Annotated in this window: 58 protein-coding genes and 1 tRNA gene (2 of these 59 only partly in view); 32 read left to right on the forward strand and 27 right to left on the reverse strand. The window is 57.0% G+C overall.

The annotated features are described in order from the left end of the window. The 3 genes from A3L02_RS07565 to A3L02_RS07575 all read left to right on the forward strand — a co-directional run. Window positions 1-832: the 3' portion of an acetate--CoA ligase family protein gene (locus A3L02_RS07565; RefSeq protein ID WP_088863338.1), read on the forward strand. It extends 488 nt beyond the left edge of the window; 832 of the gene's 1,320 nt are visible here — the last part of the coding sequence; its start codon lies beyond the left edge, outside the window; it ends in the stop codon at window positions 830-832. A 63-nt stretch (window positions 833-895) separates the two neighbouring features. Then, window positions 896-1,873: a bifunctional N(6)-L-threonylcarbamoyladenine synthase/serine/threonine protein kinase gene (locus A3L02_RS07570; RefSeq protein ID WP_088863339.1), complete on the forward strand. Its 978-nt coding sequence runs from the start codon at window positions 896-898 to the stop codon at window positions 1,871-1,873. Beyond that, window positions 1,864-2,655, forward strand: a complete 792-nt coding sequence (locus A3L02_RS07575; RefSeq protein ID WP_088863340.1) for a DUF835 domain-containing protein — start codon at window positions 1,864-1,866, stop codon at window positions 2,653-2,655. Before A3L02_RS07570 ends, A3L02_RS07575 begins: the two co-directional genes overlap by 10 nt. Here A3L02_RS07575 and A3L02_RS07580 read toward each other — a convergent pair. From A3L02_RS07580 to A3L02_RS07610, 7 genes are read right to left on the reverse strand one after another with little or no spacing between them, the layout of a single operon-like run. Then, window positions 2,639-3,475, reverse strand: a complete 837-nt coding sequence (locus tag A3L02_RS07580; protein ID WP_088863341.1) for an NAD(+) kinase — start codon at window positions 3,473-3,475, stop codon at window positions 2,639-2,641. The genes A3L02_RS07575 and A3L02_RS07580 overlap by 17 nt on opposite strands. A gap of 54 nt (window positions 3,476-3,529) precedes the next feature. Beyond that, the gene (locus A3L02_RS07585; protein ID WP_088863342.1) at window positions 3,530-4,564 is read right to left on the reverse strand and encodes a lysylphosphatidylglycerol synthase transmembrane domain-containing protein; all 1,035 of its coding nucleotides are present in this window, start codon (window positions 4,562-4,564) and stop codon (window positions 3,530-3,532) included. Window positions 4,565-4,566: 2 nt separating this feature from the next. Continuing rightward, on the reverse strand, window positions 4,567-5,718 hold the full coding sequence (locus A3L02_RS07590) for an RsmB/NOP family class I SAM-dependent RNA methyltransferase (protein WP_088863343.1): 1,152 nt from the start codon (window positions 5,716-5,718) through the stop codon (window positions 4,567-4,569). A gap of 9 nt (window positions 5,719-5,727) precedes the next feature. After that, window positions 5,728-6,246: a DUF3201 domain-containing protein gene (locus tag A3L02_RS07595; protein WP_088863344.1), complete on the reverse strand. Its 519-nt coding sequence runs from the start codon at window positions 6,244-6,246 to the stop codon at window positions 5,728-5,730. A gap of 42 nt (window positions 6,247-6,288) precedes the next feature. Next, window positions 6,289-7,197: an LEA type 2 family protein gene (locus A3L02_RS07600; protein ID WP_088863345.1), complete on the reverse strand. Its 909-nt coding sequence runs from the start codon at window positions 7,195-7,197 to the stop codon at window positions 6,289-6,291. Between the two features lie 50 nt (window positions 7,198-7,247). After that, window positions 7,248-9,617, reverse strand: a complete 2,370-nt coding sequence (locus A3L02_RS07605; protein WP_088863346.1) for a COG1361 S-layer family protein — start codon at window positions 9,615-9,617, stop codon at window positions 7,248-7,250. Further along, window positions 9,614-11,869 (reverse strand): hydrophobe/amphiphile efflux-3 (HAE3) family transporter, encoded by a 2,256-nt coding sequence (locus A3L02_RS07610; protein WP_088863347.1) that lies wholly within the window; start codon window positions 11,867-11,869, stop codon window positions 9,614-9,616. The genes A3L02_RS07605 and A3L02_RS07610 overlap by 4 nt, the downstream gene beginning before the upstream one ends. Window positions 11,870-11,998: 129 nt before the next feature. On the opposite strand from A3L02_RS07610, the gene A3L02_RS07615 reads away from it, so the two are divergent. From A3L02_RS07615 to A3L02_RS07630, 4 genes are all read left to right on the forward strand, one after another. Beyond that, a complete protein-coding gene (locus tag A3L02_RS07615) occupies window positions 11,999-12,520 on the forward strand; it encodes a GbsR/MarR family transcriptional regulator (protein ID WP_088863348.1) in 522 nt (173 codons plus the stop codon). A gap of 39 nt (window positions 12,521-12,559) precedes the next feature. Continuing rightward, window positions 12,560-13,075 carry a CDP-2,3-bis-(O-geranylgeranyl)-sn-glycerol synthase gene (locus A3L02_RS07620; protein ID WP_088863349.1) on the forward strand — a complete coding sequence of 172 codons (516 nt, stop codon included), beginning with the start codon at window positions 12,560-12,562 and terminating at the stop codon, window positions 13,073-13,075. 103 nt (window positions 13,076-13,178) lie between these two features. Continuing rightward, window positions 13,179-14,147 (forward strand): hypothetical protein, encoded by a 969-nt coding sequence (locus tag A3L02_RS07625; RefSeq protein ID WP_088863350.1) that lies wholly within the window; start codon window positions 13,179-13,181, stop codon window positions 14,145-14,147. Between the two features lie 115 nt (window positions 14,148-14,262). Next, complete coding sequence (locus tag A3L02_RS07630) at window positions 14,263-14,823, forward strand: aldolase (RefSeq protein ID WP_088863351.1); 561 nt, start codon at window positions 14,263-14,265, stop codon at window positions 14,821-14,823. An 82-nt stretch (window positions 14,824-14,905) separates the two neighbouring features. On the opposite strand, the gene A3L02_RS07635 is transcribed toward A3L02_RS07630, so the two are convergent. Together A3L02_RS07635 and cobO are read right to left on the reverse strand one after the other, a co-directional pair. Then, complete coding sequence (locus A3L02_RS07635) at window positions 14,906-15,157, reverse strand: UPF0147 family protein (protein WP_054834044.1); 252 nt, start codon at window positions 15,155-15,157, stop codon at window positions 14,906-14,908. Between the two features lie 112 nt (window positions 15,158-15,269). Beyond that, window positions 15,270-15,797: a cob(I)yrinic acid a,c-diamide adenosyltransferase gene (gene cobO / locus A3L02_RS07640; RefSeq protein ID WP_088863352.1), complete on the reverse strand. Its 528-nt coding sequence runs from the start codon at window positions 15,795-15,797 to the stop codon at window positions 15,270-15,272. 212 nt (window positions 15,798-16,009) lie between these two features. On the opposite strand from cobO, the gene A3L02_RS07645 reads away from it, so the two are divergent. The 8 genes from A3L02_RS07645 (at window position 16,010) to A3L02_RS07675 (ending at window position 25,524) form a co-directional block, all read left to right on the forward strand. After that, on the forward strand, window positions 16,010-17,875 hold the full coding sequence (locus tag A3L02_RS07645; protein ID WP_394335143.1) for an N-6 DNA methylase: 1,866 nt from the start codon (window positions 16,010-16,012) through the stop codon (window positions 17,873-17,875). After that, complete coding sequence (locus A3L02_RS07650; RefSeq protein WP_088863354.1) at window positions 17,868-19,145, forward strand: restriction endonuclease subunit S; 1,278 nt, start codon at window positions 17,868-17,870, stop codon at window positions 19,143-19,145. The genes A3L02_RS07645 and A3L02_RS07650 overlap by 8 nt, the downstream gene beginning before the upstream one ends. A gap of 39 nt (window positions 19,146-19,184) precedes the next feature. After that, window positions 19,185-19,787: a DUF3800 domain-containing protein gene (locus tag A3L02_RS07655; protein WP_088863355.1), complete on the forward strand. Its 603-nt coding sequence runs from the start codon at window positions 19,185-19,187 to the stop codon at window positions 19,785-19,787. A 206-nt stretch (window positions 19,788-19,993) separates the two neighbouring features. Further along, the gene (locus A3L02_RS07660) at window positions 19,994-23,305 is read left to right on the forward strand and encodes a type I restriction endonuclease subunit R (RefSeq protein ID WP_088863356.1); all 3,312 of its coding nucleotides are present in this window, start codon (window positions 19,994-19,996) and stop codon (window positions 23,303-23,305) included. After that, window positions 23,295-23,609, forward strand: a complete 315-nt coding sequence (locus tag A3L02_RS07665; protein ID WP_088863357.1) for a M48 metallopeptidase family protein — start codon at window positions 23,295-23,297, stop codon at window positions 23,607-23,609. Before A3L02_RS07660 ends, A3L02_RS07665 begins: the two co-directional genes overlap by 11 nt. Continuing rightward, complete coding sequence (locus A3L02_RS10245) at window positions 23,606-23,848, forward strand: hypothetical protein (RefSeq protein ID WP_157895755.1); 243 nt, start codon at window positions 23,606-23,608, stop codon at window positions 23,846-23,848. The genes A3L02_RS07665 and A3L02_RS10245 overlap by 4 nt, the downstream gene beginning before the upstream one ends. 111 nt (window positions 23,849-23,959) lie before the next feature. Then, on the forward strand, window positions 23,960-24,391 hold the full coding sequence (locus A3L02_RS07670) for an EVE domain-containing protein (RefSeq protein ID WP_088863358.1): 432 nt from the start codon (window positions 23,960-23,962) through the stop codon (window positions 24,389-24,391). Window positions 24,392-24,567: 176 nt separating this feature from the next. Next, window positions 24,568-25,524 (forward strand): TRM11 family SAM-dependent methyltransferase, encoded by a 957-nt coding sequence (locus A3L02_RS07675; protein WP_088863359.1) that lies wholly within the window; start codon window positions 24,568-24,570, stop codon window positions 25,522-25,524. Window positions 25,525-25,529: 5 nt separating this feature from the next. On the opposite strand, the gene A3L02_RS07680 is transcribed toward A3L02_RS07675, so the two are convergent. The 4 genes from A3L02_RS07680 to A3L02_RS07695 form a co-directional block, all read right to left on the reverse strand. Beyond that, window positions 25,530-26,135, reverse strand: a complete 606-nt coding sequence (locus tag A3L02_RS07680; protein WP_054834033.1) for a hypothetical protein — start codon at window positions 26,133-26,135, stop codon at window positions 25,530-25,532. Window positions 26,136-26,171: 36 nt separating this feature from the next. Then, window positions 26,172-27,122: a DNA adenine methylase gene (locus A3L02_RS07685; RefSeq protein WP_088863360.1), complete on the reverse strand. Its 951-nt coding sequence runs from the start codon at window positions 27,120-27,122 to the stop codon at window positions 26,172-26,174. Between the two features lie 100 nt (window positions 27,123-27,222). Continuing rightward, on the reverse strand, window positions 27,223-27,672 hold the full coding sequence (locus tag A3L02_RS07690; RefSeq protein WP_088863361.1) for a plasmid mobilization protein: 450 nt from the start codon (window positions 27,670-27,672) through the stop codon (window positions 27,223-27,225). 204 nt (window positions 27,673-27,876) lie between these two features. Continuing rightward, a tRNA-His gene (locus A3L02_RS07695) sits at window positions 27,877-27,953 on the reverse strand. Between the two features lie 140 nt (window positions 27,954-28,093). Here A3L02_RS07695 and taw3 point away from each other — a divergent pair. Beyond that, the gene (gene taw3, locus A3L02_RS07700; RefSeq protein WP_088863362.1) at window positions 28,094-28,732 is read left to right on the forward strand and encodes a tRNA(Phe) 7-((3-amino-3-carboxypropyl)-4-demethylwyosine(37)-N(4))-methyltransferase Taw3; all 639 of its coding nucleotides are present in this window, start codon (window positions 28,094-28,096) and stop codon (window positions 28,730-28,732) included. Here the strand turns inward: taw3 and A3L02_RS07705 are convergent. From A3L02_RS07705 to A3L02_RS07715, 3 genes are all read right to left on the reverse strand, one after another. Then, window positions 28,729-29,478 (reverse strand): lipoate--protein ligase family protein, encoded by a 750-nt coding sequence (locus A3L02_RS07705; protein WP_088863363.1) that lies wholly within the window; start codon window positions 29,476-29,478, stop codon window positions 28,729-28,731. The two genes, taw3 and A3L02_RS07705, sit on opposite strands and share 4 nt — an antisense overlap. A gap of 186 nt (window positions 29,479-29,664) precedes the next feature. Continuing rightward, window positions 29,665-30,141 (reverse strand): signal peptidase I, encoded by a 477-nt coding sequence (locus A3L02_RS07710; protein ID WP_088863364.1) that lies wholly within the window; start codon window positions 30,139-30,141, stop codon window positions 29,665-29,667. Beyond that, window positions 30,114-30,665 (reverse strand): DUF531 domain-containing protein, encoded by a 552-nt coding sequence (locus A3L02_RS07715; protein WP_088863365.1) that lies wholly within the window; start codon window positions 30,663-30,665, stop codon window positions 30,114-30,116. The genes A3L02_RS07710 and A3L02_RS07715 overlap by 28 nt, the downstream gene beginning before the upstream one ends. Before the next feature lie 63 nt (window positions 30,666-30,728). Between A3L02_RS07715 and A3L02_RS07720 the strand changes: the two genes are divergently transcribed. Genes A3L02_RS07720 through A3L02_RS07730 form a run of 3 tightly spaced genes read left to right on the forward strand, consistent with a single transcriptional unit; the run spans window position 30,729 to window position 33,649 of the window. Then, entirely contained in the window at window positions 30,729-31,808 is a 1,080-nt protein-coding gene (locus tag A3L02_RS07720) for a hypothetical protein (RefSeq protein ID WP_088863366.1), read from the forward strand. Window positions 31,809-31,812: 4 nt separating this feature from the next. Beyond that, window positions 31,813-32,748 (forward strand): dipeptidase, encoded by a 936-nt coding sequence (locus A3L02_RS07725; RefSeq protein ID WP_088863367.1) that lies wholly within the window; start codon window positions 31,813-31,815, stop codon window positions 32,746-32,748. Between the two features lie 40 nt (window positions 32,749-32,788). Then, window positions 32,789-33,649 carry a class I SAM-dependent methyltransferase gene (locus A3L02_RS07730; protein WP_088863368.1) on the forward strand — a complete coding sequence of 287 codons (861 nt, stop codon included), beginning with the start codon at window positions 32,789-32,791 and terminating at the stop codon, window positions 33,647-33,649. Window positions 33,650-33,654: 5 nt separating this feature from the next. On the opposite strand, the gene A3L02_RS07735 is transcribed toward A3L02_RS07730, so the two are convergent. The 4 genes from A3L02_RS07735 to A3L02_RS07750 all read right to left on the reverse strand — a co-directional run bounded on the left by A3L02_RS07735 (window position 33,655) and on the right by A3L02_RS07750 (window position 41,367). Then, window positions 33,655-35,052 carry a metal-dependent hydrolase gene (locus A3L02_RS07735; RefSeq protein WP_088863369.1) on the reverse strand — a complete coding sequence of 466 codons (1,398 nt, stop codon included), beginning with the start codon at window positions 35,050-35,052 and terminating at the stop codon, window positions 33,655-33,657. Between the two features lie 5 nt (window positions 35,053-35,057). Then, a complete protein-coding gene (locus A3L02_RS07740; protein ID WP_088863370.1) occupies window positions 35,058-36,380 on the reverse strand; it encodes a tripartite tricarboxylate transporter permease in 1,323 nt (440 codons plus the stop codon). Window positions 36,381-36,390: 10 nt separating this feature from the next. Continuing rightward, window positions 36,391-39,363 carry a hypothetical protein gene (locus A3L02_RS07745; RefSeq protein WP_088863371.1) on the reverse strand — a complete coding sequence of 991 codons (2,973 nt, stop codon included), beginning with the start codon at window positions 39,361-39,363 and terminating at the stop codon, window positions 36,391-36,393. 129 nt (window positions 39,364-39,492) lie between these two features. Next, window positions 39,493-41,367 carry an alpha/beta hydrolase family protein gene (locus tag A3L02_RS07750; RefSeq protein WP_088863372.1) on the reverse strand — a complete coding sequence of 625 codons (1,875 nt, stop codon included), beginning with the start codon at window positions 41,365-41,367 and terminating at the stop codon, window positions 39,493-39,495. A gap of 68 nt (window positions 41,368-41,435) precedes the next feature. Between A3L02_RS07750 and A3L02_RS07755 the strand changes: the two genes are divergently transcribed. After that, complete coding sequence (locus A3L02_RS07755; RefSeq protein WP_088863373.1) at window positions 41,436-41,762, forward strand: hypothetical protein; 327 nt, start codon at window positions 41,436-41,438, stop codon at window positions 41,760-41,762. Here the strand turns inward: A3L02_RS07755 and A3L02_RS07760 are convergent. Then, entirely contained in the window at window positions 41,730-42,377 is a 648-nt protein-coding gene (locus tag A3L02_RS07760) for a serine/threonine protein kinase (RefSeq protein WP_088863374.1), read from the reverse strand. The genes A3L02_RS07755 and A3L02_RS07760 overlap by 33 nt on opposite strands. Before the next feature lie 53 nt (window positions 42,378-42,430). On the opposite strand from A3L02_RS07760, the gene A3L02_RS07765 reads away from it, so the two are divergent. Continuing rightward, window positions 42,431-42,658, forward strand: coding sequence for an Lrp/AsnC family transcriptional regulator (locus tag A3L02_RS07765; RefSeq protein WP_012572508.1), 228 nt, complete (start codon window positions 42,431-42,433; stop codon window positions 42,656-42,658). 37 nt (window positions 42,659-42,695) lie between these two features. On the opposite strand, the gene A3L02_RS07770 is transcribed toward A3L02_RS07765, so the two are convergent. The 3 genes from A3L02_RS07770 to A3L02_RS07780 form a co-directional block, all read right to left on the reverse strand. Beyond that, on the reverse strand, window positions 42,696-43,370 hold the full coding sequence (locus A3L02_RS07770) for a TIGR00153 family protein (protein WP_088863375.1): 675 nt from the start codon (window positions 43,368-43,370) through the stop codon (window positions 42,696-42,698). Between the two features lie 4 nt (window positions 43,371-43,374). Beyond that, window positions 43,375-44,586, reverse strand: coding sequence for an inorganic phosphate transporter (locus A3L02_RS07775; RefSeq protein WP_088863376.1), 1,212 nt, complete (start codon window positions 44,584-44,586; stop codon window positions 43,375-43,377). A gap of 112 nt (window positions 44,587-44,698) precedes the next feature. Further along, window positions 44,699-46,333 carry a metallophosphoesterase family protein gene (locus A3L02_RS07780; RefSeq protein ID WP_088863377.1) on the reverse strand — a complete coding sequence of 545 codons (1,635 nt, stop codon included), beginning with the start codon at window positions 46,331-46,333 and terminating at the stop codon, window positions 44,699-44,701. Between the two features lie 103 nt (window positions 46,334-46,436). Here A3L02_RS07780 and A3L02_RS07785 point away from each other — a divergent pair, with 103 nt between their 5' ends. Next, window positions 46,437-46,793 carry a cupin domain-containing protein gene (locus A3L02_RS07785; protein ID WP_088863378.1) on the forward strand — a complete coding sequence of 119 codons (357 nt, stop codon included), beginning with the start codon at window positions 46,437-46,439 and terminating at the stop codon, window positions 46,791-46,793. On the opposite strand, the gene A3L02_RS07790 is transcribed toward A3L02_RS07785, so the two are convergent. The 3 genes from A3L02_RS07790 to A3L02_RS07800 form a co-directional block, all read right to left on the reverse strand. After that, the gene (locus A3L02_RS07790) at window positions 46,790-47,362 is read right to left on the reverse strand and encodes a signal peptidase I (RefSeq protein ID WP_088863379.1); all 573 of its coding nucleotides are present in this window, start codon (window positions 47,360-47,362) and stop codon (window positions 46,790-46,792) included. The two genes, A3L02_RS07785 and A3L02_RS07790, sit on opposite strands and share 4 nt — an antisense overlap. A 164-nt stretch (window positions 47,363-47,526) precedes the next feature. Beyond that, window positions 47,527-48,801 (reverse strand): tRNA (N(6)-L-threonylcarbamoyladenosine(37)-C(2))-methylthiotransferase, encoded by a 1,275-nt coding sequence (locus A3L02_RS07795; RefSeq protein ID WP_088863380.1) that lies wholly within the window; start codon window positions 48,799-48,801, stop codon window positions 47,527-47,529. An 86-nt stretch (window positions 48,802-48,887) separates the two neighbouring features. After that, entirely contained in the window at window positions 48,888-49,103 is a 216-nt protein-coding gene (locus A3L02_RS07800) for a TRAM domain-containing protein (protein ID WP_054834028.1), read from the reverse strand. Window positions 49,104-49,463: 360 nt separating this feature from the next. On the opposite strand from A3L02_RS07800, the gene A3L02_RS07805 reads away from it, so the two are divergent. The 10 genes in view from A3L02_RS07805 to A3L02_RS07850 are tightly spaced (at most 10 nt apart) and all read left to right on the forward strand, a layout consistent with a single transcriptional unit that may run on beyond the window. Next, entirely contained in the window at window positions 49,464-49,964 is a 501-nt protein-coding gene (locus A3L02_RS07805) for a monovalent cation/H+ antiporter subunit E (RefSeq protein ID WP_088863381.1), read from the forward strand. Further along, a complete protein-coding gene (locus tag A3L02_RS07810; protein ID WP_088863862.1) occupies window positions 49,961-50,224 on the forward strand; it encodes a cation:proton antiporter in 264 nt (87 codons plus the stop codon). The genes A3L02_RS07805 and A3L02_RS07810 overlap by 4 nt, the downstream gene beginning before the upstream one ends. Further along, window positions 50,221-50,589 (forward strand): monovalent cation/H(+) antiporter subunit G, encoded by a 369-nt coding sequence (gene mnhG, locus A3L02_RS07815; protein WP_088863382.1) that lies wholly within the window; start codon window positions 50,221-50,223, stop codon window positions 50,587-50,589. Before A3L02_RS07810 ends, mnhG begins: the two co-directional genes overlap by 4 nt. Next, a complete protein-coding gene (locus tag A3L02_RS07820) occupies window positions 50,586-50,852 on the forward strand; it encodes a DUF4040 domain-containing protein (protein ID WP_088863383.1) in 267 nt (88 codons plus the stop codon). Before mnhG ends, A3L02_RS07820 begins: the two co-directional genes overlap by 4 nt. After that, window positions 50,849-51,148, forward strand: a complete 300-nt coding sequence (gene mbhE / locus A3L02_RS07825; protein ID WP_088863384.1) for a hydrogen gas-evolving membrane-bound hydrogenase subunit E — start codon at window positions 50,849-50,851, stop codon at window positions 51,146-51,148. The genes A3L02_RS07820 and mbhE overlap by 4 nt, the downstream gene beginning before the upstream one ends. Window positions 51,149-51,158: 10 nt before the next feature. Next, window positions 51,159-51,593 carry a Na(+)/H(+) antiporter subunit B gene (locus tag A3L02_RS07830; protein WP_394335155.1) on the forward strand — a complete coding sequence of 145 codons (435 nt, stop codon included), beginning with the start codon at window positions 51,159-51,161 and terminating at the stop codon, window positions 51,591-51,593. Next, the gene (locus A3L02_RS07835; protein ID WP_088863386.1) at window positions 51,590-51,949 is read left to right on the forward strand and encodes an NADH-quinone oxidoreductase subunit K; all 360 of its coding nucleotides are present in this window, start codon (window positions 51,590-51,592) and stop codon (window positions 51,947-51,949) included. The genes A3L02_RS07830 and A3L02_RS07835 overlap by 4 nt, the downstream gene beginning before the upstream one ends. After that, on the forward strand, window positions 51,946-53,478 hold the full coding sequence (locus tag A3L02_RS07840; protein ID WP_088863387.1) for a proton-conducting transporter transmembrane domain-containing protein: 1,533 nt from the start codon (window positions 51,946-51,948) through the stop codon (window positions 53,476-53,478). Before A3L02_RS07835 ends, A3L02_RS07840 begins: the two co-directional genes overlap by 4 nt. A gap of 1 nt (window position 53,479) precedes the next feature. Beyond that, window positions 53,480-53,827, forward strand: a complete 348-nt coding sequence (locus A3L02_RS07845; protein ID WP_088863388.1) for a hydrogenase — start codon at window positions 53,480-53,482, stop codon at window positions 53,825-53,827. A gap of 4 nt (window positions 53,828-53,831) precedes the next feature. Further along, window positions 53,832-54,040 carry the beginning of an NADH-quinone oxidoreductase subunit B family protein gene (locus tag A3L02_RS07850; protein WP_088863389.1) on the forward strand. 310 nt of this gene lie beyond the right edge of the window, so only the first 209 of its 519 coding nucleotides appear in the window; its start codon is at window positions 53,832-53,834; its stop codon lies off the right edge, out of view.

The following is a 54,040-nucleotide window of genomic DNA, read 5'->3' on the forward strand; positions in this document are numbered from 1 at the left end:
CGCGATGGGCAACGAGGAGGGGATAGGCTTCTCGGCCTTCGTCTCCTACGGGAACGCCGCGGACCTGAACGAGAGCGACTTCCTGGAGTACTTCGCGGACGATGAAAACACAAAGGCCATAGCCCTCTACGTCGAGGGGGTTAGGGACGGGAGGCGCTTTCTGAATGCCCTTCGCTACGCCTCCCGGAAGAAACCGGTCATCGTCCTCAAGGCCGGAAAGAGCGTTAGCGGTGCTAAAGCCGCGGCCTCTCACACGGGCTCGCTCGCTGGGAGCTACGAGATCTACCGGGCGGCCTTCAGGCAGGCGGGGGCGATAGAGGTCGAGGAGATGGAGGAGCTCTTCGACGCGGCGAAGGCCTTCGAGATGTACCCCAAGGCGGGAAGGAGGGTCGCGGTCATCACGAACTCCGGCGGGCCCGGTGTCCTCGCGACGGACAGGCTCGAGAAGCTCGGCCTGGAGATGGCGGGGCTAAGCGAGAAAACCGTAGGGGAGCTCCGCTCTTTCCTCCCACCCCAGTGTTCCGTGAAAAATCCGATAGACCTCATAGCGGATGCCGACTACGAGCGCTATAAGAGAACCATCGAGACGGTCTGCAAAGATGAGAACGTCGATTCTCTCCTGGTCATCTGCGTGCCGCCCATATTCGTCCCGAGCCGGGAGGTGGCGAGGGCCATTCTTGACGCGAACTGCAACAAACCCGTCATCGTCAACTTCATGGCGGGAGAGCTCGTGAGGGACGGCGTTGAGCTCCTTGAGAAGGAGGGAATCAAGAACTTCCCGACGCCGGAGAGGGCCGCAAGGGCCCTTCACTGGCTGTCCCTGCGCTCGTGAATTTTTATGGCTCTACATCCGTCAGGTTTTTATACCCTTTCCTTAACCCCCTGGCGATTGTCGATGATAGCCTTGGGAATAGAGGGAACCGCCCACACGCTCGGCATAGGTATCGTCACGGAAGAGAAAGTCCTGGCCAACGTATTCCACACCCTCACCACCGAGAAAGGGGGCATACACCCGAAGGAGGCCGCGGAGCACCACGCCCGTCTCCTCAAGCCCCTTCTGAGGAAAGCCCTGGAAACAGCCGGAATAACCATGGATGACGTTGACGTCATAGCGTTCTCCCAGGGGCCCGGCCTCGGTCCCGCGTTGAGGGTGGTCGCCACCGCCGCTCGGGCGCTCGCGATAAAACACGGCAAGCCCATAGTCGGGGTAAACCACTGCATAGCCCACGTCGAGGTAACCAAGATGTTCGGCGTTAGGGATCCCGTCGGCCTCTACGTGAGCGGGGGTAACACCCAGGTCTTGGCCCTCGAGGGCGGCCGCTACCGCGTCTTCGGCGAGACGCTCGATATCGGCATAGGCAACGCGATAGACACCTTCGCGAGGGAACTCGGCATAGGCTTTCCCGGCGGGCCCAGGATAGAGAAACTCGCTCAAAAGGGGGAACGCTACGTTGAGCTCCCCTACGCGGTGAAGGGGATGGACCTCAGCTTCTCCGGAATACTCACGGAGGCGGTCAGGAAGTACAGGACCGGGAAGTACCGCGTCGAGGACCTCGCCTACTCCTTCCAGGAGACGGCCTTCGCGGCCCTCGTTGAGGTGACGGAGAGGGCCTTAGCTCATACTGGGAAAGACGAGGTCGTCCTTGTCGGTGGCGTCGCCGCCAACAACAGGCTGAGGGAGATGCTTCGGATAATGGCCGAGGACAGGGGAGCTGAGTTTTTCGTTCCGCCCTACGACCTCTGCAGGGACAACGGTGCGATGATAGCCTACACCGGTTTGAGGATGTACCGCGGGGGCGTCCGCTTCAGGATAGAGGATACCGTTGTCAAGCAGAAGTTCAGAACGGACGAGGTGGAGGTCGTATGGAGCTGACGGTTTCTCTGCCGGTGTTCATCGCCGATCTAATCCTGCTTGCCGTCATCGGCTACGCGGCTTTCTACGGCCTCAAGCGGGTCAACCGCTACGAGGGGGCTCTCAGCAGGTTCATAACAATAACGACGCTCTCGCTCCTTCTGGCCTTCATAGGGAGGGTGATTGACGTAGTCGACGATTTCATTGGAAACCAGAGCGTGCTGTTCTACATTGAAGAAACTCTCTACTTCTTTTCCATAATCGGGGTGACATACGGGGTTATAAACTACATCGGGAACGTTGAGAAGCGGATCTTCCCGGTACCCTCTGGAGAGGCTTTCGGGGGGGAGCTGGTTCCGGGCGGTTTTATGTACCTCGGTGATAACTTGGGTGAGATCCTGGAGTTCCTGAAAAAGGCGGAGATTCCCGCGATGGTCGTCACAAGGAGCCCGTGGAGGTATGAGGGAGCCCCCGAAAACGTTAGAACCCTCTGGGTGACGCAGGCGGCTGAAAACGGTGTCGGCCCGACGAAGCTTCACGTTATTCTGGATGGTGCGGTGAAGTTCTTCCGGAGCGGCGGGAAGCTCGTCGTGATAGACTGCCTCGAGGTCCTCGTCCTCTACAACGACTTCCAGTCCGTTTTCCGGTTCCTCTCAACGCTCAAGGACTACGCGATCGAAACGGGTTCAACCGTCCTTCTACTGGTTGATGAGTCCACCATAGACGAGAGGCAGATGTCGCTTCTGAGGAGGGAGTTCACCCCGGTAAAATCTCTGAGGGAACTCCTCAGAACTTCCCCTTGATCTTCTGGGTGTACTTCGGATAAACCTCGTCCGTGAAGCGCACGAACCTCGCCTTCCTGGGGGAGAGCTTCACGGTTATCTCCGTCTCCGGCTCGAGATGGATGTAGAACTGCCCGTCGATGGCGAGGATTATCTCCCTGTTGGCGGCCATGTTCCTCACGTCCACCGTGCTCCCCGCGGGCACTATCATCGGCCTCGAACTGAGCGCTATCGGTGCGAGGGGGGCTATGACAACAACGTCCAGCCTCGGATCGACGAAGGGCCCGCCCGCGCTCATCGCGTAGCCCGTCGAACCTGTCGGCGTTGATATTATCAATCCATCCGCCCGTATCTCGTCGGCCAGGCCCCCGTCTATGTAATACTTAAGGTGGATTATCTTCCCCGGGATTCCCGTTAGAACCGCCACCTCGTTGAGCGCGTCCGGGACGGTGCTCTCCCCGTTGATGTAAGTCCTGAGCTTTATGCGCTCGTCTATGTGGTACTCCCCCCCCAGGAGTTTGGTGAGGGCGAAGAACGTCTCGTGGGGCTCCACCTCCGTTAGAAACCCGAGGGTGCCCATGTTTATCCCGAGGATCGGTATCTCCTTCCTCGTCCTGTGCTCTATCCTCAGTATCGTACCGTCCCCGCCTATCGCGATTATGAAGTCCACGTCGAAATCCTCGAGCGGACGGACGTCCTCCTCTCTGAACTCGGAGAGGTGCTCGTAGGTCTCGCTGTCCACAACCACCTCGTATCCGCTGACCCTGAGGAAATCGTAGACGCGGTAGGCCAGCTTCAAAGCCGCTTCCCTATCCCTCCGGGCAACTATCCCAAACCTCATGTCCGTAGCTTCCCCCGTGCGCGGTGTTAACTTAGATGATGCCGGAGGAGGGATTTATACCTTTCCCTTTCCGTTCGATTGCCTCCCGGCCCTAACCCTCACGCCGAAGTGGGCGGTGACGACCGCACCTATTGCTGTGGGGGCCCAGTAGGAGATAAGCCTCTCGAGGAGCGTCGCGGTTACGGCCGCGTCCTTGTTTATGCCGAGGAGAACGTAAACGGTGGAGTTTATGGCCTCTATCAACCCGGCCCCGCCGGGTATGAGGGAGAACATCCCGACCACTATCCCTATCGTCTGCACCACCATGACGTCAGGGAGGGTTATCGACCGGTTTATGCTGAGGAATATGAAGTAGGAGCGAAGCAGAACGAGGAACCAGAAGAGGAAGGAGTAGAGGAGGGCGATGAGAAAGGCCGACCTGTGCTTCATGAGGAGCTTGAAGTTCTCCTGGAAGCGGGGCACGTCGACTTCGACGGCCCTGATGAACTTTTCCTCGTACTTCAGCGCCTTTCCAGGCATTATCCTCTGGAACCTGCGGTAGAACCAGTACAGGATACCCTTGGTTTTCCTCTCGCTCAGGAGGATCCCAACGGTGGCCAGCACCACCGCGGCGAAGAACACGTCCAGGAGGAATATCGTCAGGGTTAGGGTGAGTGAGCCGAGCCTGTAAACGTGAACCGTCGCGAGGAGGAGCATCACCACAACCGGGATGAGGTCCATTATCCTGTCCATGGTTACGGTCGCGAAGACGTGGCCGTAGGGCTGGCCCGTTCTCTTGGATATGTAGTACATCCTGACCGGCTCTCCCCCACCCCTCGCTCCGGGCGTGACGTTGTTCACGAAGATCCCAACGAAGAGGCCGCCGACTATCGTCTTCATCGGGGCGTCGATGCCGAGGCTCTTCAGCAGAACTCGCCAGCGGAGGGCCCAGATGATCACGGCCAGAACGTAGGCCAGAACAGCCAGCAGGAAGTATTCGAGCCTTGATTTCCTGAGTATCCCAAGCACCTCGCCTACCCCGGCCCACCACAGGAGCAGCAGGATTATGAGCAGGCCGATGCCCAAGATGGAGTACTTCCTCCAGTCCATGGCTACACCTTCCTGAACCTGGCTATGAAGAACCCCTGCGTTAGGTGCCTGTTGGGATAGAACCTCTGGACCCCTTCGATGCCTATGCCGCTCGACCCGATGAAGAGGCTCTGCTCCTCGAGCTTTAAACCTTTCCCGAGGATGTACCGCACGTTACCCTCGTTCTCCTCGTAGCTGAGCGTGCAGGTGGAGTAGACCAGAACCCCTCCCCTCCTCAGGGACTTTATCGCGGCGTTGATGAAGTGCCTCTGGTAGCGCGCCGTCGCCTCCACCTCCCTCGGGGTTCTGCTCTCCCATAGCTTGGGCCTTATCCCCAGCGCGGTGCACGGTGCGTCAAGGAGTATCTTATCGGCCTCGATTCCCAGTTCCGGAAGCTTTCGCGAGTCCATGCGGACGAGCCTAACGTTCTTCACTCCGAGTCTCCTGAGTTCCTCCTCCATCTTCCCCAGCCTGTTCCTTGACTTGTCCATCGCTATTATCTCGCCCCGGTTCTCCATCAGCTGGGCGATGTGGCTCGTCTTTCCCCCCGGCGCGGCGGCCATGTCGATTATCAACTCCTCCTCGCTCGGCTCGAGGACGCGGGCGACGACCATGGAAGGCAGGCTCTGGGCGTAGAAGAGGCCCTTCTTAAAGCTCTCGAGCTCGCTCAGGCTCGGGAGTTTGAACTTGGGCAGGGTAACCTCCACCGCCAGACCCCTCGTCGAGACCACCATCTCCTTTGCGCTCATCCTCGCGATCCCGATCCCGACGAGAAGCCCCCGTGGGTCCCTTATCTCCACCTCGTCGCCGGGCTTTATCCTTTTATCCGCCTGGAGGACGCCGGGAGCGTAGAGCATCGCCCCCTGGTAAACGCTCTCGCTCGCGAACTTGTTGGCCCTCACCACGGGCAGGTGGGGCTCGTAGTCGTCCGGGAAGTTCGGCCCCTCGCGCTCGAAGTAGATCCCCTCCTTGAGGTGGGGACTTCGCTTTGGCCTGAGGCCCTCCCGCCTGAGGATGCCCATGAGCTTCGAACGGCTCGTCTTGAGGGTGTTCACCCTTATGTAGTACTTCTCCACCGGCGTTCTGAGGGACGCCATTATCTCCTCCGCCTCTCCCCCGAAGAGCCTTTGATAGTACTCCCTCAGCTCCGCCGGGAAGGCTTCCTCGTAGCTCATAGCCCCACCTCAGAGGTCGAAGATACCGAAGCGCTCCCCGAGGTCTATCACCCTGAGGATCCCCCGCTTCAACGCCTCCGCGCTTCCGAAGTTGGCCTCGAACTGGAAGAGGTTTTCGTCGCTCTTCTCAATCCTCTCGAGAACCTCCGTGGGGGAAACCCGTCCGTCGCGCCTCCAGTTGTAGACGTCGCTCAGGAAATCGCTCGCCCCGTATATAAAGCTCCTCGGGAATATCTCGAGGAACAGGCCGACGAAGTTCTCGTTTACCCTCTCCCTCGGAACGGCCACGACGAGGTAGTAGCTTTCCGGCGTCGCGCCGGCCTCCATCTGGGGCTTTATCTCGAAGGCCGGGTGGGGGTACCTCATCGCTTTCCACTCGCCGTCGAGGAAGATGTAAGCTCCGAAGACCTCCTCGACGTCCTCAACCTGAAACCCCCTCTTCCCAAGTTCCTCCCTGAGCTCCTCGTTGAGGGTGAAGATGCTCTCCCACATCCCGTTGAGAAACTCGTGGATCTCCCTGACGTTCATTTCTCTCACCGAAAACAGAAGAGAGAGGGGACTTAAAAACCTTCATCCGAGGGAGAGGTTCTCGAGCATGCCGTTTATGGTGCCTATGATGTCCGTCTCCAGCGTCTCCTCGCGGCTTATCAGCTTTATGTGGTAGTCCCTCCCGAGTGCGGTTATGTCCAGGTACAGGTTGACCTTTAACCTGCTGATCTCCCCGTTCTTCACGTGGGCCTCCCAGACGCCTGGGAGGGCGTTTTCGTCGATGAGAGTCTCGACGTTCACGGTTGCGTAACCTCTGGCCGGGATAACCACCGTTTTGAGGCTCTTTCCCTGGCCTATCCTGACTCCGTTGGCGTAGGCATCGAAGCTCACCTTTCCCACCGGGACCGGGAAGCCGTTGGGGTTGTAGAGCTTCATGTGGGCTATGAGAACTGCCTCACCGTTTCTCTCCCCGACCCACTCAAATTTCGTCCCCACCAGAGCGGGGGTTTTAACGAGCCCGCCGGCGAGCTCTTTGCTCTCCGTGGTGAAGTTCAGGTGGGAAAGGATGTCCTCGCTCACCTCCTCCTTCTGGTCGAGGTTAACGGGTATCACCCAGAGGAACTTTCCCCCGAGGTGAATCCCGAGTTCCCCTCTCTGGCCGTTGTTCATGTAGGCCACGAGGGCGCGGATGAGTTTCCGGTTGTCTATCGCTATCGCCATGCTTATATCCGGTCTCGTCGCACTGTAGTCGAACCTCGCGACCCTGGCCACGGGGATTCCCGCGAGGCTCAGACTGAGGTTGTCCACCTCCACCGGAACCAGCAGGGGTTTGTCCAGCTTTGCGTTAACCCATAACTCGGTGGTGTTCTCGTCAACGTAGCCCCAGCTGGCGTGAACCGTTGGGCTGGCCGTTACGACGGCGTAAATCACGTAGCCCAGCCATACCATGACCACCAGCACCAGGCCGAGTACCGGGAGCTTCCAGTTCATCCCTTTTCACCCGTTATCCTATTCTCCCCGGAGGTTTAAACGTTTCCGGCTTACCCGACCCTCTTCCTGTACGTGTAGAGCACCGCCACGATAACCAGCACACCGATCACAACTGCCAGGTTCCTCAGGTTGGTCTGGCTTTTCGTGTTTTCCTTCACTCCGATGGTTATCGTCCTCTCGAAGACGTAGACGTTGTCGTCCCCCTGGTTGGGGTCTCCGACGGCCCTTATGCGCAGCTGGAAGTTGTAGTCCTTGGGAATCGCGTCCTTCTCGATGCTGAGGACTATCACACCTTCGCCGGTCTGGCCCGGCTCCAGGTCGCCCACGTAGTCCGTTCTCTTGTCCAGGCTGAAGGGCTGATCCGCCTTTACGACGCCTTCGATGAGCACGCTCGTGGCCTTCTCGCCTCCGGTGTTCTTCAGCTCGACGTAGACGTTGACGCTCTCCCCCTGAATGGGCTCGGGATTGAGGTGAACCCCCACGACCTCTATATCGGGCTTCGCACCGATCATGACCGGAACCATGAGGGTGGTGTTCTTCTCCACCCCGAGGTCGTTGGTGTACGTCACGAGCAGGGGTATCTCGTAGGTTCCGGAGCTGGCGTTGTCGGCGACGTTTATCCTGAAGGATCCCCTCGCCGAGTCGCCCTTCCCCAGACTCCCCAGGCCGATAACCTGCTCGCTGCTCTGGCTGAAGGAGAAGGGCCATTCCGGCATGGGCCTGGCCACAACCGTTCCGGCAGTCCCCGTGCCGACGTTTTCCACCTGGAAGTCCACCTCCACGTTGTCGGTTCCGGGGAGTATCCTGTTCGGGGAGGTGGAGACCCTCGAGAGTATCAGCTTCGCCCTTCCCGTAACGTCTATCCCGACGAGCCTCTCGTCCGTTATCTCCTCCCCGTTCGGCTCGGTGAGGTAGTCCAGCCCTATCCTGAGGGGATAGACCCCGTTCTCAAGCCTGTCGTTGGCCTTGACCCTGAACTCGAGTGTGGTCTTCTCCCCCGGTCCGAGCTCCGCCACGTACTTCACGTTGTCCTCCCCAACCGGCAGGAACGCCTCCACGTTCTGCTTGGCGAGCTCGACCATGATCCTGTTGAGGGCGTCCTGAAGGCTCTGGCTCAGTTGCTCGCTCCCCTGGACCGGGAGCCCGGAGAGGGCGGCGAGATCGACGTTCTTTACCTCCCCCTGCACGGGCACCTTGTAGGATTCTATCTTCAGGCCGATGGCCCTTGCCGGCTCCTCCCCGGTGTTTTCGATGGTGAAGCGGACCGTGAACGTGTCCCCGGGGCTTATCTCCCGCGGTGAGGTGTCAACCCCGGTTATCTCCACGAAGGCCGCTCTGGGCTTCTTGACGGTTAGCGCCACGAAGTTGTAGCCCTGCATCATGCGCATGGTTGAGCCGAGACCCGTGAAGTAGGCGACGCCAACGTAGAGGGGATACGTTCCAACGTCCGCGTCCGGGTTTATCTTTATCCTGAAGGTCAGGGTCGCGTTCTCCTTGCCCTCGAGGTACTCGATGTACTGAACGGCGCTCCCCTCGGGGTAAAAGACGCTCTTCGACATCCCGCTCTGGCTCAGGGCCATCGAGACCGCGCTCGCTATCGAGGAGCTGTCGTTGAAGCCCATCGGCGTCGGGGTGACGAAGACGTTAAGGTAGCGCACCTTTTGAGCACCCTCGTTCCTGAGGTGGACCTTAACGGTGACGGTATCCCCGGGATGGACCGTATCCGGTACCTCAACGCTTGAAACTACCATCCCGGGTGCGGTCGCCGCCCTCCACTCTGGTGGTCCACTTATGCTTATCCTGACGCCATTGGGGTAAACCTCGTTGGCGGTAACGTAAACCGTCTGGTTGTCGACGTTGAGCTCCACGGTCTCTCCTTCCCGGACGGGGGTTACGTCGGGGTAGGTTACCTTCATCAGAACGTCTTCCTTGTTTATACCGAGTTCCGGGTGCTCCTCGATGGTTTTTACAACGGCCTCCGCTATCTCCCCGGGGGACGCGGAGTTCAGCCACTGATAGAAACCCGCGGCGTTTGCCAGGAGGCAGGCGTTGAAAGCGGCGCTGTTGTTCACGTACTGCTCGCACTGGGCCACGTCGTAGCCCTGCGTCTCCGCCATCGCCATCAGGAAATCCGGGTTGAGGAGAAGGCGGTTTATCTTGTTCGGATCAGGCACCAGTATCGTCCTGTACTCCGCGTTGAGTATCCTGCCGTCCTTCACCACGAAGAGGAAGGCGTAGTAGTCGCCGCTCCCGTAGTCCTTCTGGGTGTCCACGAGGGTGACCAGGAGCGGGCCAACCAGGATGGCCTCGCCCCTGTCGAGGTACCCCTCGAAGAGCGGACTCCCCGTTGAGGCGCTCACGCCACTTGAGAACAGAGCGGTTATAAGGATAAGAACAACGGTCAATCCTATCCTCCTCATTCTCCATCACCTCCGGTGTTCCTTCCGTAAAAGATCTGTAATAAGGCGGGGGTTACGAGGTAGGCTGCGAACATGGACGCGAATATTCCAAAGGCCAGTGTTTTTCCGAAGTCGTGTATCGTCGGGAGCTCGCCCGCGAGTAACGCTAAAAAGCCCCCGGCGGTGGTCAGCGCCCCGGCCAGTATGCCCGGCCCCACGCTCTCGACGGACGTGACTATGGGCCTGGGGTTGCCCTCTTTCACCTCCTCGAGGAAGCGGTGGGTGAGGTGCATGCCGTAGTCCACGCCCAGCCCCACTATCATAGAGATGACCCCGGCCAGGCTCTGGGTGAAGGGAATCCCCGCGAGCCCCATAAAACCGAGGGTCCAGAGCGCACCGAGGAACATCGGCGTTATCATCGCCACCGAAACCTTCGGACGCCTGAAGAGAAGGAGAACTATAAGCACGACGAAGAGGGTTCCGTAAGTGGATACGCGGTTTATCTCAACGCTGGTGATCCCGTCGAGCACGTAGTTCAGGTAAGTGTCCCCCGTGGGGGAGAGCTCAACCCCCGGCGGAAACTCCGTATCTTCGGCCCTTGTCGTTTCCTCCTCGAAGTACCTCATTATCCTCCTGAAGTCGTCCATCGAACCCCCGAAGTCCCCCTTGAACTTGATAAGGGTCATTGAGTAGTCGCCCGAGACGAGCCCCGTGTTTTTTATGGCCTCCGATATCTCTTCCCTGTCGTTCGGGATGTAACCGTACTTGTCCCTGACTACGTCGGCTATGCTCTCCGAATCAATGACACCGTTGTAATCGGAATCGGCCTTTATCTCGTTCTCGAAGCGGTATATCCCCCTCACGATCGCCGGGTTTCTAACGTCATCCGCCTTGAGAAGGACGTAAAGCTCACTCTGGCCACCAAAATTGTTCGTGATGTCGATTAGGGCCTCTATCTCCGGTACCCCCTCGGGGACCATCTTCTCGAGCCTGACCTCCGTCGTCACCCGGGTCACCCCGTAACCGAAAAGGATGGTTATCAGAAGGACCGCCGTCAGAAAGACCGAGGGTTTCCTCCTTATGGCCTCCCCCAGGCCGTGGAAGACCTTAGCCACCAACCCCGAGCTGGAGCGGACCTCCGGAAGGACGTGGTGGCCCCTCAGGCGCTTCATCACGTCCTCCTCAAGGATTATGACCGCGGGGGTTATGACAACTGCGTTGAGCGCCGAGAGGCTTAAACCGAGGATCAGGGCGGTGGCGAGGTGGTGGAGCATGGGTATGCTTGAGAGGTACATCGCGGCGAAGCCGGCTATGGTGGTTAAAGCCGCTCCAAGGAGGGCCTTTCCGGTCTCGGCCACCGCCTCCTCCGCTGATTCCTCCACGCTCCTTCCCCTCCTTCTCTCCTCGTAGTAGCGGTTGGTCACGTGGATCCCGTAGTCTATTCCCATTCCTATCATCATCGCCCCGACCGTGGTGGTCGCCAGGTCGAGGGGGATGCCCATGATCCCCATGAAACCGAGCGTCATCGTAACTCCAAATAGGAGTGGGATCAGCGGAATGGCGGCCTTTACCGGGGAGCGGTAGAAGTAGAGGAGAAGCGCGAGAACGAGGATGAGGGCTATCGCCATCGTGCTGTTCAGGTCACTCTGAAGGAGCTCAAGTATGCGGTAGCTTATCCCCACGTTCCCTGTCTGGATGACTTCGACGTTCTGGGGAAAGTTGACGCTCTCTATGTCCTTTTCTATATCATCGTGGATCCTCACGAGGGTTTTCGTGTTCTCCTCCCGGTTTATCGTCACGGCTATTATCGTGGTCGTGTAGTCCCGGCTCACGAGGCGGTACCTCTCCTCTTGGGGGAGCATGTCCAGGACGAACCTCGCTTCCTCCTCGTTATTGGGAAGCCTTCCCAGAACCTGAATGTAAACGTCCGCGATGCTCGCGGTGTCCGTCACGTACGCCCTCTTCCTGAGCCTCTGCTCGAGATCGTAAATCGCCCCGATGACCCCTGGGTCACGGACGTCGTAAACGCCCCCGGGTTCTATCGAGCTCACCTTGACCATTATCAGCGTGCTATCCCCGCCCTGGAACTCGTTCTGGAGGGCGGTGTAGTCGTCTATGGCCGGGTGGTTTTCAGGTAGCATGCCCCTGAGACCGCTCTCAAAACGCAGGTTCTGGATGCCGTACAGCGAGAGAACCAAGAGGAAGACCGCCACAAGCGCGAAGGCGATTCTGTACCTCACGATGATCCTCGCCGTGGCCCTTAGTGGATCCATAGCCTCTCCCCCAATTTTCGGAAATTTCCGAAAGTTTTAAATATAAAAAACTTAAAAACCTTTCCTCGGTTGATTGCCTGGTTTCGTTTCGACGATGACATAAAAGCGACGTAGAAGAGGGTGTTGGCCGTGGGAATCGAAGAGGCCCGGAGGATAATCATGGAGCATTTCGCTGGAGCAGCGAGGAGATTTGGTCTCAACGAGCTTTACGGTTACATCTACGGCGTTCTCTTCCTCGCGAAGGATCCCCTGAGCCTGGGTGAGGTAGCCGAGGCCACGGGTTATTCCCTTTCCCACGTGAGTACCGCCCTCAAGTTCATGGAGCGGGTGGGCCTCGTCGTGAGACTCAAAAAGCCCGGCGACAGGAAGGTTTACTACACCGTCCCAAAGCTCCTGAGGGACTGGAGGCGGGCGACGTACTACTCCAGCCTACTTGAGGACGTCCGGCAGACCCGGATGAACCTTGAGAGGGCCCTAAAGGAGCTTGAGGGAGAGGATGGTGAGGAGGCCGAGTCGATAAGGAAGGCGATTGAGTTCGTCATGAGGAAGAACGCCCTCGTCGAGAGGATCCTGGCGTTCCTCCTCGAGCACGATAACGAGGTGGTCCTCGAGAGGCTCCTGAACTGCCTCGAATCGGGCGGGGAGCGGTAGCTTTAAAACCCGCCCCGGATACTCAGGCTGGGTGGAATAATGGGGTCACTTTCATCCCTCCTCTGGGCGCTGTGGTACGTCCTCCCGGCGTACTTCGCCAACGCCTCCCCGGTTCTCGTCGGCGGCGGGCGGCCGATAGACGGTGGTAGGACCTGGCGCGACGGGAGGAGGCTCCTCGGCGATGGGAAGACGTGGAGGGGCCTCGCAGGGGGGGTCACGATAGGCACCCTTGTAGGGGTCCTCCAGTACTACATCACCCCCGGCTATTACGGAAGCCTTAAGACCGCGGTTCTGCTGGCTTTTCTCCTCTCGTTCGGCGCCCTCATCGGGGACCTCACGGGTAGTTTCATCAAGCGGCGCGTGAACCTGCCGAGGGGTGCTCCAGCCGTAGGCCTCGACCAGCTGGGTTTCCTAATAAGCGCGTTGGCCTTCGCCTATCCGGTTAAGACGGTCTCCAGCGGCCAGATGCTCTTCCTTCTCCTCTTTACCCCCTTCGTTCACTGGGGCGCCAACTACCTCGCCTACAGGATGGGCTGGAAGAGCGTGCCGTGGTGACTGCTTTGGTTTTCTGTCTTTTGTTTACCCTTCCTGATTGTGCGCGAAATCTGGAAGGGAAAAGTATTTATGGCCCGGCGCGTCCTTCATTCGGGGTTGAATAATGAGACGATGGAGCGGGATCCTGGTGGCCTTCCTCGTCGGGGTGGGTCTTTTAACCCTCTCCTCTGCCACTCCCCAGAACGTAACGGTGGCCTCGGGCCCCGGTTATCACCTGACGGCGTGGATGGAGTGCGCCCCCAAACTAATCACGAAGGGCGAGGATTCGGTAACGTGCAACGTCACGGTGCGGAACTCGGGAAGTGCCCCCTGGAGGATCCGGTTATTGGATGTCTACTTTGCCAACGCTAAAGTGTACGATGATGGTACGAGCCACAACTTGGTGGTTCCAAAACCGCGTAGCCTTGACCTCGAGCCCAACTCCTCCGGGTTCTTCACCTTCACGATACCGATTAACGATGAACTTGAAAGGAGGCTCCAAAAAAGCCCGCGTGAACCCGGAACGCCGGTAACCGTTAGGGTATATCTGGACCAGATGGAAAAACCCGTGGTGTACACCGTGAAAATGGACCCGCGGCCGGTCGCTGACCGCAATCCTGTGGATCCGTTGGAGCTGTTCCTCTATTATTTCGGCTTTACTTTTTTCTTCGTTGTCCTGTACGCCTACAGGATAACCGTGGGCAACTTCTCCCGCGGCTGGGGGGTCTGGGCCGGGTCTGTGCTTCTGTGGGCTACGGGCATGGCCCTCATGCTGCTCATGGGGCTTGTTTACAACGCTCCCGACTCCCTCTGGGTGCCCCTCTTTATGTGGGTGGTTACCTTTGGGGATCCTGAAACCAGTGGAAAACTGTTCAAGGGGCTCTCGAAAGGTCTGGCGGGCCCCTTACTCTACCTCGCGGCCCTCTTTGCGCTCTCGTACGGTCTGGTTTACTGGAAACTGGGTTTGAGGGGGGCCTGGATTCCCCTCGGTATCGTTCACCTGGCCTACGCGGGCCTGGTGTACTACGCCTACAGGATATGGAGGGGGGAGAACCCGGCCGGCAACAATGAGGTACCTGGCGATTCGGGGTGATGCCTTCGGTCTTCCTGAACCTCTGGGTGTTCAATAGACCACTTTGGCGGGTTCGTAACGGCCACCGAGCGGACATCTTAAATACCCCCGGGGGAAGCCCTCCTTGGGTGATTCCATGAGCCGCATCCTGAAGTCCCAGCTGGTGAGGTACTCGAGAAGGGCCCACGAGCGCGGTCTCACCGCGGCCTTCGGCGGAAACCTCAGCGTCCGCTCCGGGAACCTCGTCTTCATAAAGGCCACCGGTGCCGTGATGGACGAGATGACGGCGGGGCAGGTTGCCGTGATCGACATGAACGGAAGGCAGATCTCCGGGGTGAGACCCTCATCCGAGTACAGGCTTCACTTGGAGGTTTACGGGGAGAGGGAAGACGTAAAGGCCATAGCGCACCTCCATCCGCCCTACTCCATAGCCGTTTCGGGGCTTGTGAAGGGTGAACTGCCCATATTAACGCCCGAAGCCGAGCTATACCTCGGAAGGATCCCGGTGGCGCCGTTCAGGCCCGCCGGAACCCGGGAGCTGGCGGACGTGGTGGCCGAAGCAATAAAGAACTCCGACGCGGCGATAATGGAGAGACACGGTATAGTGACCGTCGGAAGGAGCCTGAGGGAAGCCTTTTATAAGGCCGAGCTCGTGGAGGAGAGCGCGAAGCTCTGGTACCTGACGAGAAAAGAATAGCACCAACTGCCGGGAGGTTTTTATTTCCGTGGCACCGCCTTTCCCCTCAAACGCAGGGAAATGAGCGTAGAAAAGAAAACGCTCACTTTACCTGCTCGAGGGCACCGAGGACTTCCCAGATTATCGTCCTCGTGTGCATCGGCATGTTCGGGTCCTCGCTTACCTCCTCGAGGATGGCTATCGCGTCGGCCGCCCTCACGGCGGGCTCCCTGCTCTCGTCGAGGAGGGCCTCTATGGCCTGCTCCGCGGCGCGCCTTATGTTCCTTGGAACGACGGTGTCCTGGACGACCTGTTCCTTGAGAACCTGAACGATCTGGCCGATGAGCTCGCTCATTCCATCACCCCCTTTTCTAAAGAATTGTTACTAAAAACTTCCCGGGTTATCTTAAGCGTTCTTAACTAAAAAACTTTTCGGTCAACGTCGAAACTATGGGGGAAAGGAGATCTCAGAACTCGACGCCCCTCCTCGCGAGGATCCCGCGCCCGTAGGGGTGCTTCACCTCCCTCATCTCGGTTACGTAGTCCGCTAACTCGAACAGCCCCTCCGGGCAGTACCTCCCCGTCAGGACGAGCTCCGTGTGGGGGGCCCTGTTCTTTATCATCTCCTCAACCTCCCCAACGTCGAGCATCCCGAAGCCGAGGGCGACGCAGAGCTCGTCGAGGATCACCAGGTCCCACTCACCGCTTGAGACGACCTCCTTGGCCCGCTGGAGGGCCTTTTGAGCCGCCTCTATGTCGTCTGGTTCCGGCTTTCCGTGGACGAACTTGGGCAGGCCGAAGGACTCTATACGAGCTCCGCATTCCTCTATCTTCCTCTGCTCTCCGTAAACCCTTGGGGCCTTCATGAACTGGATTATCATGACCTTCCCGTCCGAGCCGAGCATCCTGACGGCCAGGCCGAGGGCGGCGGTCGTCTTCCCCTTCCCGTTTCCCGTGTAGATGTGAACGAGACCGAGTTTTTCCTTCCACGACATCGATTTCACCGGGTGGATATAATCGCCAGGGGTTTTAAGGGTGTTGGATGCTGAACAACCCGGTAAAGGGGACCCCAACGTTTATAGTGAGAATAGCACATGGTCAACGTTGAGTATTTTGGTCTTCCGGGGAGCTTGATAAGTCAAATCAATTTAACTTATTATTTAAGCCAACTTAATCGAAACTTTTTTAAGCTGGTGGGTGTAGTAACATGCAGGTGTTTCACATGGCGAGGTCCAAGTCCAAACCCAAGAACGGTGCCGACGAGTGGGCGATTCTCGAAAAGCTCCAGCCCTGGGTCGTGAGGAGGTACTTCCTGATAAAGGAGCACTTCAGGGATAGGGAATTCACCCCCGAGGACGTTGAAAAGCTCTTCGAGATGAAAAGGAAAGAACTCCAGGAGAAAACCGGTAAAGACGAGCCGGAGTTCACGACCAAGAACGTCGGCGAAGTTCTCTCGATCCTGAGAAAGGCCGGACTGCTAAGGGCCAGGAAGGACGTTTACGATTTCAGGAAGACCTATTACAGCCTCACCTTCCCGGGCGAGACGAAGGTAACCCGCGACAGGCTGATATCCCTCCTCAAGGCGGCGGCGGACCAGATAAGGGGAGGCCTCGACTACAAGGCACTGCTCGTTTTCCTCTTCTACAAGGCCATAAGCGACCGCTGGATGAAGAGGGCCCAGAACCTGATCAAGGAGGGGAAACCGCAGATTCAGGCTTACCTCCTGACGAACAAGGGTTACTACAGGCTCTTCGATGAGGAGAGCGGGAGGCTCTACACCTGGCACGAGGTCGTCAAGAGCAGGGAGAGCATCAAGGAGCTGGCGAACGCCCTGATAAAGATCTCCGAAATGAACGAGGAGCTCTCCGATCTGAAGAAGCTCGTCGAGGTTCTCGGTCTTATCGGCTTCATCAAGGAGGACAACCTCCACAAGCTCGAGGAGATCGTTAGGATATTCAACCGCGTCGATTTCGCCGAGTTCGACAGCGACATCCTCGGCGACGCGTACGAGTGGATCCTCTCCTACTTCGCCCCCCAGAAGGCCAAGGAGGGGGAGGTTTACACGCCGAGGGAGGTCATAAGGCTCCTCGTCGAGCTCCTCGACATCGAGGATGAGAGCGACGTCCTCGACCCGGCGAGCGGCTCCGGTGGAATGCTGATCGAGGCCTACCGCTACGTCAGGGAGAAGGTGAAGAAGGAGGATCCCGGAGCAGAGCCCGCGATAATGCTCTACGGTCAGGAGATAAACGAGACCACCGCGGCGCTCTCGAAGCTCAACCTCATCCTCCACGGCATCCAGGAGTTCGAGATATTCGAGGGTGCCGACAGCCTCGTTAACCCGCGGTGGGAGGAAGAACTCAGGAGGAACGGCGTCGAGGACGGGAAGGCCGATTACGTCATCGCGAACCCGCCGTGGAACCAGGACGGCTACGACGAGGCGAGGCTGAGCGACAGAAGGATAAAGCACATCTACAGGTACGGTTACACGTCGAAACAGTCGGCGGACTGGGCGTGGGTTCAGCTGATGCTCCACTACGCGAGGAGGAAGGTCGGGGTCGTGCTCGACAGCGGGGCCCTCTTCAGGGGTGGGGCCGAGAAGGCCATAAGGCAGGGAATAGTTGAGGACGACCTCATCGAGGCGGTGGTTCTGCTCCCCGAGAAGCTCTTCTACAACACCGGCGCGCCGGGGATAATCATGGTGCTCAACCCCAACAAGCCCGGGGAGAGGAGGGGGAAGGTGATCTTCATCAACGCATCGAGGGAGTTCAGGAGGCACCCGGACGTCAGGAGGCTTAACCAGCTGGCCCCCGAGCACATCGAGAAGATAGTGACGGCCTTCAGAGGGTTCAGGGAGGTGGATGGCTTCTCGAGGGTCGTGGGGCTCGACGAGATACGGAAGAACGATTACAACCTGAACGTCTCGCTGTACGTCTTTCCGGAGGAGGAGGGAGAGCACATCGACCTGAGGAAGGAGTTCGAGGAGTTCAGGAAGGTCGAGGAGAGGGAGAGGGAGCTGGTCGGGAAGGCGAAGGTCTACATCGAGGGCATAATAAGGGTGATGGGCGATGAGTGAGCTCGAGTTCTACAGGGAGACGAGGTTTAAGGACACCGAGATCGGGAGAGTTCCGGAGGATTGGGAGGTTGTTGAGCTTGGAGAGGTATGCAAGAAAATAACAGATGGTACTCATAAAACACCTAAATATGTCGATAAGGGGATTCCATTTATTTCTACGCAAAATATCGTACCATTCAGGCCAGGTTTTGATTTTTCCCAATATAAAAAGTATATTTCCTTGGAAGAGCATAGAGAACTAATAAAGAGATGTAAACCCGAGAAGGGAGATATTTTAATTTCGAAGTGTGGTACTATCGGTAGAACTAAATTAATTGATGTAGATTACGAATTTAGTATTTTTGTAGGTCTTGCATTATTAAAATTAAAAAAAGACCGTGTCTCAGGAGAGTTCCTTGAGCAGCTTTTAAATTTTGAACCGTATATTAGAAGAATGGAAATAGCGTCCCCAGGTGCAACAAGAAAGACTTTAACTATCAATGCGATTAAGAAATTCAAAATCTCCCTTCCTCCTCTCCCCGAACAGCAGAAGATCGCCGAGATCCTCCGCTCCATCGACGAGGCGATTGGAGCGGTTGAGGATAGCATTACAAAGCTCGAACGTCTCAGGAAGGGCGCGATGGAGCACCTGCTCACGAGGGGGGTAAACCACACCCGGTTTAAGGAGGTTGAGCTGAACGGGCGGAGGGTGAAGATCCCGGCGGAGTGGGAGGTTGTTGAGCTCGGAAAAAAAGAATATTTTGAGGTAGTTATGGGGCAGTCTCCACCTTCCTCTACATATAACCAAAAGGGCGAAGGATTGCCTTTTTTACAGGGAAGTGCAGAGTTTGGAAGGTTATATCCAACGCCGCTTTTATATACCACCCAGCCAAAGAAGATAGCCAACAAAAATGACATACTAATATCGGTCAGAGCACCCGTGGGGGATGTGAATATTGCACCATTCAAGCTTTGTATCGGAAGGGGGCTAGCTGCGATTAGGCCAAATCTAAGAAAAATTGACTATATGTACCTATTTTATTACTTAGCATTCGCAAAGCCGATAATGGAGAAGCTTGGGGGTGGATCCACATTTAAGGGCATAACTAAAAAAGCCCTTCAGAATTTTGAAATCCCGCTCCCACCGCTCCCCGAACAGCAGAAGATCGCCGAGATCCTCCGCTCCATCGACGAGGCCATCGAGGCCAAGCGCATGAAGAAGGCGGGGCTCGAGCGCATGAAGAAGGCGGTCATGGAGAAGCTCCTGACGGGGGAGGTCAGAGTCCGATGAGGTTTTAAACCCTCGCCCTTTTTCCCGGGGGTTAAGCAAATGACGGTAACCCAAGCTTTTGTGGACGAGAGCGGTGACCTCGGAGGCAGTAAGAGCAAAAAGAGGTACTTTACACTCGCCGCCGTGCTCTGCAATGAGAATGCAATTGAAACCCGGATACGGAGGATATCCCAAACGTTCGCTCTTCCCGAACTTAAGTTCAGTGATCTATCGTACGATGAAAAAGTTGGGGCCACAGAATTGCTCTCTTCACTGGAATTCAGTGTCGCGTACGTTGTTCTTTCAAAGAACGACGGAGGTTTACAGGTATGGCTGGACAAGAGCAAGCACAACAAGAGTTTGGCGGCCATAAAGCTTTATGGAGCTTTAGTTTCGGGTTTACGTCCCTATCTACCCCGGATGGCCATTGTGGTGGACAGGAATCAATATTCTGGGCCGGTCTCTAAGTCACTTGTAAAGAAGTATTCAGTCAATGTTATTCCAGATGATTCGCAGAAACGGGCTGGCCTCCAGCTTGCGGATGCAATGGCCAACATCGTTTACCTCCACTATCAACATAAAAACGGGGAGCTAATTGGAATGATACGGGATAAAATTATCTTTGAGAGACTAATCAACGAGAAGAGTCTTAGAAAGTTGTAACGAGTCGGGTGGCTAGTCCCCTTCCGGGCGACCCCCACCCTCATTTCTCTATTATAAATTTAAAGTTTAAACTTATTAACCTTTCGGTGTCTCAAAAACTCAAACGTTTTTATAAAATCGTTCGGAATTTTGAGACTTTCCAGTCCCCGCGTTTTAATTAAGTTTATTAATTACGCCGGTGACCATTAGGGGTAGGGGTGAGATGTATGGCGCTGATACCCGAGGGGGTCGTTCACGGTGAGATTAAGGATAACCTCCTCCGCATCGGATGGGAGGACGGCAACGAGAGGTTCAACATAGAGGAGCATAAGATGGTCTCCGATTACAGCGGGCTTGAGGGTTCCCTCGGCGGTTTCGTTCTCTGGAACATCCTTGAGGGTAAGATCCGGGAGCTTAACGGCTCCTTCTTCGCCAACCTGACGGAGGAGGAAGAGGAGAAGGTCTGGGAGGAGATAAGGAGAAAGCTCGAATCCGCGGGGGAGGTTGAGACCCTCGAGTACCTCAAGTACGGCCTTTCCCTCACCTCCCTCGGGAGGTACGACAGGGTTAAGCTCATCGATTATGATAATCCTACTAATAACATCTTTTTCTTCCTCCACGAGGCGAAGTTTCCGGGCTCTCCGGACAACATAAAGCCCGACTTCACCCTCTTCATCAACGGGGTTCCTGTCGTTATAATCGAGGCCAAGGCCAGGGGGATAATCGAGCTTGAGGACGTTGACTGGAGGAGGTGGTCGAAGGTTCAGGGCACAGAGGAGGAGGCCCTCGCCCAGATACGGAGGTACGAGAGGTACTCAAAGCCCCTCTTCCGCTTCGTCCAGTTCGGGGTCGCCTACGGGGACAAACAGCTTTACACCCCTACGATGCCTTCCGGCGGAAGCGCCCCCGCCTTCGAGTGGAGGTACCCCGACGAGGAGAAACCCGACGTCTTCGATCTCCTCAAACCCGAGCGGCTCCTCGACGTGCTGAGGTACTACACCTTCTTCTTCAGGAGGAACGGGAGGGGCGCAAAGAGGATCAAGGTCATCGCGCGCTGGAACCAGTACAGGGCAACGAAGAGGATCATCGGGAGGATCGAGGAGTACCTCTCGATGGAGGGTGAGAAGAGGAACGGCCTCGTGTGGCAGTGGCAGGGAAGCGGAAAGACCTTCATAATGTTCTTCGTGGCAAACTGGTTCCTCAACAGGTACAAGGGCAGAAACCCGGTTACCTTCTTCGTCGTTGACAGGACGGACCTCAAGACCCAGCACTCGGGCGTTTTTGAGTCCGTCGAGGACAGGGAATTCAGGGAGCACTTCGACGTCGTAAAGAACATCTCCGAGCTGAGGAAGCGCATCGAGGAGATGATGAAGAGCGAGGAAACCGGAAGGGTCATCCCCACCGGGATCCACATAACCACGATTCAGAAGTTCCAGTACGGAAAGTTCAGGGACCTCGTGAGGGTGAAGAAGTCCAGGGACGGTGAAAAGTTCGAGGCGGAGAGGGCTGTTAAAAAACCTGAGGTTCTTTTCCTGATCGACGAGGCCCACCGCACCCAGTACGGTCGGCTCGCCTCCGTGATGAGGGCCCTTTTCCCGCGGGCGATGTTCTTCGGCTTCACAGGGACGCCGATATTCCAGAGGAGCAGGAACACGTTCCAGGAGTTCGCCTATCCCGAGGATGGGGAGTACTTCCTCGACGTTTACTTCATAAGTGATTCAATTAGGGATGGCTTCACCCTCGATATAACCCACGAGGTCGTTGAGGAAGAAAGTGTCTCAATCGCCCTCGACGAGAACAAGCTCAAGGCCTTTATCGAGGCCTACCAGCTAAACGACCCGGAGGAAGTCGAGGCATTTCTCATGGGGCGGAGAAAGAGCCTGAAGATGAGCTCGAGGGAACTCGCAGAGGAGCTCAGGAAGTCGAGGGTATTCCTCGAGAGCCCGAAGGAAATCGAGCGCTTCGCGGAGTACATCGCCAAACGGATTTACGACGACACGATGGGGTTCCAGTTCAAGGCGATGGTCGTTGCAGTAAACCGGGAGGCCTGCGTTCACTTCAAGCGGGCCCTTGATAAAGCGTTTAGGGAGTACTTCTGCTCTAAAGTCGAGGAACTCGAGGACGGGGGCAAAGTTGAGGTCGCCGAGCACTTCCGGGAGCTCTGCCGGAACGCCGAAAGGCTTTCCGAGGTTGTGATGACCTACCAGCACAACGAGAAGAGCGAGGTCATCGAGGAGTTCAAAGCACAGCTGAAGTCGAGAAGGGAGTTCCAGAAAAAGGATTACGACACCATCAACAAACTCATCGTGGAGATGTTCCAGGAGGAGGCTTACCCCAAGGTACTTATCGTCACCGACATGCTTCTCACGGGTTTCGACGCCCCGATCCTGAGGGTGATGTACCTTTACAAGCCGATATTTGGGCACAGACTCCTCCAGGCCGTGACGAGGGTTAACAGACCCTACCCGAACAAGGAGACCGGGCTCGTCGTTGATGGCGTCGGCCTTCTGCCGGCCGTTATCAGGGTGAAAGGTATCTACGAGATGCTGGCTAAGCAGGATCCCAAGGTGCTCGAGGACTTCCGGAGAAACTTCGCGAAGAGCATCGGGGAGAGGGTGAAGGAGTTCGAGGATAAACTCCAGCGGGTTAAGGAAGAGCTTTCCGGAGTTGGGATAGAGGTTGACATCATCAAGGCCTTCAGAAAGCAGGGGAGATGGAAGGAGCTCGAGGCGGAGATGGATCGGGTTAAGAACGTGCTCGCACCGATTGCTCTCTACTTTAAGGGCAACGAGCCGAGGGCGGTGAAGCTTTTCAACAACCTCCGCGAGGTCGTTTCTATGTACCGTTCCCTCGGGGCGCATCCTGCGAGGCTGGCCTACATGGACGACATGATGGCCGTTGGGGCCGTTTACTCCGCATTCGTTAGACTGATCGGCTTCACCGGAAAGGAGAGCAAGTTCTGGGACGACCTGCTTCGCTTCGTGCACGAGAACATGGAAGTCGGCCCGATGAGGGAGCTCGTCAGGGTGAGGCTCGGCGAACTCTCGGGGAGCGAAGCGTCTTTCGAGACGGTCGCACGCTTTTACAGGCTGTACTATCAAGCGGAGGACAACGCCCACGATCCGGTTTACAGGGCGATCCTTGAGAGGCTCAACCGTCTCCTTGAGCAGTGGCTCAACAGGAACATAGACCTCAAGGAACTCAAAAGGCAGGTTTCCCTACTCGAAAAGCAGGCCGATGAATACGAGAAGAAGAAAGCGGGCAGGACGTGGCAGGAGTCGCTCGTCGAGTCGGTTAAGTTCTACGCGGTGAATTACCTGGGCCTCGGGGGTGTTGAACTCCGGAGGTTCAAAAAAGAGCTCAGAAGGCTCAAAAAATTGAACCCAAAAGCCGTTAAGAGGCTCTCAATGGCACTTTTAGCTGACATTATGGACGTCATGAGCGCTGAAAACCTGGAGAAGTATCGTGAGCTTTCAAAGGAGGTCGACAGGCTCGTGGAGGAGTCGATTATCCCGGAGGTGCGCAGACATGTTAGATGAACTGCTTGAGCGGGCAAAAAACCTCCTGGATTGCCAGAGACCGGTGAAGGTTAAGGTCAGGCCTCTGAAGACCTCCATCGCCCGGGTTTCATTCAGATACGGCACTATTACCCTCGACCCTTCCGTTTTGGAACTGGGAGACGAGGAGGTACTCTACGTGCTCGTCCATGAGCTCGCCCATCTCAAAGCCGGGACGACTTACCACTCTTCCGCTTTCTGGATGGAAGTTAAGAGGGCGTTCCCTGAGAAAAAAGCCCGGGAGCTGGAGGACAATATTATGGTAAAGCTTCAGGGGCGAACGTGAGGATTTTCAGCACGTACCTGATGGATAGATTCCCCAAGCGATACAAAAGCCCAAAACCTGTCGTTTCTAACAAGACAGGGAAAGCTGGTAGAATCAGATTCAAACTTGGTCCCAAGGAATACAAAATTACCGCTGAAAAATGTTCGTTTCCGATGTGCTGGAAGGGGGAAGCAAGAGGAAAGGTTGTAGTCAACTCGACAACTCGTGTAAAACTCAACGTGTCGGTTGATTATGGTTGAGACGATAATGCTCTTGTTGATCATTGTCTCTATTGGGGGCATTATAGTTGCAGTGTTGTATCTCGCAAAAGCTATTTACATTAAAGTAACTAAATGGAAATGGTGATTTCAATGAGGTACTGGCTCTGCATAACCAACCGCGACAACTGGAAAGTTATAAAAGAGAAGAACGTCTGGGGCGTGCCGAAGAGGCACAGGAACACCATCGCCAGGGTAAAGCCCGGCGACAGACTCATCATCTACGTCAAACAGGAGAGGAAGGATAAGCAAATCCTCGAGCCGAAGATCGTTGGAATCTTCGAGGTCGTGGGCGAGCCCTACACCGACTCCACGAAGATCTTCAAGAGCCCGCCGCACCTCAACGAGACCTATCCACTGAGGGTGAGGATAAAGCCCGTAAAGCTCGGCGAGCTCGAGTTTAAGCCTTTGATTCCAAAGCTCAGCTTCATCACCAACAAGAAGCGCTGGAGCGGGCATCTGATGGGCAAGGCGATGAGGGAGATACCCGAGGAGGACTACAGGCTGATCGAGGGCCTGCTTTGATTTTATCCGTTCCCCTTCTTTGATCTGAGCACATCCCGCCACCGAAGTGAAGGCCCCATCACCGGTGAAGGGGCATCACCCATCACTTCGAACACCCCGTTCACCACAGAATCAAAGAGGGGGCTAGATGAAAGTTATAAGAAACTTAAGCAAACTATAGCAATGGAGGAACAAATATGAGGGAAGTTCCGTTTGAGGAGTACCTTGAATTCATAAAAGAGCACGATCATGTAATTATCGGAAACCAAAAGATAGAGATTGGAAGGCCCATTCTGATTAAAACTTTCCAACCGCAGAATTTCAAGCTCGAAACCACAACCGTATGGAGCTTTCCAGACCGGGGGAAATGGGCAACTCATCATGCAAACGCAAAATACAGGGGAAACTGGGCGCCTCAGGTTCCACGAAACTTGATCCTGCAGTATACAAAACCGGGAGATACCGTTTTGGATGCGTTTCTTGGAAGCGGGACAACGCTGATAGAATGCAAACTGCTTGGAAGGCACGGGATCGGGGTCGATATAAACTATGAGGCCCTAATGGTGGCGTGGGACAGGTTAAACTTTGAGTACGACCCGCGTAAAGAGGCGCAACCCACGCTAAGCTCTTATCTTGGAATGAAGGAGAACGTTGAATGGGTGGAGCCCCAAATTCGCCTTTACCATGGAGATGCAAGAAACTTGGACGAACTTGAAGATGAGAGCATAGATCTGATAGCCACTCACCCGCCCTACGCTGGAATTATCGGATATACAAAAAAAGCGGGCTCTCCGGTTGACGGAGATCTATCAAATGTTAAGTCAATTAATGACTTCGTATTGGAAATGAAAAAAGCCGCTGAAGAATTTTATAGAGTATTAAAACCCGGAAAATACGCGGCTATTCTAATGGGGGACACAAGGCGGCACCGGCATTATGTGCCCATAGCGTTTAGGGTCATGAAAGCGTTTTTGGAAGCGGGGTTTATACTAAAAGAGGACATCATAAAGGTCCAGCATCATATGCGGGGAACTGAACCGTGGAAAACCAGAAAGAGGGACTTCTATCTAATCTCCCATGAGCATCTATTCGTATTCAGAAAGCCGGAGAAAGGAGAGAGGCTCCAAAAATTCCAGGAAAGTAGGGTAGTCTAACCCTTTCAAAGCTCAAAAAGGGAAACACCGTATTTTTCGGGTGCTGGCCTATTTCGAACGGCTGTTGTTATTATCCTGTCAATATCACCATATTCACTCTGTGCGATCCATCGTATAAACCTCATGAGGAACTCCCTCGGTGGGTCAAGTTTGCTCTCTTTGCATCCTCTGTCGCTATAATTCCAGTCCTGCTCGGCCATTAGCAGTGAGCCATAGAAAATCGTTATATCAGAGGGATCGAGTTCCATAGGAAATGTTATGCCTTTTATATCTTCTACAACTTTATTTATGTCCTCGCCATGATTGATGCGTTCAAATGCCAGAAATATAGAGTTTGCCTGCTCTTCGTCGCTTATCCGCTTGAGATACAGATCAAAGAACAACCGGACGTGCGTCGGAGCAAATTCCTTCTTTCCTTCCGGTTGAAGAACGACCTTGAAATCTCCTGGACATATCCTGTCCGTTCTGACGATGTAAACTTTGGTTCCGTTAGACCCGGAGTAGAGCAGAGCCCGTCCTCCTTCTCCGAGAACCCTGCGCCCTCTTTTGGTCTCCTTTATCTCTGCAGGTCTCAGGTCCTGAACTATTTCAAAAACGTCGTCTACCCTCACGAACGTCACCAAGTGTTAAAAAGAAGACAGAACTTTTTAAATAGATCGTTCTACAACGGTTAAATACTCAACAAGAGATCTGGAAGTCACCGAAGTCCTTGATCCACCGTTTTTAACGAGGAGCTTTGCCCTTTCTCTGCCTACCCTCAATTCCTGAGGGACGTTTGTAACGAGCATTTCGGGAACTTCCCCCCTGCGATCGGCTTTTGAGTTTATTGGCCTCTTTGCGTAGATTTTGAGTATCTCAAGTCCATCTATTCCCTCATACAGCTCACGAACGGGCTTTACATAGGAGTTGCTCAAAATAAAGTAAACTCCTCTCTCATGAAGTTCAAGGCAAACATCCCTAAGGCGTTTCTGATCTTCTTTGCTGAAATCTTCCTTCGAATAGCTGGTAAAACTGGCCGTCTCTGAAACTGGGTGATACGGGGGATCAAAATAAACCAAATCTCCGGGCCCGGCGGCTCTCAGGATGTAAGTGAAGTCTTCGTTGTAAATGTCCAGTTTCTTTAAGACTCCACTGGCTTTTCTTAGTCTCTCCTCATCCACTATCCTGGGGTTCTTGTATTTACCAAACGGAACGTTGAACTCGCCATTTCTATTCTCGCGGTATAACCCATTGAAGGCGGTTTTGTTTAAGTACAAAAGCAGGCTTGCGAGCCTGATGTTCGGAATCTTAAACCCCGTTCTAACTATCTCGTTGAATTCCGCACGGGCCTTATAGAAGTACTCCTTCTCATTTTTGTGCTCCTCTGCATCTTCAATTAGTTCGTCAACGTGATCCCTAACAACGACGTAGAAGTTTACGAGCTTGGGATTTATGTCGTTTATAGTCCCCTTATCCGGTTCCATCCAGAAAGTAACCGCGCCACCCCCAAAAAACGGCTCGTGGAACGTCCTACTTTTAAAGTCCTTTGGCATTAACGCAACTATCTCATGAAGGATCTGCCTTTTCCCTCCAGCCCATTTAAGGATAGGTTCCGCCATCGATTGCCTCCTCCCAGCTGTTATTTAGATTACTCCCTAATAAGACATTCGATAAGATTACGTGCAACACAAATATAAAATTTTTGGTGCAACATAATATTCATAATTTGTACTCAAGACCCAGCCTTTTCCTAATGTAGTTTGATATGTCCAATCCTTCCCTCTGTGCCTGTTTGGAAACAATCTCATACTCCTCTTCGGTAACGCGTATGGACAACCATTTATTTCGCTTGTAGTTATAGCCCAACTCTCTGGCTTCAATTTTCCATATTTCTTTGAGAGCCCTGGCTTTTTTCTTAAGTAGTCTTGTGTTATTTAACCCTGAAAATTCTCTAACAAGAATTTTCTCGAAATCAGAAGCTACCTGAGAATCACCTTTAGAATACTTGGAGAACTCCCTTAGGGCCAGATCAACAACTGTGGTGACGTTCAAAATTTCATTGGATTCCAAAATAGCCTCAAACGCTCTAATTCCCGCAATAGGAATTTTAAGTTTACGAGTGGCAGGAGCTTGTATTTCCATGAGCCTATTTATCACTCGCTCGAACATGGATTCCACCAAATACAGCGTGATACTAAGGGAATTTAAAGGTTAACATCAACTAGAAAAGTGGGTAAGTTGGTGAAAGCTTCAATTCAAACAGATGCCTCGACCACCGAAGTGAAGGCCCCATCACCGGTGAAGGGGCATCACTTAGGGCATCGGCCTTTTAAAAGGCTGGCGAAAAGCTTGTGATTCTCCAAAAGTTCGTTATGGGGCCAGGGCCGGGATTTGAACCCGGGCTAGGGGATCCACAGTCCCCTGTGCTAACCAGGCTACACCACCCTGGCCATTTCCAGATAGACCTTTTGGGTTAGCTTTATAAAGTTTTCGACGGAGAGGCGTGAAAGAGGGAGCTGAGACCTTTTACATCCCACAACGGGAAGCTGGGGAAAGATTCAGGCAATAAAATGGTTATGGGGGTCCGGATATGAAAGCGAAGCGCGAAGCCCTTCACAGTCTCTTCACCGCCATGAGGGAAGACAAAGTTGACGGCGACATAATCGGCCTCCTACTGCTCATCAACTCGATTAAAGGCGTCTATACGACCAGCTCGTGCTCCGGAAGGATAGGGATCATCGAGGAGCCGGCCCTGGGAGCGAAGCCACTGAGCAGGTGGCTCGTAAAGGTGCACAGGCCGATCGAGTTCGGGGAAGCGAGGGAGTCCCTAAGGAAGGCGGAGAGGGGCCTGATATTCCTCAAGAGCCAGCCACCCATCTTTCACGTCGTCGCAGAGGACCTGCAAAAAGCCAAAATGCTCCACGAACTCGGTCTCGCCAGCGGCTTCAAGTACACGACCTTCAAGGTCATCTCCAACCGCTACCTCGTCGAGATAAACGCCACGGAGTACCTCACCGTCCCCCTCGGAAGGGACGGGGAGATCCTCGTGAGTGAGGATTACCTCCGCTTCGCCATCGACGTGGGCAACTCCATGCTGAAGCGCTCGAAAGGAAGACTATCACGTCTCGAGGAGAACTTCAGGAGACTGAGGGAAGAGCTCGGCGAGGACGAGCTGTTCCACGAGATGGTGGAGAAGTTTGAAATAGGGAAAAATTGGAGGTTACCTTAGCGCATCTCATTCCACTCGGGGTTCCCGTACTTCTCCTCCACCAGCCTCTCCGCGAGTTCGAGCTCGTAGTCGGTCAGTTCCCCCTCCTCGGGCCCGAAGGCGGCGGAGAACTTCTCCTTCAACAGTTCGTAGGCCTCCCAGCGGTTCATCTTTATCCCCTCGCGCTCCAGCGTCGTGACCCTCTCCCAGATGCTCGAGACCCCCTTGTCCGAGAGCTTCGCCTTCGATACCCTGAGAACCCTCGCGAGTACCTCGAGACGGGTGGAGTACATGAACGTGCCGTGCTGTAAAATGACCCCCTTCCTCCTCGTCTGGGCGGAGCCGCTTATCTTTTTGCCGTTGGCGACGATGTCGTTCAGGCCGGAGAAGCCGGCGTCGAGACCGAGCTCCTCGAGGGCGTCGACGAGCGGGCCGGCTAAGTATCGGTAGCTCTCCTCGACGTTCCTCAGGGCCGGGTGGTAGTCCTCGCCTATGACTACGGAGTAAGTTATCTCCCCGAACTCGTCGTGGAAGACGCTCCCGCCTCCGGTTATTCTCCTGACGACGGGAATTCCAAGCCTCCTTGCTTCCTCGAGATTGACGTCGTGTCTGACGCTCTGGAACCTTCCGATGGTTATCGAGCTCGGTGAAAAGGCGTAGAGCCTGACCGTGTCGGGAACCCTGCCCTCCATCCTGGCCCGGAGTATGGCCTCGTCTATGGCCATCTGAAGCTCGGGTTTTGCGACTACGAGCGGGATGAACCTCATGCAATCACCAGGGTTAAAAGGGTGAGGACGTTTTTAAGTCCAGCGATGATGAGGCCCAAGCCCTTCCGAGGGGTGAGGAGAGCGGTCACCACTGAGCTGATCCGGTTGACTCGAAGGTTGGAAAGAAAAGTTAAAACCCGGTCAGGGGCCGATTAGTTCATCACGGCTCAGCCACCTACCCTCGCATCATCCCAGGCCGAGGTGCTCCCTTATAATGAGCGGTATGAGTCCTATCTTCGGGAAGACCATCAACGCCTTGTCCTCGACGGCGTAGGCCGGGACGCAGGGCACCATCCCGTAGGGCGTTGGGTAGTCCGGATCGGGGGCCCAGTTGTTGTCGCCCCACGTCACGAAGCACTTCTCCACCTTTCCGCCGAGCTCGACGGTTTCTATGGCGCGAACCCGGTGGATTATCGGGTACTCGTAGCCGGGGCGCTTGTAGACGATGACGTCGTTCAGCTTGACGTCGTCGATGTTCTCCTCGCTCACCCCCTTGAGCAGGACGACGTCGCCCCTGTAAAAGACAGGCTCCATCGAACCGCTGACGACGATGACGAGGGGTGAATCGGTGTGGAGACCAACCCTAAGCCCCACCTCAAGGCCGAAGACGACAAGCAGGGCTATTACAGCCCACGCTAAATCCTTCTTCCACGACTCCTCCATCTCAGGGCCTCCATAAGGGTGCTTATCCTCGCGGCTATCGCCCCCATCGCGGTGCAGGTTTCGAGGCTCACCCTCTTCCCGGTGATGTCCATGTGGTAGCGGGCGGTCTTAAAGGTTTCCTTCGGCAGGCCGTGTCTGCCGAGGCCGATGAGCAGTAAAAAGCTCTCACCCCTAAAGGCCCTCTCCGCGAGCTCGAGCGGTGTTATCTCCCTCCCCTCGTCCGGCTTCCTCGTGGTCGCGACCGGAACCCCGAACTGCGGCGGGAAACCTCCCTTCGGAAACTCTAAGAGGTGGAAGCGGTTCTCCTCCGCCAGCTCAATCAGGTACTTGCCCCCTTCACCGATGGTGGTGTGGTCGCTCACCTCCCGGGCCACCTCGAGCGGCTTCCCCTCGAGGGGAAAGCCTACGAGGGCAAGATGAAAGCCGTAGGCCCTGGCTATCGGTCCGGCCCGTGCTATCGCCCGGAGGTGGGCCTCGTGTAGTTTCCTGGGGTCGTAGGTGTTGTAAAGGGCGAGCGTCAGCATATCTCCTCGCCTGGAATGACCGGGGAAGGTTTATAAGGATTTAGAATAAACCAACGGGTTAGGATGATGGCGAAGGAGGAGATTGAGCTTCTGATTGAAAAGGGCTACTACGAAGAGGCCCTTTCCAGGATCCACGAGTTAGAGGATCCCCTCGACCGGATCGAGGCTCTCACGGAGGTGGCCCTCGCCATACACCTCAGCGATGGCCCGCAGGAGTGGATCCCGGACATCGTGGAGGACGCTATGTACATCGCGAAGAAACTCAAGGATCCGACCGACAGGATCGTGGCGTACTCAACGATAGCGTCTTCCCTTTCGATAATGGGCTACGAGGAGGACGCCATGAACCTTTTTACCCGGGCCATAGACGAAACGGAGAGCGTAAGGGATCCCATAGAGCGAGGGGCCCTTCTCTCAGAGCTTGCCTACCACTTAGCCCTCGCCGGTCATACCGAGAGCGCCATCGAGCTTTTCGACGTCGCCTTCGACACGATAATGGGGGCTGAGGTGAGCTACAGCCTCAAGGTGGACGGCATAATAAGGATCGGAAACCTCCTCGAGAAGGCAGGGGACAGGTTACCCGCGGATGGGGCCCTGCCCCTCTACCGTATGGCCTTCGACATATTCGACAAGCTCCACGTCAACCAGCGCGCGGCCGTCGTCGAGAAGAAGATAGAGCTGGCCGAGACGGTTTACGATGTCGGCCTGCCCTCCATACGACAGGCGCTCCTCGAGGGAAGGTACCACTACGCCCTCGCACTCATCGGAAGGAACTACACGGGCGTCAGTAGGCTCATCGGGGAGCTCGAAGTGGCCCTCTGGATGAAGAGAATGAACAGCCTGGAGTACCCTGATGTGGTGGACAGAGCTTTCGAGGGCTGCAGGAATCCGCGCTTCACCGAGGAGAACGTCCAGAAGATAGCCGCGCTCCTGACGGAACTCGGGAGCCTGAAACGGGCGCTCGAGTTCGCAAGGGCCATAAAGGACGTCCGGAAGAGGAGCGACGCCCTCCGTGCCATAGCGCTTAAACTGGCCGAGAGGAAGGAGTTTGATGAGGCCCGGGAAATCGCCGGGGCCATACCCGACCCTGAGGTAAAGGCCGAAACGATTATGGAGATAGGGGCCATAGGGGAAGAGCGGTGAGACCATGATATTCGACGCTCACTCGGATTTACCGACGTTCGTCTACGACGAGCGGAAAAAGGGAAGGACCCGCGTCCTGGAGGGCAACTTCGAGCGGTTCTTTGGTCGGACTATAGCCGCGCGGGTCATGGCCATCTGGACCCGGCCTGAGAGGAGGGGCGACGCAACAACCTACGGCCTCGAGGTTCTGAACGCCCTTCTGAGGGACGTTGCCGAGAGTGAACGCTTCGAACTCGTGAGGAACGTTGAGGGAATGAAAGAGGCCGTTGAAGGGGGCAGAGTGGCTTTGTGGCTCGGCCTCGAGGGCGGGGAACCGATAGGCGAGAGCCTCGGCCTCCTCGAGGTCTTCCACCACCTCGGCCTCCGCGTCCTAACCCTGACCTGGAGCCTGAGGAACGCGATAGGCGACGGGGTCTTCGAGAGAACCGGCGGTGGGTTGACCAACTTCGGCGTCGAGGTAGTCGGAAAGGCCGAGGAACTCGGGATAGTCCTCGATCTGAGCCACATCAACGAGGCCGGCTTCCGGGACGCACTCGACGTTACCTCCTTCCCGGTGATAGCCTCGCACTCCAACGCCAAAAGCCTGTGCGACCACCCGAGGAACCTCACGGACGAGCAAATCAAGGCGATAGCCGAGCGCGACGGGGTAGTCGGGGCCGTGGCGATTCCAAGCTTCGTCCACCCGGAGAGGCCGACGCTGGAGAGGTACGTGGAGCAAATCGCCTACATGGTGGAGTTGGCCGGTTACAGACACGTCGGCCTCGGCTTCGACTTCGTCTATTACCTCCCGGGCTGGAGCGGGAGGAGCGTCGAGGGCTTTGAGGATGAATCGAAGATTCCGGCGCTGATCGAGAGGCTGAGGGAGAACTTCAGCGAAAGGGAAATCGAAGCGATAACCTTCGGGAACTTCGAGCGCGTCTTCGAGAGGGTCGTGGGTTAGGTTTTTATTCTTCCCCCTTACAGGACGAGACGGTGAGAGGATGGAGGAGCTCTACTTTCTGACGGCGAGGGAAGCGAGAAGGTTACTCCTTGCGAAGGGTGAGGTAAGGTTGAACCTCGACTTGAGGAAAACGAACCGTTCGTGGCCCATAAAGGTGGACGGAGATGAGTTCGTTTTTCCGGACGGAACGCGCGTTTCGAGGGAGATCATTGAGAGGATAGCGGGGGACGGGGAGAGCGTTTACTTCGTCAGGAACGGCGTTTACAAGGCGGCCATAGCTGGAGAGCATTTCTACAAGCTCGTCCCGACGATTCCGCCGACGATAGAGATAAACGGCATCAGGATGCACCGCACGAAGGAGGTGAACCCCCTCCAGGACACGAGGAACAAGGTGAACGCGGTCAAACCGGAGGAGGGTGAGACCGTCCTTGACACCTGCATGGGGCTCGGTTACACGGCGATAGAAGCGTCAAAGAGAGGTGCTTACGTCATAACCGTGGAGAAGGATAAAAACGTGATAGAGCTCGCCCGGATAAACCCGTGGAGCAGGGAGCTCTTCACGGGCGGAAAGGTTCAGGTGATCCAGGGGGATGTCTTCGAGGTCGTGAGGAGGTTCAGGGACGGGAGTTTCGACGTGGTGATCCACGATCCGCCGCGCTTCTCCCTGGCGGGCCAGCTCTACTCCGGCGAGTTCTACCGCGAGCTCTACCGCGTCCTGAGGCCCGGCGGGAGGCTCTTCCACTACGTTGGGAACCCGGGGAAGAAATACAGGAAGAAGGACCTCCAGAGGGGCGTAATGGAGCGCTTGAGGGAGGTCGGCTTCGTCGGGGTTAGACGCGTTCCGGAAGCCCTCGGGGTCGTGGCGAGGAAGCCGGGGGAGAAAAGGTCTGAGAAAGAATAAAGGGTTCAGATGCCGCCGACCTCCTCCAGCTCCTCGAAGGCGTCGAGGTTGGTGTAGTAGTCCATGAGCCGGGCCACTTCCCTCCTGATCTTGAAGCTCTTGATTATCGCCACCGCGTAGCCTATTATCGACGGCCAGATCAGGAGGAGCAGCAGCTTCCAGTCCGCTATGGGAATCGGCCTCGGGTTCGTGAAGCGGTTGAAGTTCCATATCATGAGGGCTATCATGAGCCAGGCCGTGGAGAAGTTGTTGAGACCGCTTCCGCTCTCCCCGAGCTTGAAACCCGGAACGACGTCCTTGGTTATCGGCGGGAGCAGGTTACTGCCCATGAAGCCGAGCTGGTCCTCGAAGACGTGGAGCCAGTAGCCTATCATGGACGCGAGCCCGAGCTCGAGGGAGTGGTTGTAACCGAGGAGCGCGAAGAGGGCGTAGATTATGACGCCCGCCAGGAAGCCCGCGGTGAGGGAGTGACTGAAGCCGTGGTGCCAGGGCAGGAAGCGGTCCTTCACTACCGTTTTACCCCTGAACTCCGCCTTTCTGAAGGCTATCTCGGGGCCGGAGAACGAATCGATGCGCGTGGGCTTGGGATACGTCTTGATGAAGGGCACGTTCACCTTCGCTATCCCGACGCGCCTGTACTCCGGAACCTCGCCGCCGATGGAGACTCCGCCGGGCGTTACAATCGGGCCCATCTCGACGCGGACCTCCCTCTTCGGCGGGTCGAGGTGCACGAGGAACCTCCTGTAAACGTCCCCCGGCAGGCGGACGTTGTGTATCTTGATTATGGTCTCGCCCTTCTCGTAAGCCTCCTCTATCGCCCTGGCGATGGTATCGGCTATCCCCTGCGGGTGGGGGGCGTCGGAGACGACCATCCTCACCCCGTCCTCATCGACGTCAACGTAGCCGAAGACGAGCATCTCCTTCCCAACTTCGATCTCGCCGAACTCCTCCTCGAAGAACTCGTAGTCCTCCCCGAAGGCCTCCACGGTTACGGTTCCCGTATCGTCCTTGAGCCTGAAGATTATGCTCTTGTATGGCTTCTCGACGGTTTTGACGTTTCCCTTATCGTCCGTCACCTTGAAGACGAGCGTCTCCTCGCCCCTCTCGACTATCTCGCTCACCCTTCCCTGGACAGCGAAGAACTGGTAGCGGTTCTCCTCGCTCAGCTCCGAGACCTTGACGAGCTTCGGCGCGTAGTGCTTCTTCTCGTCCCAGGGGGCAGGGTCTATCTCGTAGTCCCTCCTGCAGAAGAACTTGCCGAACTTGAAGTCGAGGAAGTCGGGCAGGTAGGCCGAGGCCGCCGCCACGACAGGGATGAGGATACCCATCCTCAGGTCGGCCACGAGGGCCGGGAAGAAGGTGGCCGCCGCGAGTCCAGATATGTAGTGAGTGAATCCCCTCATCTTCATCACCCCAGACCGAGCAGGTGCATGAAAGCCCCCGTGTGCCCCGTCATGCTAATGAGCACCGGCAGTATGAGGCCGCCGAGGCAGTAGCTCCTCCTCGTGTTGAAGGCCGCCGCCAGCATGCCTATCGCCGTCGAGACGAAGAGTACCGCCACGCCCATTGGGCCCGTCAGGACGTAGGAGATTATTATCAGCACCAGAGCCACGACGTAGGAGAGCTTCCTGATGTGGACGACGTTGAAGCTCCTGGCGAGGAATTTGGAGATGTAGTAGGTGAAGAGGAAGCTTATCCCCGCGCTGAGCAGTATAACGCCGACGGCCGCGAGGTACTCGGAGTAGCTCTTCGGCGTGTACATAGAGCTGACGAGCCAGGCCGCCGCCCCCCTCGTGAGCCTGAGGTTGGGCAGGAAGAGGAGCGTGAAGGCGCCGACGTAGTAGATGACCCTGTTGACACCCTGGCTGATGATGAAGGCGTCGTCGCCGCGCTGGCTCGTCATGTGGCCCGCGACGAGGGCCCCCATACCGCCCGTGATTATCGGGTATACCGCGGCTATCGTCCCTCCGAGGGCGCCGCCGAAGCTGGCCTTGGCGATGTTGTAGGGACTGCTCTCGACCCTATCGTCGGGCACCTGCTCCAGCATGGGCGGGTTGGAGAGTATGTTGAGCAGAACCCACGACATCCCGAAGAATCCTATGAACATCGGCGTGAGCCTCGTGTAGGCGCTCGTGGTCGGCAGGAGGTTGGTGTTCATCACGAGGAAGCCGAGGACCCCCGAGATGAAGAAGACGAACATCCCGGCCAGTATCTGCTTCCAGGCCATCCAGAGCCTCTGGAGGGGGGTCTTCCCCCTGTCGCCCTCCTTGGGCCACTCGCTCATGAACATGAAGAGCACTATGGCCGTGAGGAAGTAGGTGATGTAGGGGCTGGTGGCCTGGTATATCGGCGGGAGCACCTTCGGGAAGATGAGGAGGGCGCTTAGTACGAGTATCAGCGTTCCCGAGACCGCGCCGATGAGGTATAACAACACAGCCTCGTGCCCCCTGCCGAGGAGGAGGTACCTCTGAGTTGGGAAGAGGAGAAAGACCGCGCTCTCGTCGGCGACGCTGAAGTAGACGCTCGATATCGCGCTGACGTAGGCGTAGGCCACTATGGCTCCTATGGCGAAGAAGGGGAAGGCCTGAAGGGGCATGAGCTCGCCGACCCCGAAGACGGCCACAAGCAGGGCCATTATGTTGAAGATGTGGAATCCCGGGATCCACGAGATGAGCGAGCCGAACAGCACGCCGGCCAGCGACCAGAGCAAAATGTTGGAGAGGGGGAGCATGGCCATCACCTCACTCGATGACTATCGCGTCGCTCATGTAGGGAACGACCTCTACCGTACCCCTGTACTCCGTCACGTAGCCGCCTATCCTGACCTTCTGCCCCTTGCTGAACGTCTTATCGCCCGCCGAGCTCTTGGGGATGAAGACGACGAGGCCACCGCTTCCGTCGTCAATTGTGAGCTTGTAGAAGGTGCTTCCCTGGTAGAGGTCGACGATGGTCCCGCTGACCACCACGGTTTTGCCCATTAGGTTGGCGGTTACTTCGCCGGTCTTGACCTCAGGGGAGGGCTTCGCCTCGAGAACCTTGAGTGAAACGACCTTCTTGTTGTCCGCGTCGTAGGTTATCTGAAGGACGCTACCGGTTCCCGCGTCGAACGGGTTGGGGAGGAGGGACCTATCGACCGTGAGCGAGGCGCTTCCCGTTTTATCGCTGACGTTCATGATGTAGTTGGGCTTCTCGTAGCTTAGAGCGTCCCACGTAACGGTGAGGTTGACGAGGCCGCTCGCACCATCGAGCTCGGAGAGGGTGATGCTCTGGGTTCCCCCGGAGGATTCCGCCACGCGGATCGCGTCGGTCGTGTAGACCACCACCTCGGGCTTGCCGTTGTACTCCTCGACGTATCCCGAGACGAGGACGTTATCGCCCTCCTTTACCTGAACGCTTCCTGCGGCGCCGGGTAAGAATACCGCGAGCTCGCCGCTTCCGTCGTCCACCGTCAGCTTGAGGCTCTCGCCAAGCTGAACCACGTCCTTAACGGTTCCGTTGACGGCAACCGTCTTTCCGACGAGGTCAAGGCTTACCGAACCGGTGGCGGTTAGCTTCGCCTGAACGGCCTCCACCACCCGAAGGGAGGTTACCTCCATCGTCGTCGGGTCAACCGTGACGTTCACCTTGCTGCCGGTTCCCGCATCAAGCGGATTGGGTAGCAACGTCCTGTTGGCGATTAGGGAAGCACTTCCGGTTTCGTCGCTGACGTTCAGGAGGTAGTTGGGTTTGCTGTACGTTACGGCGTCCCACTTAACGAGCAGCCAGACCGGGCCCCCGGCGGTCCTGAGGTCGGAGACCTTGGCCCCCTCCACCTTTCCGCCGATTTCGGCCTTCTCGATTGCGTTCGGGTTGAAGACGACCACCTCGGGCTCGTTCCTGTACTCCTCGACGTAGCCGCCGACCCTGATAAGGTCCCCTTTCTCCGGGACGTAGGAGAGAGCGTTCGCGGTGGAGCGCGGTACGAAGATCGGCAGGTCACCGACGACCACCTTCAGGTTGCCGCTGAGGTTTGCCACGTCCGTCACCCTGCCGACCACGAGCACGAGCTGGCCCTTCATATCGAGGGTTACCTCCGATGAAGACATCTCCACAGGCTTTACCGCCTCGACGACCGTCAGGTTCCTGCCCTCCAGCTCCGTGGCGCTCGCGACGAGGCCCATGACCTTGACCCTGCTACCGGTCCCAACCTCGAGCGGGTTGATGCCCAGAACCAGCTCCCTCGGGAGGGAGACGGCGACGCCGTCGACGCTGAGGTAGTAGGTGTGGTTCTGATACGTTAATCCCTCGAGCGAGCCAACGAGGTCAACGAGGGAGCCGACGTGGCCACCCAGCTCGTCCGCGGTGACCTGCGGGAGCTGGACCTCCGACTTCTCGAGGGGCCTTCCGAGGGCGTGCAGTCCGTTTCCTGTGTAGACGACGACCTCGAGCTCACCGCGGTACTCCTCGAGGTAACCGGCGACCTCGACGCCGAGGCCGACCTTCAGGTTGTCCTTCGTCTCGTTGGAGAACTCTGAGACGCTCGCCGAGGGTACGAAGACGGCTATCTTCCCGGTTCCATCGTCCACCATCAGCTTGAGGTTCGAGCCGACGTTGGCCATGTCCTCGATGTTGCCCCTGACGAGCACCACCTGGTTCAGCATATCCCTGCTCACGGCGGCTATCGGGAGGGCCTTCGGGGCCTTCGGCTTAACGGCCTCGACGTACGCGCCGACGAGCCTGCCGTCCTCTCCCATCCTTCCGGCGACCCTGACGAGGCTACCTGTCCCGACCTTGAACGGGTCGAGTTTCGCGAGGACGTCCCGCGGGAGGAGCGCATCGAGGTAGTCCGTCCCGTCCGTGAGGGTTAGGACGTACTTGCCCGCCTCGTAGGAGATCCCCGCGAGCTCACCCCTGACGCTCATGACCATGCCGGCGTAGTTCGACGCGTTGGCGAGCGGGACCTCCGGAGATTCCTCCACGGGCGTGATCTCCAGCTGGTCGATGTCCCTGACGACTATCTCCGGGGAGGTGCCCTTGTAGAGGTAAACCGCCCCCGGAGCGCGGACGGTGTCGCCCGTTTTGACGGTCACGTTGTTCTTTACGAGGAGAACCTGTGGGATGAGAACGGTAACGTCGGACTCACCCGTATCGACGGTGAGCAGGAGCCCGGAGCTGACGTTCGAAACCTCCGTTACGACACCCTCGACGGCGACGTAGAGGTTGGCCATCCTCTGGTCGAGGGACTTAACCTCCTCGGGGTTGTCTGAGTACGATTTCGAGAGGAACTCCAGGCCGTCGAGGTACTGCAATATCGCGTAGGTGTAGGTCTCCCTCACCCTCAGCTGGACCTCGGCGGTTACGTTGTCCCCCGGGAAGGGCACGAGGTTTCTCTCTATCATCTTCTCTGCCAGGGGAGAATAGACCCTGACGTCGATCTGCCCCGTTCCATCGTCCACCGTGAACGTCAGGGACAGCTTCCCCCCGCTCTCGGAAACCTTTGGAACGCTGGCCACGGTTCCGCTTATTCTCACGACGGCGTAGTTCATCATGTAGCTCCCGTAGACGTCGCTCACCTTCGCCATCGGCGCCTGCGCCACCTGGGCGGCCACCAGAAGGAGCCCAACGCCTATCACCGATATCAGCAGCGAGAGGTACTTGAGCATGGAGACGTTCAGCTTCTTCTGCTCCTTGAGGCCGTGATAGTAAAGCCTTTTTTCACCTTCCTTTCGGGCCATAGGCGAACCTCCGGTTTATTTGACGTAGCAACGTACTACAACGCGCATGTTTTTAACGGTTTCGTGGCAATAAAATGGGTAGAACTGGACGGGGTTGGTAGAAGAATCCCGGAAAGGAAAAGGAGAAAATCACGTCTGGACGGTGCCTTTTAGAATCTCCTCGACGTCGAAGCCCTCCTCGTACCTCTTTAGCTTCCTCTCGAAGAACTCGACGAAGAGCCTGTACCTCTTTGAGCGGTGCCTCGGGCTTCCGCGGACGCTGTGACCGTGGGGCCCCTTCCTGAATATCGCTATGTAGGCCTCCTTGCCGAGGTCCTTCAGGACATGGTAGAACATGACGCTCTGGTCGAGCGGGCAGCGGTAGTCCTCGAGGCTGTGGATGAGGAGCACCGGCGCCTTAACGTTCCCCGCGTGGAAGAGCGGGCTTAGTTTGCGGTAGTTCTCGTTCTCGAGCGGGTTCGGGCCTATGACCTCGACGTCGTACCAGAGACCCACGTCGGAGAAGGCGTGGCTCGTCAGCCAGTAGCTTATGCCGTTCTCGCTTACCCCTGCCTTGAAGAGGTCGCTCTGGGTCAGCGCCCAGTTGGTCATGAAGCCGCCGTAGCTTATGCCCGTTATCCCAACGCGCTCCCTATCGGCCTGCGGCTCGAGTTTTAGGAACTCTTCCACCCCGGTCGTTATGTCCTCGAAGTCCTCGAGGCCGGTTCTCTCAAGCACGCGGAGGGCGAAGTCCTCGTCGTAGCCGTCGCTTCCGCGCGGGTTCACGAAGACGACGTAGTAGCCCCTGCTGGCCATCAGCTGCATCTCGTAGACGAACCTGTGCCCGTACATCCCCTTCGGCCCGCCGTGGACGAAAACTATTACCGGCGCCTTCTCGCCCTCCTTGAGCTCGGGTTTGAGGTACCAGCCGTCTATCTCCAGGTCCCCGCTCTTAAAGCGGAAGCCCCTCGGCTCAAACGTCTTCAGCCTCTCGAACACCGGCCCGTTGTAGTCGGTCAACGCCCTCAGCTCGCCGTCGTAGAGGTAAAGCTCGCCCACCCGTGTGGCCGTCATTAAAAGGATCAGGGCCTTTCCATCGCTCACGTCGAGGCCGTATATCCAGTGGTCGCCCGCGACGACCCTCTCAGCTTTCCCGTCCCAGAGCCAGAGGTTCACCCTTCCGGCATCGGGGACCAGGAAGTAGACCTTCCCGTCGTCCAGTTTGGCGTCGTGGACGTTCAGCGGCCCCTCGTAAACTGGCCTGAGCTCGCCGTCCCAGAGGTAGAGCCGGTTGTGCTCGCTCATGTACCGCTTTTCCTCCTTGCCCCGTAGGAGTATCCTCTCTCCGTCCGAGTCCACCGCCGTGAAGGAAACGCGCTCGAAGAGCCTCTCCTCCTCGCCGTCCTCCCAGAGGTAGACGTCCCAGAACTTGAAGAGGGCCGGTTTGGAGCCCTCCATGTGCGGGACGTTGATGAGCATCGCGTCGCCGTGCCAGAGCCCCGAGCTGAACCGCGGTTTCTCGAGCTCCTCGATTACCTCCTCGCCCTCCGTGTCGAGAACCCAGAGGGTCGTCTTCTCGCCGTCGAAGAAGCCCAGGCTGTCGAACCAGACCGGAACCTCGCTATCGAAGACGAAGTCCTCGTCGTCCCTCCTCTTGAAGCCCACCACGAGGAGCCTCCTCGAGTCGTCGTTCCACTGGATGGAGCGGACGTTTTTGGTCGAAAGGACTTTTTTGGCGCTTAGCGTCCGGACGTCGGCGACCCATATCTCCGTCTCCTTCTTCTCCTCGTTGGCCCTCGTGAAGGCCAACTTTCTGCCGTCCGGGGAGATTCTGGGCATCGAGGCGTTCTCGATGAAGCGCCTCGTTCCATCTTCGAGGTTTTCTACGACCACGGTGCTCTCGTATCTGTTCTCCTTCATGTTGGCCTTCGTCAGGGTGTAGGCAATCAGGTTCCCCCTTATCCTCGGGTCGCTGAGGTAGGCGAACTTAGAAAAGGTCTTCTCATTCCATTCGATGTTGCTCATAACGCTATCACCTGTTTATTAGAGAGTTTTAAAAGTATATAAGCGTAACCCCCGGCTCAGGTGAGAGCATGAAGGAGGAGCACGCCGTTGGAATAATACTTACCGTTGGAATAGTCATCGCTCTCCTGCTGAGGACGTACTGGGGAGTAGCCATAGCGGCCCTGGGAATACCGGCCTACCTTGCCTACATCGCGAGGGAGCAGAACGTGCTCGCCAAATCGAGGCTGTACGACAGGGACCTGTTCCTCATGATAGCCATAGCCGTGGTGGTGATCCTCGCCTTCGACTACCTCTGGGACCCGAGGATGGGCCTCATAGCGATGGCAGTGGTGATACCCCTCCTCGCCATCTACGTGGACAGGCTAAAGGCGAGAAAGAAGCCCCAGAAGGCCTGAGAGCTTTCCGGTCCTCTTGTAACTCCTTAGTTCTTCCCTCATTTCGTTTAAAAACTCCCCATCGATGCCGAACTTCCCCCTCACCCGGCGCGATATTGCGTTGTCGCTCAGGAAGAGCATCGCCATCGCCGAGGTGAGGTTCTTGGGCTTTCTCCAGCCGGCCTTCTCGAAGTCTATGAGATAAACGCCCTCGCCGATTATCAGGTGCTTTCCGCCCTGGATCTGGCCGTGGTCGAGGCCGAGTCTGTCGAGCAGAGCCGTTTTCGCGGTTATCTCGAAGAGATGGCGCTTCTCAAGGTCGGCGTGGAGTATTATCTCCCCCTCGGCGAACTCCCTGATGAGGTACTCGAGGCCATCGAAGAGGCCATAACCCACGAGCCGCGGCGTTACCCCGAAGGGCTCGACGGCTTTGATTATCTCCGCCTCCCTGGCGAAGTTCCGCCTCGGCGAGTCCGGCCGCTGGAGCTTAATCACGACGTTTTTTTCGTTTAACCTCGCCCTGAATACCAGGCTCGTCGTCCCCTTGGAGTGGGGGGTTATCCCCTCGAATCCGAGGGAGCGCAGGTGGGAGTAAAACCCCTCCAGCCTGGCTTTGCTTATGAGGTGCTCGAACATGTCCCTCGATAAGCTTAAATACCACCGCCGATAAAATACTTTTGGTGGTAGCTATGGTGACGGCTTTTATTCTGATGGTGACGGCCGCTGGAAAGGAAAGGGAAGTTATGGAGAAGCTTCTGGCCATGCCTGAGGTCAAGGAGGCCTACGTCGTTTACGGTGAATACGACCTCGTTGTGAAGGTGGAGACCGACACCCTCAAGGACCTTGACCAGTTCATCACGGAGAAGATAAGGAAGATGTCGGAGATCCAGATGACCTCGACGATGATAGCCATCTGACCGCCCCCTTTTAATTCTTAAAAGAAAAATAGGAAGCTCACTTGTTCATCATGAGCCTTAGCCGCTCTGCGGCGTCCTTCGCCTTGTCCGAGATGTTGCTGAGAGTTCTGGCCACGTTGAGGATGTAGAGGCCGTCGGCCCAGCTCATCGAATCGGCGTTCTCAAAGACACTCTGCATGAGCTTCGTGTCGAGCTCGTCTATGGCCTTCTCAACTCCCTCTATCCTATGAATTATCCCGTACTCCCTCTCTATCTCCCCGTCGGCAAAGCCGCTCTCGATAACTCTATCCATCTGAACTATCGCCTCGTGGACGAGCTTGGCCGCCTTGATGCTCTCAGTGCCCATCTGGAGTATAACCTCCTTTATTTCCTCCGGAATTCCATCGGGTTCCCTTACCAGAAGCCACTTGGCGGTGTCCTCCGCGGCGTCTGCGACCTTGTCCTGCATGTGGAGGTAGATGAGCACGTCCTCCCTCGCGACGGCCATCATGAGCCTCGAGCTGAGGGAATCCCTTATCTCCTCCTTTATCCTATCTGCGACGTCCTCGAGGCGGTCCACCTCAACCGCGAGCTTCCCCATCTCCCCGTAGTCACCCTCGTACCAGAGCCTGAGGGCCCTCTCAAGGGTCTCAACGGTGTTCAAGACCACCTCGGAATGCTTTATGAGGGGCTTGAACGGGCTTTTCGCGAAGAGCTTCGTCCACACCTGCATGCCATCACCCCATTATCATGAGGAACTTGAATATGGCCGCGCTTATCAAACCCGCGACCGGAACCGTAACGAACCAGGAGATTACTATGTCCCTAACGACCTCTTTGTTTATTGCCTTTACTCCCCTTGCAAGGCCTATGCCAATGACCGCTCCGACCACCGTGTGAGTCGTCGAGATCGGCAGGCCCATCCAGCTGGCGACGAGGACAACTGTCGCCGCCGAGAAATCGATGGTGAACCCACGCGTGTTGGTCAGCTCGGTTATCCTCTTTCCGACGGTCTCCATGACCCTGTATCCGTACGTTGCGACGCCAATCGCTATTCCCAGACCGCCGAGGGCGAGAATCCACCTCGGAACCGGAACCTTCATCCCGCTCAGTCCCATCGTTGCCACCGCGTAGACCGCAGCAACCGGGCCTATGGCGTTGGCGACGTCGTTGGCGCCGTGAGCTAAGGCCACGTAGCCCGAGGTAACGACCTGGACCTTTCGGAATATGGACTCAACGCCGATGAAGGGGTCGCTGCTCGGGAAGCGGAGCCTCAGGAGGAAGTAGGTTACGAAGAACACCACCAGGCCTGTGGGGATGCCGTACGTCATAACGCCTGTTCTGAGGCTCTTTCCGTGGAGAACCTTTATGTAGAACATGGTTCCTATGACCACGAAGGCCAGCCCTATCCAGAAGGGGGACCAGAGCCGGGCGCTCCTCACTGGGTCTCTCCTCTCGAAGATGCTCTTGGTTAAAGCCTTGAACACGAAGTAGGCCATTATGGCGCCGACTATCGGCGAGAGAATCCAGCTGAGGACCACCTGCGTCATCTTACCCCAGTTGACTATGGCGGTTCCGGCGTAGACCATTCCGTAGCCCGCTATTCCGCCCACGATGGAATGTGTGGTCGAGACCGGCAGGCCGAACTTCGTGGCGATTATCAGCCATATCGTGGCCGCGAGCAGGGCCGCTACCGAGCCGTAGACGAGAACGTTCGGGTCCTTTATCATGGTCGGGTCGAGGATGCCCTTCCTTATCGTCTCGGTGACGCTCTTTCCGAAGAAGTACGCACCCGTGAACTCAAGGAGGCCGGCTATCACGACGGCCTGCTTCGGTGTTATCGCCCTCGCTCCAACGGCGGTGCTCATGGAATTCGCCGCGTCGTTCGCACCTATCGCCCATGCCATAGCAAATCCAAGGATTATCGTAATGAGGAGCCACATCTCCATGGTACCACCGAACGGGCCTAAATTTGGCTATATAAATATTTTATCGCAATAGAATATAGCCAACTACCGTGAGCTATATAGCCATAAATAGAATAGAGGGAAATCGGGAAAGTCAGGGTTCGACCTTGATGGGTTCCACGGTTACGCTCCCTGAAGAACCCATGCCGAGCCTGACGTAGTGGTAGAAGCCGCCCTCGTCGGGCCTGGCGTAGAGTGGCGCCCCACCCCCGCCGGTGACTATGAGGTGAACGCCGTCCACCGTCCCGTTCCAGAATATGTGGATGTGGCTGAAGATCCCGAAGGCGTTGTACTCCTTCATGAGCTCGAGGAGCCTCTTGCCGTCCCTGGAGTTCATGCTGTGGTCTCCGTTCGGCCTCGGATCGACAGGTGGGGTGTGCATTATTATAACCGGCCTCTTTCCAGTTGCCTTTGCCCTCTCAAGCTGGTCCTTGAGCCAGCTCCACTGCCCGTCGCTCAGCCCGTAGTCGTGCTCCACGTTGTCCATGAAGATGTAGTAGTAATCCCCGAGGGCGAATGAGTAGTCCATCGGGCCGAAGAACCTGTGGTAGACGTTTATGCCCTCACCGCGGTACTCGTGGTTTCCGACGGAGATGAAGATCGGCTTGTCCCACTTCCATTCCTTCAACAACTCGCTCCACTCATCGACCCTTCCCGAGTAAACGAGATCCCCGCCGTCTATTACGAAGACACCCTTATCGGCGTTTATGGCGTCCCTGATCTTTAAGAACACGGGCGGGACCTCTTTACCACCGTCGGGCCTGTGGTCGCCTAAGGCGAGGACCGTGTAGTCCCCAACGTCCTTCGGGGTTACGCCGAATGAGGACTTAGAGGTCGTGAGCCTGACCCATGTATCCCCGGTTTCGGCCCCGGCTGGAAGGTTCAGCACCGAGGGGTTGGTGTTCTCGATGACGTAGGTGAGCGTGGCCCCGTTGGGGTTCTTAATCTCAACGCTCACGTTGAAGCCGAGGGCGTGGATGTAAACCGTGGAACCGTTGACGAGCCTGATGAACCCGCCCTTAACCGTGACGTTCTCGCCGTCGACGACGCGCCAGTAGTAAACGAAGGGTTCAAGGGTTTTAAATGAGGCCAGATACCAGTCCTCGCCCTTATCCTGGATTCCGTTCCAGTTGTTGTCCCCTATGACCTTGATGAGAACACCCTCGAACTCGCCGCTCCTGACGACGTCGTCGACCTTTACCTTTTTGCCCTTCTTCAGCTCCATCGCGTACTCGAGAGCGGCGCCGACACCGGCCCTTCCCGTCCCCGTGAAGACGAGGTAGGCCTTCCCGCCCTCGTTGAACGCCGCGAAGACGCCCTTATCCTCTCCAACGAACTTGAGGCCGAGCTTGTAGGCTATGTAGCCGAAGTAGTCGTTGACCGTTATGAGGATGGGCTTCCCCCTGAGGATCGGCCGGGCGTCCTTCGGCGAGAGTATCGCTATCCCGCCGTCGTACTGGCTCGCGGGGAGGACCCTGGCGTTCGGGAAGTAGTGCTTCGCGAGGTCTTCGTACCCTTCGCTTGCATAGACCGTGGAAGCGTTTGCCAGCCTGTACCAGTTCGAGAGAACCTCTCCATTCCCGTACGCGCTGAAGTCGATGCCGCCGGATTTGGTCGGGGTTCCAGTGGCCGAGGGAGACGTCGAAGCCGTTTTCCCGCCTGAACCCACGCACCCTGCCGCCAGGACGATAAGCACCAGCAGGAACAGAGAGATAGCTTTCTTCTTCATGCCGTTCACCGGATGTGGGTCGGTTGAAATTCTTAAATTCCTTTTGGGCCACACGACTCGGCAGGTTTAAATAACTCTACGCCGAAAGTCCTTCGGTGATACCATGTTCGTCGGGCACTACAAGGACGTTCCCGAGAAGGACACGGGTTTTGAGGGCGTCACCATAAGGTGGCTCGTCTCCCCGAGGCTCGGGGCGAAGAACTACGCGATGCGCTACTTCGTTCTCAGGGAGGGCGCGGAGATACCCATCCACCACCACGACTGGGAACACGAGATATTCATCGTAAAGGGCGAGGGGATAATAACCAACGGGGAGGAGGAACACCACGTCAAAGCTGGTAACTTCCTCTACGTCCCGCCCAACGAGCCCCACGGCTACAAGGCCCTGAGCGAGACCTTCGAGTTCCTCTGCATAATCCCGGCGAAGAAGGAGGCGATCCCGGAGGAGGAGTGGGCCTAACGGCGTTTGTGATGGTGGACTTTTATTTTCTTTCTCCTGCGGGTTATGAGATCGGCTTTTCTTGACTTCAGGCGTATCGGCTCTTCCTCGAGCAGAAGCCACGCCAGTTCGTAGGCGAGGGAGGCTATGACCAGCAGAAAGAGGCCCAGGACTATCAGGGGGGTGTAGTGCCAGACGACGCCGGCTTTTGGAATGACGAGGAGGGGTTCGCCGATGGCCTGATCGGGATAGACCCGCCACGGATCGGTGTAGTTCCGGTTGTCCCCTTTCGTAACGTAGTAGATCCTCCCGTCCGGGTCGGTTTTCACCTCAACGACCCTGTGGAGGATGCGGTACGTGGAGTTCCCAATCTCGACGCGGAATAGAAGGACGTCCCCAACCCGGATATCATCGCGGGAAACCGGCTTGGTTATCACGAGGTCGTTGGGGTTTATGTGGGGTTCCATGGAGTCGGTCAGGATAACGACGTACTGAAAGCCGAAGACGAACCTGAGGACGACTATCAGGACGACGAGGGAGAAGAAAAGGTACGTCAAAATGGAAAGGATGTCACGGCGCCTGGCATTCATTCAGGGCCTCCCACCGGATTAGCCACCCTGGTAGACCACGTAAACTGTGTCAAAGCTACCGAGGTCAACCGGTGAGCTAAAGGTTATGGTGTACGTACCGGAACCATCGAGGGTTACTACCGGAGACGGTGATCATTGTTAGAAAAAATCCAGCATCTTGAAATTTAGATAAGAGTTCCTCTAAGATAGGTCGAGCCGGCCCAGTCAACGCGGGCCCTCAGGAACTCGCCTGCTTCGCCGGAGTCAAGGATTATCTCCTTGTAGTTGAAGGTTCTCCCTTCGGTTCCCCCTTTCTCTCCGGCGCCGTGGACGAGAACCTCAACCTCCCTTCCGAGGTATCCCCTGTTTATCTCGTGGGCTATCCGGAGCCTGAGCCTGTGGAGGGCCCTCGAGCGTTCCTTGACCTTCCAGCCCGGCAGTTGCTTCCACCTCGCCGCCACAGTCCCCGGCCTCGGCGAATAGCGGGAGACGTTTACCTTGTCCGGCCTGATCCGCTTCACCAGCTCAACCGTGTTCTCGAAGGCCCCGTCGTCCTCGCCCGGGAAGCCCACTATGACGTCCGTGTTGAGGTTTAGATCCCGGATTTTTCGCCGAAACGCCCGGACTATCTCCTCGAACTCCTCGACCGTGTAACCCCGCCCCATCCTCCTGAGGACCTCGTTGTCGCCGCTCTGGACCGGAAGGTGGAGGAACTTATAGACCTTCCCGTCGAGGTAGGCGTCGATGAGTCCGTCCAGTATCTTCATCGCGTGGTTGGGGTTCATCATGCCCACCCTGACCCTGAACTCACCCTCTATGGCGGTTATCTCGTCGAGGAGCTCCGCGAGGTTCGTCCCTATGTCGAAGCCGTAACAGCCCGTGTCCTCGCTCGAGAGCTGTATCTCCCTGTAACCCCTCGCCAGGGCTTCCTTCACCCATTTGACGATAAGTTCGGGTCTGTAGCTCTTGAGAACGCCCCTCGCAAAGCGGGTCGCGCAGTAGGTGCACCCGTTGAGACACCCTTCGCCTATAGGAATCACGAAGGCGACTCCCCCCTTCCAGAGGCGGGGAAGCTCGAGCTTGTCCGGGTTCCTCTCGCGCCATCCCTCGAGGCTCACGAGCCTTCCACCGCCCTCGGCGACGCTTATCGCCTCGGCTATCCTGTCGATGCTCTTAACCCCCAGGATTCCGGAAACGCGGGGATCTATGGCATCGGGATTAACGTGGGGGAGGCAACCCGTGGCGATTACCCTCTTGCCGGCATCGATGAGTTCCCTTATCCTCCTGCTCATGTGCCTCTCCGTGGGGTCCTTAACCGCGCAGGTGTTCACCACGACGTAATCCGCGCTTTCCGGGCTTTCCACGAGCTCGTAACCCGCTCTAACCAGGAGCTCCTCCATCATCTCGGCATCTGCCCTGTTCCTCGTGCACCCGTAGGTCTCGACGTGAACCTTCGTCATCGGTGCAGGGGTTTTTTTGGGAGTTTAAAAAGGATGCCCTCCCGATAAAAACGCGTTGGGTAAGAAGAATAGAAGAGGGAAGGAAATCACTCGATGACTTCCGCGAAAGCGAACTTCCTCTTGACCGAGTTGATGACGATTTCAACCTCGTCGCCGACCTGTGTGTTCGGGACGAAGATAACAAAGCCCTTAATCTTGGCTATACCATCGCCACCCTTTCCAAGGCTCTCGATCCTAACCCTGTACCTTTCTCCAACCTTAACGGGGGCCTCGTAGCCACCGCCAAATCCATCTCCGTACATATCCAACACCAACTCTTTCAGTTCTGGAACTCCCTCGAAAGACTCCGAGAAGAGTCCCGATGATGGGTCATCCCCCGGGTATATAAAGCTTTGGGTGAGTTTCTCACCATCGCGGTCATCAAGAGCCCATTCCGGTCCATATAAGTCCACCAACGGAACGCAGAGTCCAGCGACTTTTTCACATCCGACTCTAATAGTCCGACCGGGTGTTTAACCTTTGGTTAAAAACGAGGGGTTATAGACCTTTATTTCAAATTCTAAGCTTCAAAAAACCCTTTTAAAACGAATACCGAAATTCTAATTGAGAATTAACGAAACATGGGGATATAACACCTTATCGGGTGAGCGGGGGGATGAACCGTGCGTTTCATTGCTGCATTTGTTTGGTCATTAATACTCTGGTTGGTGCTCACGGCGGGCAGTAGGGGGTTACTCTGGAGCACGGAAGAGCTCGTTGCCGGGGTAATCTTCTCGGCGGTGGTGGCGTTCGCCACGAGGGACGTGATAGGGGAGAGGGCATCCCGCTTCCTTAACCCCGTTAAATGGGTGGGCTTTGCCGTCTACGCCATCGGCCCGCTCTTCTGGGGCATGGTGAAGGCCAACTTCGACGTTGCCTACCGCGTCATCACGGGCAGGATAAAGCCCGGAATCGTCCGGGTCCCGGTTGACCTCGAGAACGACGCCCAGTACACCATAATGAGCAACTCCATAACGCTGACGCCCGGAACCCTCACGATAGACGCGTGCCCCGATGAGAAGGCCCTCTACGTCCACTGGATAAACGTGACGGAGAGGGAGCCGGAGAGCTCTGAAGTCGTGGCCGGCCCATTTGAGAAGTGGGCGAGGAGGCTGGGAAGATGATAGCGCCTGAGTTCCTCTACGCGGTCGTCGTAGTCATGATAGCGGCCTTTCTATCGCTCCTCAGGGTGTTCTTGGGCCCGAGCGTGCCGGACAGGGTCGTTGGAGTTGACACCCTCAACACGCTAATCGTCGCGGGGATGGTACTCCTCGGCGCCGCCTACGACAGGACGATATACATCGACGTAGCCATCGTCTACGCCCTTCTGAGCTACGTGGGGACCCTCGCCATAGCCAGGTACCTCCAGGGGGGATTGGAATGAACGCGGTGACCTACGTAATCTACGCGTTTCTCACGGTAAGCGTGTCCTTCAACCTGCTCGGCGGTTTCGCCCTCCACAGGTTCCCCGACGTCTACACGAGACTCCACGGGGCGACCAAGTGCACCACCTTCGGAACGATATTCGCGGTTCTGGCGGTGGTCGTCCACGCGGCTTATCGGCTCCACCTAACCGGGGACCCCAAGTACCTCGGGATGGCACTCCACAGCCTCGTCGCCCTGATAGCCCTCCTCCTGACGAACCCGACGGGGGCGCACGCGATAGCCAAGGCGGCATACCTGAGCGGCTACAGGCCGGCCAAAGCCGTCATCGACGCCTACGGGGAGAAGGTGGGTGGTGCGGAATGAACGCCCTCTCACTCGACATGGCGGTACAGTTCGGGATACTCCTCGGCATTCTCGTGGCGGCGTACATCACGATAACCATGCGTGACCTCCTCAGCGCGGCCATAGCGTCCGCGGCTATGAGCCTGCTCCTCAGCCTGGAGTTCTACATGCTCCACGCCCCCGATGTGGCGATAGCCGAGGCCGCAGTCGGGGCGGGCGTCGTCACGGCCGTTGTCGTCTATGGAATCGCAAAAACAGAGAGATGGGAGCGTGAGGGACCATGAAGCGAACCCTTGGTGCCCTATCACTGCTGTTCCTCCTGGGGGTGCTCCTCACCGTTGCGAGCCCCTCAAACGGGGTGAAGTTCGGCCCCGGCGGGAGCGAGTGGACGAAGTACCGCTACACCGACGAGTACTACATCGAGCACGGCGTCGAGGAAGTGGGGGGGACGAACATAGTCACGGACATAGTGTTCGACTACCGCGGCTACGACACCCTCGGGGAGGCTACCGTTCTCTTCACCGCGATAGCCGGAGCCGTCGCGCTCCTCAGGCCCTGGAGGAGGGATGGGGATGAGTAGCGAGCGCGGGATGAGCCTCATAGTCAAAACCACCGCGAGGGCGACGATTCCGCTCATAGGTATATTCGGCGCCTACGTGGTCTCGCACGGTCACCTAACGCCGGGAGGAGGCTTCCAGGGGGGCGCTACCATAGCCGGGGCTGGAATACTGTTCCTCATAGCCTTCGGCTTCGGTGAGATGGAAAAACGCTACAGCCATGGCCTCTACTCGGCCCTCGAAGGCCTGGGCGGGCTGGCTTTCCTCGGGGCGGCCATGCTCGGCCTCGGCGTGGCGTTCTTCTACAACACCCTCTGGCACAACGGGCCCCTCTTCAACGGCCGGCCGGGGACGCTGCTTTCCGCCGGTTACCTGCCGATAATGAACCTCGCCGTTGGATTGAAGGTCTTCACGGGGCTGGTCAGCGCGATGGTGGCCATAGCCGCCTACAGGAGGTGGGGCGAATGATACCCTTCCAGTTCATCACGGCCTTCCTCATGATGGCCATGGGGATCTACGCGCTCCTCTACAGGAGGAACCTCATCAAGCTCATCCTGGCCCTCAACATCATCGACTCCGGGATACACCTGCTCCTCATAAGCTTCGGGTACAGGGTGGAACTCGGCCGGATACCGACCGCGCCAATCTACACCGGCTACGAGACGGTGAAGGGCGCCATGGTGGCCCCGCTCCCCCAGGCGCTGACCCTCACGAGCATCGTCATAGGAGTCTGCGTGCTGGCGCTCGCAATGGCCCTCACGATGAACGCCTACAGACACTACGGAAGCCTCGACGTTAAGGAGCTCAGGAGGCTGAGAGGATGATGCTTCCGTACCTCATAGTAGTCCCGCTCCTTGGAGCGTTCGCGATGCCGATAATCGGTCTCCTCGGAGAGAAGGCCAGGGAGGCATGGGCTGTAGTAGTCACCGCCGTCACCCTCGGCGTCGCCGTGGAAGTCTTCAACACGGTATGGCGGGGAGGTATACTGCTCTACACCCTCGGGGGAAAGGGCCCCCTCGGAAACGGGGTCTCCTTCCCGGTAAGGATAGTCTGGGAGGTCGACCTGGTAAGTGCGCTCTTCGCCCTGATGGTGACCTTCGTCGCGTTCGTGGCGGTGCTCTACTCAACGGAGTACATGAGGCACGACACGGGCCTCGAGAAGTACTACACCCTCGTTATCCTCCTCGAGGTCGGGATGCTCGGCATAGCGATAACCGGCGACCTCTTCAACTTCTACGTCTTCCTTGAGATAATGAGCATAGCCAGCTACGCCCTCGTCGCCTTCAGGAACGACACCTGGGAGGGCATCGAGGCGGGCATAAAGTACATGTTCGTCGGCTCTCTCGCCAGCTCCTTCGTCCTCCTCGGGATAGTGCTACTGTACGGGGAGTATGGAACGCTGACCATGGCCTACATAGCCAAGATGGTGGCCGAGAACCCGACGTTCACAGCCAAGGTGGCCCTTGGATTTCTCATCGGCGGACTGCTGTTCAAGAGCGGCGCCGTTCCCGTCCATATGTGGCTCGCCGACGCCCACCCTGCCGCGCCCAGCTCAATCAGCGCCATGCTCTCGGGCCTCGTCATCAAGATAGGGGGAACCTACGCACTGGCGAGGCTCGCCTTCAGCGTCTTCAGCCTCGGAATAAACGTCAGGACGATGGGATGGGTGATAGTACTCTTCGCCTGCGCCACCCTGATAGCGGGCAACGCCATGGCCGTGGTTCAGACGGATATGAAGAGGCTCTTCGCCTTCTCCAGCGTGGGGCAGATAGGCTACATCCTCCTCGGGACGGGGATAGGCCTGGCCGCCTACGGGAGCGACGTCGGCAACCTCGCCCTCGCCGGGGCGATATACCACACCGTCAACCACGCGATTATCAAGGCCCTCCTCTTCCTCGTCGCGGGGGCCGTCATACATCAGATAGGAACGAGAAACCTCAACGAGCTGAGCGGTATAGCCAAGAGGATGCCCGTCACGAGCTTCGCCTTCCTCGTCGGCGCCGCGGCCATAATCGGCCTCCCCCCGATGAACGGCTTCGCGAGCAAGTGGCTCATCTACGAGAGCTCCGCGCTCTTCAACCCGCTGGTGGCGGTCATAGCGGTGATAGGCACGGCCTTCAGTTTCGCCGCCTACATCAGGGTGCTCTTCACGTTCTTTGGAAGGCCCAGCGAGAGGGTATTGACCGCGAGGGAGCCGGGGAAGGCCATGCTCGTGCCCATGCTCCTCCTCGTGGTGGCCATAATAATCATGGGCCTCTTCCCGTGGTACATCGGCGACAGGATCATGGTGCCCGCGGCGAAGACGCTCGAGAACACCGGCGCCTACATACTCGCCCTGACGGGGGGTGCGTGAAATGTTCGGCTACTGGGACGCCCTCTACTTCGTCTACGTTTTCACCCTGAGCCTGCTCATCTCGTACGCCGTCTACAAGTGGGCCGAGCGCTCGAGCGCGGGAACCAGGAGAACCGGCGATGGGGCGAAGATATTCCTCAGCGGTGAGGATCAGGACAACGTTGTCCCGCAGTTCGAGCACTTCCGGGGCTACTTCACGGGCAGACACGTCATGTGGGGCCTCATAAGGGGAATCCACAGGCTCTTCCTCGTCCTTCGCAGGGAGCACACGGGACTTCTGAGCGACTACGTTAGCTACCTGCTCGTCACGACGGCGATAATAGTGGGAGTACTGATGGTGTGGGGGTGAGTTGATGGCCATCAAGGTTCCTCCGGGGGACGTGAGGGAAAACGGCGGGGATACCTCCCAGCGCGAGAGGCTTGAGAGGGAGATATCGAAGCTCTGTAAGTACATAGGAAGGTCACCTTGGGCCTTCCACGTCAACAGCGGTTCGTGCAACGGGTGCGACATCGAGATAATAGCGGCCCTAACCCCGAGGTACGATGCCGAGCGCTTCGGGGT

Source organism: Thermococcus celer Vu 13 = JCM 8558 (assembly GCF_002214365.1).
Taxonomy (GTDB): Archaea; Methanobacteriota_B; Thermococci; order Thermococcales; family Thermococcaceae; genus Thermococcus; species Thermococcus celer.

Excerpts from the sequence above, each read along its gene's own strand:
- cobO (WP_088863352.1), bottom strand. The coding sequence starts at position 15,797 with ATGTCGTGGAAGGAAAAACTCGGTCTCGTTCACATCTACACGGGAAAC.
- A3L02_RS07835 (WP_088863386.1), top strand. The coding sequence starts at position 51,590 with ATGATACCCTTCCAGTTCATCACGGCCTTCCTCATGATGGCCATGGGG.
- A3L02_RS07830 (WP_394335155.1), top strand. The coding sequence starts at position 51,159 with ATGAGCCTCATAGTCAAAACCACCGCGAGGGCGACGATTCCGCTCATA.
- A3L02_RS07630 (WP_088863351.1), top strand. The coding sequence starts at position 14,263 with ATGAGCCGCATCCTGAAGTCCCAGCTGGTGAGGTACTCGAGAAGGGCC.
- A3L02_RS07840 (WP_088863387.1), top strand. The coding sequence starts at position 51,946 with ATGATGCTTCCGTACCTCATAGTAGTCCCGCTCCTTGGAGCGTTCGCG.
- A3L02_RS07765 (WP_012572508.1), top strand. The coding sequence starts at position 42,431 with ATGGTGACGGCTTTTATTCTGATGGTGACGGCCGCTGGAAAGGAAAGG.
- taw3 (WP_088863362.1), top strand. The coding sequence starts at position 28,094 with ATGAAAGCGAAGCGCGAAGCCCTTCACAGTCTCTTCACCGCCATGAGG.
- A3L02_RS07580 (WP_088863341.1), bottom strand. The coding sequence starts at position 3,475 with ATGAGGTTTGGGATAGTTGCCCGGAGGGATAGGGAAGCGGCTTTGAAG.
- A3L02_RS07645 (WP_394335143.1), top strand. The coding sequence starts at position 16,010 with ATGCAGGTGTTTCACATGGCGAGGTCCAAGTCCAAACCCAAGAACGGT.
- A3L02_RS07760 (WP_088863374.1), bottom strand. The coding sequence starts at position 42,377 with ATGTTCGAGCACCTCATAAGCAAAGCCAGGCTGGAGGGGTTTTACTCC.
- A3L02_RS07585 (WP_088863342.1), bottom strand. The coding sequence starts at position 4,564 with ATGGACTGGAGGAAGTACTCCATCTTGGGCATCGGCCTGCTCATAATC.
- A3L02_RS07820 (WP_088863383.1), top strand. The coding sequence starts at position 50,586 with ATGAACGCCCTCTCACTCGACATGGCGGTACAGTTCGGGATACTCCTC.
- A3L02_RS07715 (WP_088863365.1), bottom strand. The coding sequence starts at position 30,665 with ATGCTGACGCTCGCCCTTTACAACACCTACGACCCCAGGAAACTACAC.
- A3L02_RS07785 (WP_088863378.1), top strand. The coding sequence starts at position 46,437 with ATGTTCGTCGGGCACTACAAGGACGTTCCCGAGAAGGACACGGGTTTT.
- A3L02_RS07575 (WP_088863340.1), top strand. The coding sequence starts at position 1,864 with ATGGAGCTGACGGTTTCTCTGCCGGTGTTCATCGCCGATCTAATCCTG.
- A3L02_RS07675 (WP_088863359.1), top strand. The coding sequence starts at position 24,568 with ATGAGGGAAGTTCCGTTTGAGGAGTACCTTGAATTCATAAAAGAGCAC.
- A3L02_RS07740 (WP_088863370.1), bottom strand. The coding sequence starts at position 36,380 with ATGCTCCCCCTCTCCAACATTTTGCTCTGGTCGCTGGCCGGCGTGCTG.
- A3L02_RS07720 (WP_088863366.1), top strand. The coding sequence starts at position 30,729 with ATGATGGCGAAGGAGGAGATTGAGCTTCTGATTGAAAAGGGCTACTAC.
- A3L02_RS07755 (WP_088863373.1), top strand. The coding sequence starts at position 41,436 with ATGAAGGAGGAGCACGCCGTTGGAATAATACTTACCGTTGGAATAGTC.
- A3L02_RS07670 (WP_088863358.1), top strand. The coding sequence starts at position 23,960 with ATGAGGTACTGGCTCTGCATAACCAACCGCGACAACTGGAAAGTTATA.
- A3L02_RS07685 (WP_088863360.1), bottom strand. The coding sequence starts at position 27,122 with ATGGCGGAACCTATCCTTAAATGGGCTGGAGGGAAAAGGCAGATCCTT.
- A3L02_RS07570 (WP_088863339.1), top strand. The coding sequence starts at position 896 with ATGATAGCCTTGGGAATAGAGGGAACCGCCCACACGCTCGGCATAGGT.
- A3L02_RS07690 (WP_088863361.1), bottom strand. The coding sequence starts at position 27,672 with ATGTTCGAGCGAGTGATAAATAGGCTCATGGAAATACAAGCTCCTGCC.
- A3L02_RS07730 (WP_088863368.1), top strand. The coding sequence starts at position 32,789 with ATGGAGGAGCTCTACTTTCTGACGGCGAGGGAAGCGAGAAGGTTACTC.
- A3L02_RS07610 (WP_088863347.1), bottom strand. The coding sequence starts at position 11,869 with ATGGATCCACTAAGGGCCACGGCGAGGATCATCGTGAGGTACAGAATC.
- A3L02_RS07710 (WP_088863364.1), bottom strand. The coding sequence starts at position 30,141 with ATGGAGGAGTCGTGGAAGAAGGATTTAGCGTGGGCTGTAATAGCCCTG.
- A3L02_RS07810 (WP_088863862.1), top strand. The coding sequence starts at position 49,961 with ATGATAGCGCCTGAGTTCCTCTACGCGGTCGTCGTAGTCATGATAGCG.
- A3L02_RS07650 (WP_088863354.1), top strand. The coding sequence starts at position 17,868 with ATGAGTGAGCTCGAGTTCTACAGGGAGACGAGGTTTAAGGACACCGAG.
- A3L02_RS07735 (WP_088863369.1), bottom strand. The coding sequence starts at position 35,052 with ATGAGGGGATTCACTCACTACATATCTGGACTCGCGGCGGCCACCTTC.
- A3L02_RS07595 (WP_088863344.1), bottom strand. The coding sequence starts at position 6,246 with ATGAACGTCAGGGAGATCCACGAGTTTCTCAACGGGATGTGGGAGAGC.
- A3L02_RS07605 (WP_088863346.1), bottom strand. The coding sequence starts at position 9,617 with ATGAGGAGGATAGGATTGACCGTTGTTCTTATCCTTATAACCGCTCTG.
- A3L02_RS07600 (WP_088863345.1), bottom strand. The coding sequence starts at position 7,197 with ATGAACTGGAAGCTCCCGGTACTCGGCCTGGTGCTGGTGGTCATGGTA.
- A3L02_RS07745 (WP_088863371.1), bottom strand. The coding sequence starts at position 39,363 with ATGGCCCGAAAGGAAGGTGAAAAAAGGCTTTACTATCACGGCCTCAAG.
- A3L02_RS07590 (WP_088863343.1), bottom strand. The coding sequence starts at position 5,718 with ATGAGCTACGAGGAAGCCTTCCCGGCGGAGCTGAGGGAGTACTATCAA.
- A3L02_RS07775 (WP_088863376.1), bottom strand. The coding sequence starts at position 44,586 with ATGGAGATGTGGCTCCTCATTACGATAATCCTTGGATTTGCTATGGCA.
- A3L02_RS07750 (WP_088863372.1), bottom strand. The coding sequence starts at position 41,367 with ATGAGCAACATCGAATGGAATGAGAAGACCTTTTCTAAGTTCGCCTAC.
- A3L02_RS07655 (WP_088863355.1), top strand. The coding sequence starts at position 19,185 with ATGACGGTAACCCAAGCTTTTGTGGACGAGAGCGGTGACCTCGGAGGC.
- A3L02_RS07725 (WP_088863367.1), top strand. The coding sequence starts at position 31,813 with ATGATATTCGACGCTCACTCGGATTTACCGACGTTCGTCTACGACGAG.
- mbhE (WP_088863384.1), top strand. The coding sequence starts at position 50,849 with ATGAAGCGAACCCTTGGTGCCCTATCACTGCTGTTCCTCCTGGGGGTG.
- A3L02_RS07620 (WP_088863349.1), top strand. The coding sequence starts at position 12,560 with ATGGGGTCACTTTCATCCCTCCTCTGGGCGCTGTGGTACGTCCTCCCG.
- A3L02_RS07705 (WP_088863363.1), bottom strand. The coding sequence starts at position 29,478 with ATGAGGTTCATCCCGCTCGTAGTCGCAAAACCCGAGCTTCAGATGGCC.
- A3L02_RS07845 (WP_088863388.1), top strand. The coding sequence starts at position 53,480 with ATGTTCGGCTACTGGGACGCCCTCTACTTCGTCTACGTTTTCACCCTG.
- mnhG (WP_088863382.1), top strand. The coding sequence starts at position 50,221 with ATGAACGCGGTGACCTACGTAATCTACGCGTTTCTCACGGTAAGCGTG.
- A3L02_RS07790 (WP_088863379.1), bottom strand. The coding sequence starts at position 47,362 with ATGAATGCCAGGCGCCGTGACATCCTTTCCATTTTGACGTACCTTTTC.
- A3L02_RS07665 (WP_088863357.1), top strand. The coding sequence starts at position 23,295 with ATGTTAGATGAACTGCTTGAGCGGGCAAAAAACCTCCTGGATTGCCAG.
- A3L02_RS07795 (WP_088863380.1), bottom strand. The coding sequence starts at position 48,801 with ATGACGAAGGTTCACGTCGAGACCTACGGGTGCACGAGGAACAGGGCA.
- A3L02_RS07635 (WP_054834044.1), bottom strand. The coding sequence starts at position 15,157 with ATGAGCGAGCTCATCGGCCAGATCGTTCAGGTTCTCAAGGAACAGGTC.
- A3L02_RS07660 (WP_088863356.1), top strand. The coding sequence starts at position 19,994 with ATGGCGCTGATACCCGAGGGGGTCGTTCACGGTGAGATTAAGGATAAC.
- A3L02_RS07780 (WP_088863377.1), bottom strand. The coding sequence starts at position 46,333 with ATGAAGAAGAAAGCTATCTCTCTGTTCCTGCTGGTGCTTATCGTCCTG.
- A3L02_RS07770 (WP_088863375.1), bottom strand. The coding sequence starts at position 43,370 with ATGCAGGTGTGGACGAAGCTCTTCGCGAAAAGCCCGTTCAAGCCCCTC.
- A3L02_RS07625 (WP_088863350.1), top strand. The coding sequence starts at position 13,179 with ATGAGACGATGGAGCGGGATCCTGGTGGCCTTCCTCGTCGGGGTGGGT.
- A3L02_RS07800 (WP_054834028.1), bottom strand. The coding sequence starts at position 49,103 with ATGTACGGAGATGGATTTGGCGGTGGCTACGAGGCCCCCGTTAAGGTT.